The following is a 42,986-nucleotide window of genomic DNA, read 5'->3' on the forward strand; positions in this document are numbered from 1 at the left end:
CTTCAGCTTCAATTTTGATTCGGCTGCCGGTATCATTTATACGGTGGATGTAACGAAACCCAAGGGGGAAAAGGTGACTATAACCAGTATGGCGGACGGAACTCCTTTCTCTTTGGATAAAATGTATAAAGTAGCACTGAATTCCTACCGCGGTAATGGTGGAGGAGAATTATTGACTAAAGGCTCCGGTATTTCTCAGGATGAATTGAAAGATCGTATCCTGTTCTCTACGGATAAAGATTTGCGTTATTACCTGATGCAATATATAGAGAAGAAGGGTGTGATTGAGCCACATGCGTTGGGACAATGGAAGTTTATTCCGGAAGAATGGGTAGAGCCTGCTGCTAAACAGGATTATGAATACTTGTTTGGAAAAGTGGAAAAATAATCACTATCTTTGCAGTCGCAATTTTTAATAGAATGTAGGGACGTGAATAAAAAGATAAAGAGAATTATAGGGGCTGTATGCTTGTTGGTGCTGTTTGTGGCATATCAGACAAGTATTACAGCCTTTACTCATGTCCATTACGTCAATGGAGTGCTGATTACCCACTCTCATCCATTTCACGGTAAGCACACGCACTCTAAAAGTGAACTTGTCGTTATAGGTCGTTTGTCAACTTTCCAATCTCCGGAGGTTGATCTATATGAAGAACTGCACCCTATGCGGATACTTCTGGCTATGCTGGAAGCGGAAAAATTAACATCCTTGGTAAAGGAAGAATGGGGGCAGGTCGTTTCTCTTCGCGCTCCGCCGGCATTCGCGGCATAATCTTTTATCAAGCTTTCAGCTTGGAAAGCTACCGGTTAATATACCGAAAGGTACTTGTAGGTTGTAGCTCGTAGCTTGTCACTCATATTTTCAATACATACATTTTTGAGCGCAAATTAATGAAAAAACATATACTTGTGCTGGTGCTTGCTATGGCTTGCATCAGCCTCTATGCCGTAAATCCTATAAAGGAAGGCAACATGATTTCCGGTCACGTGATAGTGAAAGGAACAGAAGAAAATATACCCTATGCAACTATATTAATCAAAGAAAGCGGTCAGGGAACAGTCTCTAATGAAGAAGGTCAGTTCGAATTCCGTAAACTTCCTGCCGGGAAATACACGCTTCGCGTATCAGCGGTAGGTTATAAGACGCAGGAAAAAGAGGTAACTGTCAGTAAAGACTTTACTGCAGTCATACATTTCCAGATGCAGGAAGAGAGTTTCATGACGGATGAAGTAGTGGTATCTGCCAACCGTAATGAAGTGAGCCGTAAGGACGCTCCGGTAGTTGTCAATGTGATGAGTGCCAAGCTCTTTGAGATGGTGAATTCTACAGATTTGGCAAAGACGCTGAACTACCAGTCCGGCCTGCGTGTGGAGAACAATTGTCAGAACTGCGGTTTTCCACAAGTACGTATCAATGGTCTGGAAGGTCCTTATTCTCAGATATTAATAAATAGCCGTCCTATCATCAGTGCCCTTAGCGGGGTATATGGACTGGAACAGATTCCTGTGAATATGATAGAGCGTGTGGAGGTAGTGCGTGGTGGTGGTTCTGCTCTGTTCGGAGCGAATGCAGTAGGTGGTACTATCAATATCATTACTAAAGATCCTATCAGTAATTCTTTTCAGGTATCGAGCATGTTTTCGTGCATGGATGGAAAATCGTGGGAACAATATATGGGTGGTAACGTCTCCCTGGTTGCAAAAGATAATTCTTACGGTATTGCCCTGTATGAAAGCTATCGTAATCGTAACCCTTATGATCGTGATGATGATGGTTTCTCCGAACTTGGTAAACTGAATATGAATACTTTCGGTTTCCGTGCTTACTATCGCCCTACACATTTCAGCCGTATCAATCTGGAATATCATACTACTAATGAGTTCCGTCGTGGTGGTAATAAATTTGATCTGCAACCGCATGAATCGGATATTACGGAGCAAACTAAGCATATTATTAATAGTGGTGGTGTCAGCTATGATTTATTCTGGCGTGAATATAAACATAAGATTTCTCTTTATGGTTCTATTCAGCATACGGATAGAAACAGCTATTATGGAGCGCAACAGGACATGAATGCTTATGGTAAGACGGATGATCTGACCTGGATAGCTGGTGGCATGTATGTAGGCAATATGAACAACTGCTTCTTTGCTCCTGCTACTTTTACCGGTGGCCTTGAATATCAGAATAACTCCATGCATGATGTCATGACTGGTTATCATCGTGATATGAAGCAGGATGTACGGATAGCCAGTGCCTTTGTTCAGAATGAATGGAAGATGCGTCAGCTCACTATGCTGATGGGTGCCCGCCTCGATAAGCACAATCTGATAGACAAGTTGATTTTCAGTCCGCGTATCAATTTCCTTTATAAACCGACTGAGGATTTACAGGCGCGTCTGACGTATTCTACCGGTTTCCGTGCACCGCAGGCTTATGATGAAGATTTGCATGTGACAGCTGTAGGTGGTGAAGGCGTTCAGATTAAGTTGGCTGATAACCTCCGTGAAGAGCGTTCCAACAGTTACAGTGGTTCTGTGGACTGGAGTACACATCTCGGACACTGGCAAGCGAATATTTTGCTGGAAGGTTTTTATACTGACCTGCGCCATGTGTTCGTATTGGAAGATATCGGTAAGGATGATAACGGGGATAAAATCAAAGAACGTCGTAACGGTAGTGGTGCACGGGTATATGGTGTCAATCTGGATGCCAAATTGGCTCATGGCAAAGAAGCACAATTCCAGTTGGGATTCACCGCACAACGTAGCCGTTATATGGATGCCGAGGTCTGGACCAAAGTGGATGGTGAAGAATTAACTACCAAGCGCATGATGCGTACCCCGGATTATTATGGCTATTTCACTTTCTCTTCCGCACCATTGAAAAACTTCGATTTCTCTTTGTCAGGCATCTATACCGGAAAGATGATTGTTCCTCACTATGCTCCGGTAGATGCCCCGGAAGGTGCGTTCTGCAATATAGAAAAAGACCGTATGGAGAATACTCCCGATTTCTTTGATCTCAATCTGAAGTTAAATTACACCTTTGTTCTGCGTGATCACATCAAGTTGCAACTTAATGCCGGTGTACAGAATATTTTCAACAGCTTTCAGAAAGACCTGGATAAAGGTGAGTTCCGTGATTCCGGTTATTTTTACGGACCAACGCAGCCAAGGACATTCTTTATCGGCTTTAAAATTATGAATTAGGCTGAGGTCTAAATTTAATATTGCAAGTGTTTGCAAAATTATTGTATGGGCTTATGAATTTATTGCAAGAGCATAATTTCATAAGCCCTTTCTTGTTGAAATGTTCCCTTTTTCTTTTTTTTAGGATATTTCGGACGGTTTTCAGCGAAATATTGCTTAAGTTTGCCACGCAAATAAGAAAGGGAGATGAAAAATATAAAGAACGTAGATATTGCAACTATTCGCCGTTTTCCGGCAATGGATTTTATTGGGAATGATTTTGCCATATTCGACAATATAGGAGATATCCCTTTGTTCGGTTATCCTACACGCCTGAATGCATCCTGTCTGACACTCTGTATGAAAGGGCATTGCAAGATACGCATCAACCTGAAAGAACATGAGCTTACCGAAGGTGTTCTTGTAGTTACTTTGCCCGAACAGATTTTGCAGCAGGTAGAGCGTTCGGATGATTTCACCGGTGTTTTTATAGTTGTCTCCGGACAGTTTATAGATGATGTGCTCCCCACGGTACAGCAGTTATTTCCTCTGTTTTTTATGATTAAAGAGCAGCCCTGTGTGCGCCTCAATCCGGAACAAATGGAGGCTGTGCAGGAGTATTATTCTTTCCTCCAAAAGAAGGTAAAACTGAAAGACAATCCTTTCCGTAAAGAGATTACTCAGGGATTGATACTTTCTCTTTTCTATGAGATATATAGCATCTATCAAGGCAATGAGCCTACTGTCAGAAAAGTAAAAAGTAGGAAAGAGGATCTCTTTGAGCGTTTTGTCCGTGCAATTACAGAATCATACAAACAGGAACGCAGTGTTGCCTATTATGCCGACAAAATGTTCCTGACAGCCAAACATCTTTCTACAGCTGTAAAAGAAGTCAGTGGAAAGACTGCCGGAGAGTGGATAGACAGTCTTGTCATTCTGGAGGCAAAAGCTTTGTTGAAATCTTCCGAAATGAGCATTCAGGAAATCTCCGATGAACTGCATTTTGCCAACCAGTCTTTTTTTGGCAAATATTTCAAGCATCACACCGGAATGTCTCCGAAAGAATATCGTAAGCAATAAGCGTTAACTATTAATTATTAATTTTGCAGTGTGATAGCGCAGCCTTAATACCTAATATTTAATAATTAATATTTGAAATATACCCCCAAAAATAAGAAAACATGGAAAAAAGAGAAATTGACCTTGCTGTTTCCTGCTATGGAAAAGTGAAGGATGTGAAGTATGATGCTGTCATACTTCCCTGGGGCGCAACAGAGCCTCATAACTTACATCTTCCGTATCTCACCGATTGCATTTTGCCCCATGACATTGCTGTAGACGCCGCTACGCTGGCACTGGAACGTTCCGGTGTACGTTGTATGGTGATGCCTCCTGTTCCATTCGGCGCCCACAACCCCGGGCAGCGTGAACTTCCCTTCTGCATACATACCCGTTATGCCACCCAACAGGCTATTCTGGAAGATATTGTCGCTTCTCTTTATGCTCAGGGCATGCGTAAACTGATTATTGTCAGTGGGCATGGGGGGAATAATTTCAAAGGTATGATACGCGACCTTGCCTTTAGCTATCCGGACTTCCTGATTATTGCTACCGACTGGTTTAGCCTTGTTCCCACGAAAGGTTATTTTGAAGCTGAAATAGATGACCATGCCGGTGAACAGGAAACTTCCGTAATGATGCACTATCATCCGGAGCTGGTAAATCTGGATGAGGCAGGTGATGGGGATTCTAAGCCTTTTGCTATTTCCTCGTTGAACGAAAAGGTGGGTTGGGCACCGCGCCATTGGGATAAAGCCACAGTGGATAGCGGAGTAGGAAACCCCAAGAAAGCTACGGCCGAAAAAGGTGAACGCTATGTGAAGCCTATTATCGAAAAGCTTGCCAAGCTCTTCACGGAAGTAGGGCAGGGCGAACTTTACTAAGCGTAGCTTGTCACTTAGTTTAGTTACCTGTCGGTGTCTGCGATACCACACCTGAACGGGGCAAATGCCACACTTGGGCGACCACGAGGTGTGGCATTTGCCTTGCTGAGGTGTGGCAATTTACAGCATGCCCGAGCGTACGCGACTGAGGGTTTCGGGCGTCATCAGCAAATAAGATGCGATATGTGACAATGGTGCCCGTTTGATGACTTCCGGGTGGGTATGCATCAGCATATTGTAGCGTTCGCGTGCTGTTTCGAACCGCCAGGAGTCAGCTTTCACTTGAGATACGATGAGTGAATACTCCAGTATCTTGCGGTAGAACATATTGATTTCCCAAGAGATTTCTGTCAATCTCATGAATTTATCGTAGGGGAGGAGGTATACTGTGCAAGGTTCCAGAGCTTCTGCCATCAGGCGGGTAGGTTCTTGCTTCAATGTACTTTCTATACAGATGATGACACAGCCTTCGTAGGAAAAGTGCTCGGTGACGTCTTTACCGTTTTTGTAATAGAACTGACGCATCATGCCTTTACCCACAAATGCCATGTGGTGGCAGACTTGTCCTTCCTTGAATAGGAGTTCACCCTTTTCCAGCTCTTTGCGGATCAGAATTTCTTCTATCAGTTTTCTACCCTCAGGTGCCATACCCGGATAACGGGAATTCACAGTGGCATTAACTGTTTCTTTTAATAGTGTATCCATAATTGTTCGCTGGTATTAATAACCGTTTCCGGGCACAAAGGTAAGAAAGATTTGATTTAAATCAAACCTTCTGAAATGATTAGTGCTTAGCGACAAACCCCTTTGTTGTCCACTTCATGCTATACCAGCGTCGCACGAAGATGGCTCCCCGGATGTTTTCATCCAACAGAAAGGCAACCCACATACCACAGATGCCCCATTCCAAAGGAATGCCGAAGATGTATCCCAGTCCGACGGCAACGCTCCACTGAACCACCAGTCCGACGTAAAACGGATAGTTGACGTCGCCGGCTGCACGCAAGGCATTCGTGGCAAAAATATTGATAGGTCGTCCGATTTCAAGAATAACGTCGATGATGAGGATAGTAGTGCCCAGTCGGATGATCTCTTCGTTGGAAGTCAGCCAGTGGAAAATAGTGTTTCCAAAGACAGCAAGAACCGTGGAAAGTATGACGGTAATCATTACGGATTTCTTCATCACGTATTTTCCCATGAGGAAGGCGGCATGAGGTTTTCCCTCTCCGATGAGATGACCGATGCAGATGGCACCTCCTTGTGCCATGGCAATGCTGAAGAGGTAGGCGAACATGATAATGTTGACGCAGTAGGTACGGGTGGCCAGTGCCTCTACGCCCAGCATATTGATGAAGAAGGTAATCACTACTTGTGATGAACTGTAAGAGAGCTGTTCTCCGGCGGAAGGTAACCCTACTTTCATCAGGTTCTTTAGTTCTGTCCATGGGAATGGACGGAAATAAGCGATAGGGAAACGGTGGATATGCTTGCGGAACAGGATAATGAATAGCAGCACCATGGAAACTCCGCGGCTGAAAGCTGTGGAAATGGCAGCACCTTCTACGCCAAGTTCCGGGAAGCCGAAGCGACCGAAGATAAGGGAGTAGTTACCTATGATATTAAGTATGTTGACAACGACGGTTACCAGCATTGGATAGATGGCTTTGTTGGCACTACGCAGAGAGGCGGAAAGGGTCAGAGAGATAGCTTGGAAGAAAGCGAAGGCACCCACGATGCGCATATAGTCCATACCGTCTGTCATCAGTTCGGGAGTGAGTCCCATGAGGCGTAGAATCGGTCCGGCACAAGAAAAAAGGAACAAGCTGACAGAGATACCGATCACTATATTTACAAGAATGGATACACCGACTACTTGGACTACTTTCTTCTGCAAACGTGCACCGAGGTATTGGGAACAAAGAACGGAGGTGCCAAGATTGATAACCTCAAATACAAGGAAAGTAAGCATGATGATCTGGTTGACCACTCCTACGGCGGCAACGCTACTGTCTGAGTGGCGGCTCAACATAATAGTATCTACAGCACCCAGCATCATGATGAGCAGGGTCTCTATAAATATAGGGGCAGCGAGTTTGGCAAGTCGCTTTTTTAAGCTTTCCTGATGTATCATTTCGTATGTGTTTGAAATCCGGTGATGAAAAGTCGCGCAAAGGTACGGAATGGGAAGAGAAAAGAGATTGATATAGGTCAAATATTAGTTCTTCGGGGTATATCCTGATACAGTCTCATCAATACCTAATAAATTATTTTTTTAGTCTTTGCTTTTGACTTTTAGTAGATTACACCTTTTCCTGAAAAAAGTCAGAAAAAAATATAATGGAAAGATTTGCATAGTCCAAAAGTTTCCCATACATTTGCACCGCATTTGAGAAACAATGCAGGTTTAAGGAAGTGTGGGTGAGTGGCTGAAACCACCAGTTTGCTAAACTGACGTACGGGTAACTGTACCGGGGGTTCGAATCCCCCCGCTTCCGCAAACAGCCGGTGGATTCGTCTAACGGTTAGGACACATGCCTCTCACGCATGTAATACGAGTTCGATTCTCGTATCCACTACGGAAAATTTTAATGCACTCTTAGCTCAGCTGGTAGAGCAATTGACTCTTAATCAATGGGTCCAGGGTTCGAGTCCCTGAGGGTGTACGAGGAATAGAGCGGTCATTAAATAGATGACCGCTTTTTTTTATGCAATTATTCCTTTTCTCCGGGAAATACTTCCTATCTTTGCAGACTGAAATCAATAAAACGTAAACACATTGGATTGGTTATACAGTTTATTCGTTGAACATTCCGCCCTGCAGGCGGTTGTGGTGCTCTCGCTGATCTCTGCTATTGGTTTGGGACTGGGAAAGATACACATCTGCGGTATATCGTTAGGAGTGACGTTCGTGTTCTTTGCAGGTATCCTTGCCGGGCATTTCGGGCTGTCCATAGACCCGCAGATGCTGAACTATGCGGAGAGCTTCGGTCTGGTGATATTCGTATATGCACTGGGACTGCAGGTAGGTCCGGGCTTCTTCAGTTCGTTCCGTACAGGTGGCGTACAATTGAATATGCTGGCAGTAGGCGTGGTTTTGATCGGTACGCTGATGACACTGCTGGGAAGTTATGGATTGGGAGTCTCTCTGCCGGATATGGTAGGTATCCTTTGCGGAGCAACGACGAATACACCGGCTCTGGGAGCTGCGCAGCAAACGCTGAAACAGATGGGAATCGAAGCGAATACTCCGGCTCTGGGATGTGCGGTGGCATATCCGATAGGAGTAGTGGGAGTTATTCTCGGTATTCTGATGATACGTAAGGCACTGGTACGTAAAGCTGATTTAGAAGTCAAGGAGAAAGACGATGTGAATAAACCCTACATCGTTGCATTTCAGGTACACAATCCGGCAATCTTTAATATGAGTGTGAAGGATATAGCTCAGTTGAGTTATCCTAAGTTTGTGATTTCCCGTTTGTGGCGGGATGGGAATGTCAGCATCCCCACTTCTGAGAAAGTGATTAAGGAAGGCGACCGCTTGCTTGTTATTACTTCAGAAAGAAATGTTCCTGCCTTGACTGTTTTGTTCGGTGAGCAAGAAAACACGGACTGGAACAAGGAAGATATCGACTGGAATGCCATTGATAGCCAGTTGATCTCTCAGCGTATCGTGGTGACACGTCCGGAACTGAATGGAAAAAAACTCGGTTCACTCCATTTACGTAATCATTATGGTATCAATATCAGTCGCGTCTATCGTAGCGGGGTGCTGCTACTGGCTACGGCGGAACTTACCTTGCAATTGGGCGACCGGTTGACAGTGGTGGGTGAGGCCGCTGCCATACAAAATGTGGAAAGAGTTTTGGGAAATGCTGTGAAGAGTTTGAAGGAGCCTAATCTGGTGGCTGTATTCGTGGGTATTATCCTTGGTCTTGCCTTAGGAGCGATACCTATTGCCATCCCCGGTGTCAGCACTCCTGTAAAGCTGGGTCTGGCGGGTGGACCGATAATCGTAGGTATTCTTATCGGTACTTTCGGACCACGCATGCATATGGTGACTTATACAACCCGTAGCGCTAACCTGATGCTCCGTGCCTTGGGTTTGTCACTCTATCTGGCCTGTCTGGGACTGGATGCGGGGGCTCATTTCTTTGATACGGTATTCCGTCCGGAAGGATTGTTGTGGATAGCTATTGGCTGTGCACTAACCGTGGTTCCTGTGTTGATAATGGGAGTCATTGCTTTCCGTTGGATGAAGGTTGATTTCGGTTCGGTAGCCGGAATGCTGTGTGGAAGTATGGCGAATCCAATGGCATTGAACTATGTTAATGATACTATTCCCGGTGATAATCCTTCTGTTTCTTATGCTACGGTTTATCCGTTGTGTATGTTCCTGAGGGTGATTATCGCACAGGTATTGTTGATGTTTTTTTTAACTTAGAGTTGGACTGAAAACACAAGCCCGAATATAATTTGTAGATTGTAATTTGTAATTATTATGAGTAATATTACCCCTGAAAGCATCATGAGCGACTTGCGTTATTTGCAGTTGCTATCACGCAGTTTTCCGACGATTGCGGATGCCAGTACAGAAATTATTAACCTGGAAGCTATTCTGAACCTTCCGAAAGGGACAGAGCATTTCCTGACTGATATTCATGGCGAATATGAAGCATTTCAACATGTGTTGAAGAACGCTTCGGGAGCGGTGAAGCGGAAAGTGAATGAAATCTTCGGGCATACTTTACGTGAGAGTGAAAAGAAAGAAATATGCACCCTGATTTATTATCCTGAAGAAAAGTTGCAGTTGATCAAAGAGCAGGAAGCAGATCTGGATGACTGGTATCTGATTACGCTGAATCAGTTGGTGAAGGTATGCCAGAATGTTTCTTCCAAATATACACGCTCTAAAGTGCGTAAGGCGCTTCCGGCAGAATTCTCGTATATTATTCAGGAGTTGCTGCATGAATCGAGTGTGGAGCCTAACAAGCATGCCTATATCAATGTAATTATCAGCACTATCATTTCCACCAAACGTTCGGATGATTTCATCATTGCAATGTGTAATCTCATTCAGAGGTTGACGATTGACTCTCTGCACATTGTAGGTGATATTTACGACCGTGGTCCGGGAGCACACATCATTATGGATACACTTTGTGATTATCACAATTTTGATATTCAATGGGGAAATCATGATATTCTGTGGATGGGAGCAGCTTCTGGTAATGATGCCTGTATTGCCAATGTGATCCGTATGTCGATGCGTTATGCCAACCTGGCTACACTGGAGGACGGATATGGTATCAACCTGTTGCCACTTGCCACATTTGCCATGGATACGTATGCGGATGATCCCTGCACAATCTTCGCTCCGAAGATGAACTTTGCAGACGGTAATTATAATGAGAAGACTTTACGGTTAATTACGCAGATGCATAAGGCGATTACGGTGATACAGTTCAAGCTGGAAGCAGAGATTATAGACCGTCGTCCGGAGTTCGGTATGCAGAACCGGAAGTTACTGGATAAGATTGATTTTGAGAGAGGCGTCTTTGTATACGAGGGAAAGGAATATCCATTGCGTGACACAAACTTCCCGACCATAGATCCGGCTGATCCATATCGTCTGTCTGATGAGGAACGGGAGCTGATGGATAAAATCCATGCTTCGTTCATGAATAGTGAGAAGTTGAAGAAGCATATGCGTTGCCTGTTTACATATGGAGGAATGTATCTGGTTTGTAACAGTAATTTGCTGTACCATGCTTCTATGCCTTTGAATGAGGATGGTAGTTTCAAACATGTCCGCATTGGAAAGAAGGAGTATTGGGGCAGGAAATTATTGTGTAAGACAGACCTGTTGATACGTACGGCTTACTTCGATGAAGACGGTACGGAGGAGAAGAGTTTTGCATTGGATTATGTGTGGTATATGTGGTGTGGCCCGGATGCTCCATCGTTTGACAAAGATAAGATGGCGACTTTTGAACGCTATTTCATTGAAGACAAAGATTTGTCCAAGGAGACGAAAGGATATTATTATACTCTGCGTAACCGTGCTGATATTTGTGAACGCATTCTTGCGGAGTTTGAGGTTACAGGACCTCATTCACACATTATTAATGGTCATGTGCCCGTGAAGATTATTAAGGGTGAGAAACCGATAAAGGCGGATGGCAAGTTGCTGGTGATTGATGGTGGGTTTTCTAAGGCATATCAGCCGGAAACCGGTATTGCCGGATATACATTGGTGTATCATTCGCATGGCTTGCAGTTAGTGCAACACGAACCGTTTCAAAGCCGCCAGAAAGCTATAGAAGAGGGGCAGGATATCAAGTCTAATACCTTTGTCGTAGAGTTCAATTCACAACGTATGATGGTGAAAGATACGGATAAAGGAAAAGTACTGGTGACGCAGATACAAGACTTGAAGAAACTATTGGTGGCGTATAGGACGGGCTTTATAAAGGAGAAGAATTAGTATTTAAATAACACTACTCCTCCTTCCACAATCACCCCCTTATCATAAGTGCCCCCTTTGGTGTAGTAACGGCTGCTACCATAACCACCTGTTACGAATACACCTAAGCGGTCATTTAGACGGTATTCCAGATTGACACGTGCCTGGAGAGCGTAAAGGCGTGCAGGGAAGCCATAGTCTTTGTTCTTGAAGTTTTCGATATGCTGGAAGCCCAGGTCACCGCTGATAAATAATTGTTTGTATAGAGGAAGCTCAAGACCTGCACGATAAAAGAGAGAGGCTGAAAACTTATCGCTGAAATCCAGATAATGTGTACCACCACCTAAGATGGTATAGAACAGATTGTTCTTGAAACGAGCACCTACATTCAGCTTTGTTGCATTGCCTCCGAAAAGCATTAATTGCACTTTAGTACCCGGATTGGCATTGACCAGACCTAACTGGAAACCGTCGAAACTATTCTTATAATAGTTGACTAATCCAATCTGTACCCCTTTCCCTTTTCCGGCAAAATTGAAAGGGGCTATTTGTGCTCCTGTGAAATGTTCACCTACCACATTACCCAGACCGGATATCTGTAAACCTTGCATGTTTTCCCCTGTGATGTTACCTAAACCGCTGATTTGTACGCCTCGTAGATTTTCGCCTACAATGTTCAGCAAGCCGGAAGCAGTGATACCAATGAAATCTTCGCCTGAAATGTTAGCTAATCCTGCAATATGTGCTCCCGAAGAATTCTCTCCGGCAATGTTCAGGAGACCACCAATGAGAACACCACTGGCATTGTCTTCTACAATATTGGTAAGTCCGGAGAATATAACACCTTGTGCATGATTTCCTGTGATACCGACTAAGCCGGACAAGGATACACCACAGAGATTATCTCCATTCACATTGCTGATACCTGCTATCTGAACACCACACATGCTGCCTCCTACCAGGTTGGCAAGACCTGTAACCTGTACACCGTTCATGTCACGGTATACCACACTACCCAGTAGATTGATACCCACGCCGTTCAGACGGTTCATAGAAGAGAATAGGCCGAGGTTGAAACAAGTACTTCCTACAGTATCAGTCTGTTGTGTGGACATATTCTTCCACAGGGAGAGATTGATGCCGACAGGTTCTCTGTTTTTCTTGGTTGTTTCAGTCGATTTGTTGTCTGTAGCCTGTGCAGAAAGTGTTCCTGCAACTATCAGTAATGCAATAATAGATGGAAATAATCTTCTCATTTGAGATAATACTTTAATAAAGGTCAGTCGGTTAATTACAATCTTATCCCTTCGCTTCCTGATATAAGAATCGTTTAATGGAGCGTTTGGGAGTTTTCTCAAATTCTTCGGGATAGATTTTCATTTTGAATATCTGGCTGTATGCAGGCAGCATGGTGTTTAGCGTGGCACGGTTTTCTTCCATGACGCGTTCTATATCTGCGGTAGTCAGACCGTGTGCAAAGGCATCGTCGAAGTCCGGGTATACCAGTCCGACAAGCTTTTCATTCTGCTGTACGATAATGCTTTCGGCAACGTACGGCATGTTATTCAACTTATCTTCTATTTCTTCGGGGTATATATTTTGTCCACTGGAGCCGAGCAACATATTCTTGCTGCGTCCTTTAATGGTGATATTCCCTTCGGCGTCCATTAGTGCAAGGTCGCCTGTGTGCAGCCAACCGTCAGCGTCGATTGCTTCACGTGTGGCTTCTTCATTTTTATAGTATCCCAGCATAACATTTGGTCCGCGGCATACGATTTCCCCCGGTATATTTTCTGGGTCGGAAGAAAGCACTTTCACTTCCATACGCGGAACCGCTTTACCGCAGGAACCCGGTTTGAAGCGTGACCAGTCTTCGTAACAGATAATCGGACCACATTCTGTCATTCCATAGCCTACCGTGTAGGGGAATTCTATCATGTGAAGGAATTGTTCTACTTCCTGATTGAAAGCGGCACCACCTACGATGACTTCTGCAAAACGTCCGCCGAAAGCGCTGACTACTCCTTCGCGTACAGTTGCTTTAATCTTGTCATTGATGATGGGAACTTTCAATAATAGCTTCATGGTGGGGGTTTCCAGTTTCGGAAGCACGTTCTTCTTAATGATCTTTTCTATAATGAGCGGTACAGCCACTACAAGATGGGGCTTCACTTCCGAGAATGCCTGGAAAATGATTTTGGGGCTTGGCATGCGGGTTAGGAAGTAGATCTGACATCCTGCAGAGAACTCGTACAGGAATTCGAATGCTAACCCGTACATGTGTGCCATTGGCAACATGGAGATAATTTTGTCTCCGGCTTTTAATGGCAATACTTCGAATGCGAATGCTGTATTGGACCATAGGCTACGGTAGGGCAGCATTACCCCTTTGGAGTAACTCGTCGTTCCGGAAGTATAGTTGATGACTGCCAGTTCTTCGGGCTGATCTTTGTGGTATTCAACGTGTTCTTTACGGAAATTCTTGGGGTATTTCTTGCCGAACAGTTCGTTCAGATGTTCACGGGCGTAATCCAGTTTCTGTGTACGTGAGATGAGAATGGAGAAGTCCGTCATCAGAATGATACCTTCCAGGATAGTCATGGCAGATTCGTTGAGGTTTTCCCATACTTGATCGCCCACAAAGAGTAACTTAGCTTCGGAGTGATTGACAATGTTGTGTACATTGTCCGCTTTGAATTCATGAAGGATAGGAACGGCAACCGCTCCGTAAGTAAGTGTGGCAAGGAAGGTGACTCCCCAGTGTGAACTATTACGTCCACAGATGGCTATCTTATCGCCTTTTTTAATACCGCTTGCTTCGAAGATTAAATGTACTTTCTCTATTTTGCGGGCTACATCTTTGTATTGTAGGGTAGCGCCATTATAATCAGTCAGGGCATCAAGGTCCCAATTCTCTTTAATACTATTCTCAATATAGGCGATAAAGCTTTGTTCCATGATATTATATATTGCACATTTATTTGAAATTTGTGCAAATATAAGGCTTTATCAAAAGAAAGCAAATTTTTAGCTAAAAAAAGCGGGATGTGTATACAATTTAGCCCTGGCATATTAAAATATGACCAGGGCTATTGAAATATTTACGATTTTAAATACCAATGATAGATGCGTTGTACGCCTTCTTCTATTTCTACTTTGTGGTGCCAACCCAGAGAATGTAGTTTTGAAGGGTCGGTCAGTTTACGCATGGTGCCGTCCGGCTTGCTACTATCAAAAGTCAGTTGGCCTTTGTAACCTACAGTAGAAACAATCAGTTCGGCAAGGTTGCGGATGGATATCTCTTTACCTGTACCTATGTTGATGTGGCAGTTACGAATATCTTTATCGCCTGGTTTATAGGTGTCTTTGAAGTCTACATGTTCCATGACGAATACACTGGCATCTGCCATTTCTTCGCTCCAAAGGAATTCGCGAAGCGGTGTACCGGTACCCCAAAGTTTCACTTCATTGTCACTGATACCATATTTAGCAAGAATGGCGAGAATATCCTCTTTGCTATCGGTTCCGTCAATGCCTTCTACGGGACGGAGATCCAGGTCTTTGCGTATGGCATCCCAATCACCTTGTTTCAGACAATGGGCAAGGTGTATCTTGCGGATCATGGCAGGAAGCACATGACTGCGTTCCAGATCGAAATTATCGTTCGGACCATAGAGGTTGGTAGGCATTACAGCAATATAGTTCGTACCGTATTGCAGGTTGAAGCTTTCGCACATTTTCAGTCCGGCAATCTTAGCTATGGCATAGGGTTCATTGGTGTATTCCAGAGGAGAGGTAAGAAGTACTTCTTCTTTCATGGGTTGCTCGGCATCGCGTGGATAGATGCACGTGCTGCCCAGGAAGAGGAGTTTTTTTACATTGTGGCGGAAACTTTCTCCGATGACGTTCTGTTGTATTTGCAGGTTCTTGTAGATGAAATCAGCACGATAGATACTGTTGGCCATGATACCGCCTACGAAAGCGGCAGCAAGGAATACATATTCCGGTTGTTCTTCATCAAAGAATCTACGAACGGCAATGGCGTCCAGTAAGTCGACTTCTTTGTGGGTTTTGCCAATAAGATTGGTATATCCTTTATCTTGCAGGTTCTTCCAGATAGCAGAACCCACCAGACCCCGATGGCCTGCTACATAGATTTTGGCGTTTTTGTCTAACATTATATTTTAGAGTTTTATGTGTTAACTCTCTTGCGATCTCAGATACAGCTTTCTCACAAACTTCATGTCATGCGTTGCCATAATCTTCACGAGATCTTCAAAGCTGGTTTGTCTTGGGTTCCAGCCCAAAAGTGTTTTGGCTTTGGTAGGATCACCCAGCAATTGCTCTACTTCGGAAGGACGGAAGTATTTTGAATCTACTTCTACAATGACTTTGCCTGTCTTCACATCAATGCCTTTTTCCTCGACACCTTCACCTTCCCAGCGCAGTTCTATACCTACTTCCTCAAAAGCGAGTGTGGCAAACTCACGAACAGTATGCATTTCTCCTGTGGCAATCACGAAATCTTCCGGTGTATCATGCTGAAGGATGAGCCACATGCACTCTACATAATCTTTCGCGTATCCCCAGTCACGGCGTGCATCCAGGTTACCTAAATACAATTTATCCTGAAAACCTTGTGCTATGCGTGCAGCAGCCAGCGTAATCTTGCGGGTTACAAATGTCTCGCCTCTGCGTTCACTTTCATGATTGAAAAGAATACCGTTCACAGCAAACATCCCGTAGCTTTCACGGTAGTTCTTGGTAATCCAGAATCCATATTGCTTGGCTACTCCATAGGGGCTGCGGGGGTAGAAAGGTGTTGTCTCCTTCTGGGGAACTTCCTGTACTTTTCCGAAGAGTTCCGAAGTGGATGCCTGGTAAATCTTTGTTTTTTTCTCCATGCCAAGGATGCGGACAGCTTCCAGCATACGAAGTGTACCGATGGCGTCCGCTTCAGCTGTGTATTCCGGTACATCAAAGGATACCTTTACATGACTTTGTGCAGCAAGATTATAGATTTCATCCGGTTGTACTTGCTGAATGATCCGGATGAGCGAACTGCTATCTGTCATATCACCGTAATGCAGGTTGATAGTACGTTTCTGTTTCATGTCGCGCACCCATTCGTCGAAGTACAAGTGTTCGATACGTCCTGTATTGAATGAGGATGAACGGCGGAGAATACCGTGAACTTCATATCCTTTTTGTAATAAGAATTCGGCAAGAAACGAACCGTCCTGACCTGTTATTCCGGAGATTAGAGCTGTTTTCATATTGTAGGCTTCGTTATAAATTGATTTTAAGAGGACAAAATTCGTTGTTTTTTACGAGAAAACAAAACTTTTTTCATTTATATATCTTATCTACTACTAACGCAATCGCTCCGTCTCCCGTCACATTACAGGCAGTACCGAAGCTATCCATCGCAATGTAGAGTGCAATCATCAATGCCTGTGCCGATTCATCGAAACCAAGCATGGACTGCAATATACCCAAAGATGCCATAATAGCACCACCAGGAACTCCGGGAGCCGCTACCATAGTGATTCCCAGCATGAAAATAAAACCGGCAAATAACGGAAAATCAAAAGAAATCCCCTGCATCATCATCAGGGCAAGGGCACATGCGACTATCTTGAGCGTACTTCCGGATAGATGTATCGTAGCACAAAGTGGAATCACAAAACCTGCTATGTCAGATGATACTCCATTCTTTTTTGTCTGTTCCAATGTGACAGGAATAGTGGCAGCAGAAGACTGTGTGCCTAAGGCGGTGAAATAGGCAGGTATCATCCGTCCCAATAATTTAAAGGGATTCTTACGGACGAATAGTGCAGCTATGCAATACTGGAATACTAACAGGAAGATGTGTAGCAGGAAGATCACACCGATTATCTTTATGAAGACCATTAATACGGAGAATACCTGTCCCGAATGTGTCATATTAAGGAATATACCGAATATGTAAATAGGGAGCAATGGCAGAATGACTGCACTGATCATGCGAACAATAATTTCCTGGAAATCGCGTGCAGCATTCTTCAACGTATCGTTTTTCAGTTGAGCAAGCCCAAGTCCTAACATGAAAGCTAATACCAGAGCTGTCATAACATTCATCAGCGGAGGTATGGCAACAGAAAAGAAAGGCAATATGCCTTGCGCTTCACTGACTTCTTCCAGCGGAACTCCGGGTTCTATCAGGTGAGGAAATACTGTTACACCAGTAAAGTAAGACAAGAAACCGGAAAATAAGGTTGCCCCGTAAGCAATCAGTGCTGTAATTAATAATAGTTTTCCGGCACCTTTACCAATATCGGCAATTGCCACTGTCACCAACCCTACAATAATAAGTGGTATGGAGAAGTTCAGGAACTCACTGAAAATACTGTTGAACGTAACGAAAAAGCGTACCATACCTCCGGGAAGAAAATTACCCAAAAGAATGCCCAATGCTATGGCTATTATGATACGCGGCAGTAGTCCGATATGTAGTTTTTTCATAAATCTGTATTTAAGTTTTTCAGGTGAAATGTAGTCATGTTTGCAAAAGTACGATTTTTATTCGAAATTCATACGAACAAATGCCCTTGGCATATTGTTTCCATTTCAATGAAACAATAACAAAAAAATGCAAGTTATGACCAAAAACAAACAAAAGACAGACATCGGCTTAATTGGACTTGCCGTAATGGGGGAGAATCTGGCCTTGAACATGGCAGATAAGGGATGGCACGTATCCGTGTATAATCGGACCGTTCCGGGAGTAGAAGAAGGTGTGGTAGAACGCTTTACCAATGGCCGTGCCAAAGGAAAGACTATTGAAGGATATACTGAAATACCCGATTTTGTGGAGTCCATTTCTACACCGCGCAAAATCATGATGATGGTTCGTGCGGGCAATGCGGTAGATGAGTTGATGGAACAGCTTTTTCCGTATCTTTCTCCGGGAGACATACTAATAGATGGTGGAAATTCAAATTACGAAGATACCAATCGTCGTGTGGCATTGGCTGAACAGAAAGGTTTTCGTTTTGTCGGAGCTGGTGTTTCCGGCGGAGAAGAAGGGGCGCTGAATGGTGCTTCTATTATGCCGGGTGGTTCTGTTACTGCATGGGATGAAGTGAAACCCATTCTGCAAAGTATCGCTGCACGTGCTGCCGATGGTACTCCTTGCTGTGATTGGATTGGTCCGGCTGGTTCGGGACACTTTGTCAAGATGATACATAATGGTATCGAGTATGGCGATATGCAGCTGATTGCCGAAGCCTACTGGGTGATGAAGAATCTATTGCAACTGGATAATGAAGAGATGGCTTCTGTATTTGCTCATTGGAATGAGGGTAAATTGCGCAGTTATCTGATAGAAATCACTGCCAACATTTTACGCCATAAAGATAAGGCAGGTGGATATCTGATTGATAAGATTTTGGATACTGCCGGACAGAAAGGTACTGGTAAATGGTCTGTTATCAATGCTATGGAACTGGGAATGCCCTTGGGACTGATTGCTACGGCTGTTTTTGAGCGTAGCCTTTCGGCACAGAAAAATCTGCGTGAAGCGGCTTCCAAGCAATTCGTTTGCCAGCGTTCACAAGTGGTATATAATAAACCGGAACTGGTGAAGGATATTTATTCGGCCTTGTATGCTTCCAAATTGGTATCTTATGCACAAGGTTTTGCTGTATTGCAAAAGGCATCCGAAACTTTCGGTTGGGATCTCGATCTGGCATCCATTGCCCGTATGTGGCGTGGTGGTTGTATTATTCGTAGCGTATTCTTGAATGATATAGCCGCAGCTTTTGAAGCATCACAGAAGCCGAAGCACTTGCTGCTTGCTCCTTACTTCCGGGAAGAAATTAAAGAATTGCTTTCGGGCTGGAAGCATCTTGTAGCTCATGCAATGAAAGAAGAACTGCCTGTTCCTGCTTTCTCTTCTGCACTGAACTATTTCTATTCACTGGTATCTGCGAAGTTACCTGCCAATATGATTCAGGCACAACGCGATTACTTTGGTGCGCATACTTTCGAACGTACTGATGAACTTCGCGGGCAATTCTTCCATGAGAATTGGACCGGACATGGCGGAGATACAAAATCAGGTACTTATAATGTATAAGCAATGATTAGTGATCACTAATAAAATAGCTAATCAAATAAAATCAAAGTTCTATGAGTAAATTTGTAATGATCATATTCGGCGCTTCGGGTGACCTGACGAAGCGCAAACTTATGCCGGCACTCTACTCTCTTTATAAAGATAATCGGTTGCCGGAAGAGTTTAGCATTTTAGGAATTGGGCGCACAGACTACGCGGATGATACTTACCGTGACTATATATTGAATGAACTGGAACATTTTGTCACTCCCGCTGAAGTAGGGATGAAGGAATTCTGTACTCATTTACATTATCTCAGCATAGATCCTGCCAAAGAAGAAGGGTACGAAATGCTGGGCAAGCGTTTACAGGAAATCACAGGTGAGAAAGCTCCGGATAATTTGCTGTTCTATCTTGCTACGCCTCCTTCACTTTATGGAGTTATTCCCCTGCATCTGAAAAAAGCCGGATTGAATCGTAAGCATACCCGTATCATCGTTGAGAAACCTTTCGGCTACGACCTGAAGTCAGCACAAGAACTAAACAAAATATATGCTTCCGTCTTTGAGGAGCACCAGATTTATCGTATCGATCATTTTCTCGGTAAAGAAACAGCTCAAAATATTCTTGCTTTCCGTTTTGCTAACGGCATCTTCGAACCGCTGTGGAACCGTAATTATATCGATTATGTAGAAGTTACTGCAGTAGAGAATCTGGGTATTGAACAGCGTGGCGGTTTCTATGATGGAACAGGAGCTTTGCGGGATATGGTGCAGAACCATCTTATCCAGTTGGTAGCTCTTACCGCTATGGAACCTCCTGCAGTTTTTACGGCTGACAATTTCCGTAATGAAGTGGTGAAGGTCTATGAATCCTTGAAACCTCTGACGGATGAAGATTTGAATGAACATATAGTCCGCGGGCAATATACGGCTTCCGGTTCTAAAAAGGGCTACCGTGAAGAAAAGAACGTTCCTGCCGACTCGCGCACTGAAACTTACATTGCCATGAAAATCGGTATCGATAACTGGCGCTGGAGTGGTGTACCTTTCTACATCCGCACAGGAAAGCAGATGCCTACGAAGGTGACGGAGATTGTAGTACATTTCCGTGAGACACCGCATCAAATGTTTCATTGCCATGGTGGACACTGTCCGCGGGCTAATAAACTTATCCTTCGTTTGCAACCCAATGAGGGTATCGTACTGAAGTTTGGTATGAAAGTGCCCGGGCCGGGATTCGATGTGAAGCAGGTGATGATGGATTTCAGTTATGACCAATTGGGCGGAAAGGCTACAGGTGATGCTTATGCCCGACTGATAGAAGATTGTATTCAGGGTGATCCGACCCTTTTCACTCGTAGTGATGCTGTCGAAGCTTCCTGGCGTTTCTTCGATCCGGTATTGCGCTATTGGAACGAATATCCGGATGCACCTCTCTATGGCTATCCCGTCGGAACCTGGGGACCTCTGGAGAGTGAAGCTATGATGCACGAACATGGTGCTGACTGGACCAATCCGTGTAAAAACCTAACGAACACTGATCAATATTGTGAGTTATGAAAACTTATATCTATAGTACAGCTGTTGAAACGGCACGAGCTCTTATCAAACACATCATAAGCCTGATGGAGGCAGAGCCGCAAAAGATTTTCCACATAGCATTCAGCGGAGGCAGTACGCCTTCGCTCATGTTCGATTTGTGGGCGGATGAGTTCAAGGATGTCACTCCCTGGTTGCGTATGCGCATCTATTGGGTGGATGAACGTTGTGTACCTGCCGAAGATTCGGAGAGTAATTATGGCACTATGCAGCGTTTGCTACTTGAAAAAGTCCATATGCCGGAAGAATATATTTTTCCTATTGACGGAAACAATCGTCCCGACGATGAGGCGAAGCGTTATTCCAGTGTAGTGCGTTGCCATGCCTCTCTTTGGCATGGATTCCCAGCTCTCGACATCGTGTTGCTCGGTGCAGGCGAAGATGGGCATACCTCGTCTATTTTTCCTGGACAGGAGCATTTACTTTCTTCCTTTCATCCTTATGAGGTGAGTGTGAATCCTTACAACGGTCAGAAGCGTATTGCTATGACCGGCTGTCTGTTATTCAATGCCAAGCAACTGATCTTCTTCGTTACAGGCAAAAATAAGGCTAATGTCGTACAAGATATTCTGGATTCGGGTGATACCGGTCCGGCTGCCTACGTAGCCCATCATGCATGGAATGTAGAAATATTTATGGATGAGCTAGCAAAACCTTAGCCCATCCATAAAAGCAATTATTGAGAGAGTGATCTATTAGTTGGATGTTCCGCTTTCGAGGATGCTGACGATGGAGAACAGTGTGAAACAGATGCCACCTAATCCGGCCAATACACGAGCAGGGACAAAGTAAACATCGTCCAGTGTCGCCATTTCAAACATAAAAGCAGATAAGAAAAGGCAGGTCAGTGCAGTGAGTACTGGAATAAGCGGAATGCGATTCGCCAGTTTGAAGACATTCCGCCAGATAACTGCCAGCAGGATCACTTTACTGGAAATGCTGTAACAAACTAAACCCAGACCTATCATTATATATCCGATGGAGGACTTATCAGGATCAATGTCAGTCAGTATCCAAAGTCCCCAGAGGATACTAAGTGTACCCATTGCCAATACAAGGGCAGGCCACCATTTCCGTTCTGAACCGGCATAAGTGTTCCGTATCTGGCGTGATATGGTAGCTACAAGTGCCACTAAGCTGGTGCATATGCAAGCTAATCCTGCCATAACATGTCCGGCTACGAAATAAGCAATATGAGTGCTGCTTTGTCCTAATAGCCAGAAAGTCCATACCCATGTAATTACAGCAAAGATGACTGCAAGAATAATCAGTGCATCTCCCTGTGCAGATGAGAAAGCTTTTGCCGGTACGGTATGATCCGTTCGTTTTGAGTTTTGCGGGATTAGAGTGAAACGGGTGGATGCAGTGGCAGTGGTAGCTACGCAGGCTGTGATAAATGCTACTCCACAGATGACGTGCCCTGCTACGAAATGGGCGGCAGTAATACCGTCATTTATATAAGTCATTCCGCCAATGAAACATACGATTGCAGCCAGATAGCCTAGGATAGGCAATACGTATTTTGCCGCAGTGCTGTATGTGTGGATGAGTTGCCGAATGATGGTAGCTGCAGTAGCAAACAATGCAATACATATCATTCCTAATGAAAATACTACGGGCCCGGCAACAAATCGGTTTACGTCCGTCCCCATGTCGAGCACAAAGGCTCCGTAGCCAAAACAGAAGAGAGCCATCAGCAGTGGGATAGCCCTGAAAAGGATACTAATACCGTAATTCATAACTATTATCGTTTTTAAGTTTCTCCTTCCAACAGCATTTCTTGTACTTTGTTTTTATTTTTAATATTTATTTATTTCCGGAAGACAATCTCCCGACTCCTTTCAGAACTTTGTAGTCTGTGCTTTTGTTAGTATTTATACTTACTAACAACTTAATATCGGATAATTATGTGTAAGACAAATGTATTTCTAATCACAGTACTTGTGATTATATTCTCAGTAATATCTCAAGAACGTCTAAAAGCTTGTACGCGTGTAGTTTATCAAGGAAGCAAAGATATGGTGATAACAGGTCGTACCATGGACTGGAAGGAAGATACCCGTAGTAATATCTGGATCTTTCCACGAGGCATGGAGCGTAATGGAGAAGTAGGAAAGAACCCGATGCGTTGGAAATCCAAATATGGTAGTGTCGTTACTTCGGCTTATGATATATGCAGCACTGACGGCATGAATGAAAAAGGACTCGTTGCTAATTTATTATGGTTGGCAGAATCGTCTTATCCTCAATGGGATGGTGAAAAACCGGCTTTGTCCATAGCTGCCTGGGTGCAATATATGCTTGATAATTTTGCAACGGTGAATGAAGCGGTTTCCGGAATAGAAAAGAATACCTTCGATGTGGTATCGGATATGATGCCTGACGGTACACGTATGGCTACTCTTCATCTCTCCATTTCGGATGCTACGGGTGATAATGCTATCTTTGAATATATAGATGGAAAGCTGAATGTCCATCATAGCAGGTTCTATCAGGTGATGACCAATTCACCCGTTTTCGACCAGCAACTGGCACTCGATGATTATTGGAAGACTATTGGTGGAACGACTTTCTTACCTGGCACTAACCGGGCTGCCGACCGTTTTGTGAGGGCTTCATTCTATATTAATGCAATTCCTAAGACCGAAGATACACGTACGGCACTGGCCAGTGTTTTTAGCGTGATACGCAATACTTCTGTTCCGTTTGGCATTAGTACTCCTGATCAGCCGAACATATCTTCAACGCGTTGGAGAACGGTTTCCGATCAAAAGGATAAAGTTTATTACTTTGAATCTACTTTATATCCCAATGTATTCTGGGTTGACTTCAAGGATGTGGATTTTTCAGAGAAAGCACCCGTCAAGAAGTTGAACCTCCTTGATGGTAAGACGTATGCGGGAAATACTGCTAAAGAGTTTGTTACTGCCCAGCCTTTCCAATTTTTGGGAATAAAGTGAGTGAAATAGTTGAGATATACAAAAAGCACTTCCTGTCGTTCGCTCACGGAGGAAGTGCTTCACACAAAAACTAAACTAGACTTAACTAAACTATTCTATTGGGGGAAGTTTCACAACTTCCTTTATCTGTTCGATGCAAAGGTAAAAAAACATTTTTTAATATGCAATAGGAAATTATGTTTTGTCGACAGATTCGGATATTTTATCGACAAATGAATGTTATATTCTAACTTCTTTTATCCAGGAATGCTTGAAATACCTGTTTATAACTATCGCTGACGGGGATATACGTTTTATCGAACACAATTCGTCCGCGGTCAATAACTCTTATTTTTTCTTTCTGGACAATATAAGATCTGTGAACCCGCATAAAACGGGAAGCTGGCAATAATTCCTCCATTGATTTCATACTCATAAGAGATAATATTGCCCGAGCACTATCCTCTGTATAAATTTTAACATAATCTTTCAAACCCTCCACATAAAGTATCTTTTTAAGCTCTATTTGCACCAGTTTATAGTCGCTTTTAACAAATATGCTTTCAATTTCTTCTTTGGGCTGCTGCAATAATTCAAACCATTGCACTGCTTTGTTTGCTGCCTGCAAAAAATCTACGTAGGAGATTGGCTTTAACAGATAATCCAGAGCATTCACTTTATAACCGTCGATGGCATATTGCTCAAAAGCAGTACTAAATATGATACGGGTATGCGGATCTACCATTTTAGAGAACTCAAGGCCATTAAGTTCTGGCATTTGTATATCGAGGAAAAGCAAGTCAACTCGCTTCTCCGGTAGCTCTTTCATAGCCTGTACGGCACTGGAATACTTTCCGTCCAATGTCAGGAACGGGGTCTTATTGACGTAGCTTTCCAATAGGTCTAAAGCTAACGGTTCATCGTCTACTATGGCACAAGTCAGGTTCATAATGTTGAATATTTAGGGGTGATAGGGTTATAAAGTGATAATGTGATATTACTTTATCACTCTATCACTCTATAACCCTATCACCAATATTGATTTATATTCTTTCCCGTTGTCACTCACTCCCTGTTTCCATTCATACTGGCCGGGATAGGTCAGTTCTAGACGTTTCCGTACCTGCTCCAGCCCTATACCACTACCACTTTTATCAGCTTGGCTTTTGGGGTGGTAGCTGTTGGCTATTTCACAACATACCTGACCGGGACTTTCGCTGAAATGAATGCGGATAAAGCTGGACTCAGTAGGGGAGATACCATGTTTGAAGGCATTCTCTATGAGGGAGATGAAAATGAGTGGAGCTATTTCCGTACGGCTATCGGCACGGACATCGATTTGGGTCTCTACGGTCACGTTGGAGGCAAGACGGATACGCATCAGCTCGATATAGTTGCGGATGAAATCCATTTCTTTGCCCAAGGCAACGAAATTTTGTTGGTTATCGTAGAGTACATGGCGCAAAAGACGACTCAGCTCCTGGACAGCAGCTTGCGCTTTATCGCTGTCGAAAGCGATAAGGGCATAGATATTATTCAGGGTATTGAGCAGGAAGTGCGGATTCAGTTGATTACGCAAGTTTTTCAATTCAGCTTCCGTACGGCTTTTTTCTGCCTCACGACGGGCAGCTTCCACTTTTATCCAGCGACCGCTCATACGGATAGCAGCTGCCAGACCGACAGTGAGAACCATTGAGAATACGTCGCGCAGAATAAATATCCAACTGGGAGGTCCGGGACGCTTGGGAGGAGTGGACTTCACATAGGTATGGAAGATGAAATCCTGCCAGAAGTGTACACCAATAGCGGTGCAAAGTATAAGCAGGAGGTTCAGTATGATATACTGTTTAATTCGTCCTTCAAACAGAAAGCGGGGAATAAAGAAGCAGTAGTTTATATAAAACACGATAAGGAACGATATCGGCACTGTACTGCCATGACGCAGGTAGTCTATCCAGCTAACCGTGAATCCACTGCGGTTCATCAGCAGAAATGGAAAGGCAAAAACAATGCCCCATCCGATGATATGAATGAGGACTTCTACAATCCGGCGTGTTTTGGGTTCTTGCATAATCATATTACAAAAATAATAATTTTAATGAAAAATGAAGAATGAGGAATGAAGAATTTCCATACAAATATGACTGCGCAGCATAATTCTTCATTCTTCATTTTTCATTCTTCATTTACTCGTATCTGATTGCCTCTATCGGATCCAGATCTGCTGCTTTCTTAGCCGGATACCAGCCAAAGAACACACCAGTGACGGTACAGACTGCGAAGGAGAGGAATACACTCCATGCCTGGATGTAGATGGGCCAGTGGGCTACGTTCTTCACAATGAATGAGGCTCCGCAGCCGATGACGACTCCAATGATGCCACCTGTAATACTAATAAGGATGGCCTCAATCAGGAATTGTGAAAGAATATCCACGCCACGTGCGCCTACGGACATACGCAGACCGATTTCACGCGTACGTTCGGTTACGCTGACATACATAATGTTCATGATACCGATACCACCTACTACCAGAGAAATGCCGGCAATACATGCCAAAAGTGTGGTCATCAAGTCAGTGGTAGAATTCAGCATCGTACTGAGTTCCTGCTGGCTACGGATGGTGAAGTCATCGTCATCATTTTCTTTCAGCTTGTGATTACGGCGCAGGATGGTGGTAATTTCGTCCGTGGCATAATCTGTCATGTCTTCGGAGAGGGCAGAGGCAAAGATACCTTGAAGATAGGTAACTGCCAGCATACGTTTCATTACGGTGGTGTAGGGAGCCAGCACGATTTCATCCTGGTCCATACCCATGGAGTTGTATCCTTTCGCTTTGAGCACACCTACTACACGTAGGGGAACCTGATTGAAACGGATAATATGTCCGATAGGGTCCTGTCCGTTAGGGAAGAGGTTGTCTACAATAGTCTTACCTATGATACAGACTTTTGCTGCATTCTGAATGTCAGCTTCGGTGAACATCTCGCCGCTTTCCACACTTAACTGGCGAATTTCGAGGTATTCGGTACCTACACCATTTACGGAGGCAGGATAGTTATTGTTTCCGGCAATAAGCTGTCCGCTGGACGATACGTTTGGACTGACAGCTGCCAGAAAGTTAGTCTCATCCCGTAATGCTTCATAATCGGTCAGTTTCAAAGTCTGCATGGAAGAAGCATCTTGACGGACACCGCCACGCGTATCACTGCCCGGGTGAATCATGATCATGTTCGACCCCATTTCCGATATCTGTGCCTGGATACTTTTCTTCGAACCCTGTCCGATGGCAAGCATGGTGATGACGGAGGCCACACCAATGATGATACCCAGCATGGTGAGGAAGGCGCGAAGCTTGTTGTTGGCAAGGGCGCGGAGGGCTATTTTGAAAAGGTTTGTTCCGTTCATAATTTATATTTCTTAATCTTCATCATTTTTCGGTAATGCTGCCAGTGCCGCTGCTGCCGATAGAATTTTCGTATTCACCGTGTCTTCCGTCACATGCCCGTCACGCAGACGAATGTTCCGGCTACTGTACTGGGCTATTTCGGGATTATGGGTAACGAATATAATGGTGCGTCCTTCGGCATGTAGTTTTTGGAAAAGAACCAATATCTCAAAAGAAGTACGCGTGTCCAGATTACCTGTTGCCTCATCGGCAAGGATTACCGCAGGGTTGTTTACCAAGGCACGGGCAATGGCTACACGTTGCATCTGTCCACCCGACATCTGGTTCGATTTATGTTCCAGACGGTCGCCCAGCCCTACGGCTTGCAGAGCTTCTATGGCCCGGCGTCTGCGTTCGGCTGCTGAGACAGAAGCATTATACATTAAAGGCAATTCTACATTCTCCACGGCAGTTGTCTTTGCCAGCAAATTATAGCTTTGGAATACGAAACCGATTTTCCGATTTCGTAATATGGCGCGCTGAGGCTTGCTCATGGTACGTACGGATATACCGTCCAGCAAGTATTCTCCACTGGTAGGAGTATCGAGGCAACCCAGGGTATTCAACAGTGTCGATTTACCGGAACCGGACGTACCCATGATGGTGACGAACTCTCCTTCGGCAATGGAAAAGGAGATGCCACGCAGGGCATGCACCGTTTCCTCACCCACTTGGAAATCACGCCGGATGTTTTGCAATTCTATGACTGTTTTACTCATAATATGATTACTTATTATTTTTCTTTTTATTGTTTCCCGGAGGGCCAGGCATGAAAGGACTTCTTTCTCCTCCTTCCTGTCCTTCGGCTACAGCTGCCTGTCCGCTGCCTGTGCTGATTACTGCATCAGCTACGACTTGCGTGTTTTCATTGATGCCACCTGTAATTTCCGTCATAATTCCGTTAGAGATACCGATGCTGACCGGATGTGCGGTAAACGTATCTCCTTCACGGGTCCATACCTTATGCTCTCCTTCGCAGTCCTTGATTACGGCATCCTTGCCTACCAATGGAACTGCCGGTGTAAAGCGTAAAGCCTTTGTTGGAACACTCAGTACTCCTTGTTTATCCAGTGTATAGATTGTAATGTTTGCTGTCAATCTCGGTTTCAATTTCAAATCTGGGTTATGGGCGGAGATCACTACTTCATAAGTTACCACAGTGGTAGATGTAGTGGCACTGCTTGAACTGCTGGTTGCTCCAAGACGGATTTGTGTAACTTTACCTTCGAATACATCATTCGGATAAGCATCTACTGTAAAGCTCACACGTTGTCCTTCTTCTACATCGCCTATGTCAGCTTCATCTACATCGGCCACTACTTGCATTTGTGTCAAGTCCGCAGCAATGGTGAAGAGGGTCGGAGTTTCGAAGCCGGAAGCTACTGTCTGTCCTTCTTCTACATCACGGCTGATAACAACGCCATCGATAGGAGAGGTGATGGTGGCGTACGACAAGTTACGTTCTGCCTTGGCAAGAGATGCCTTACTACTGTCATAGGCGCTTTTGGCTTTCTGGTAGTTGTAGAGGCTTTGCTCGTAATCCGTATCGCTGATGAGTTGCTTCTCGTGCAGACCTTTGTTGCGTTCGTAGTTCTTCTGTTGATATTCATATTCGGCTTTGGCACCATCATAGGTTGCTTTTTGTGAAGCAAGCTCACTTTGCAGGGTCACTTTATCCATTTCGGCAATGAGTTGCCCTTTGGTCACTACCGAATTATAATCTGCATACAGCTTATCAATGATACCACTGACCTGTGTACCTACTTCCACTTCAGTCACCGGTTCAATGGTGCCTGTGGCAGTCACAGAGTTGGAAATGTCGCTACGACTTACGGTAGTCGTCTCGTATACCACTTTCCGTTTTTTGGCTTCTCCGCCAAATGCCCAAATAGCTAGGCCGGCTACAATGATGACTCCGACCGCCATACTGATAATTTTCTTCTTGCTCATATCGTTTCTTTTATTTATCACTAATCACTCTATCACCTTATCATTCTATCACAACCTTATCCCTTCTCCCTGGTAGAATCGCAATAACTGTGCATTCAATATAGCCATATATTTGGCTTGCAATGTTTCCTGTTGCGCATTGAGCAGGTTATTCTTCTCTGTCAGCAGTTCTACTGTATTCTTCATGCCCAGGTTGAACTGCTCTTGAATGAGATCGTAACTTGTCTGTGTACTACGTAGTTTCTCGGCAGCTGCTACATATTGTTGTTGTGCACTATTGGCATCTAACCATAAACTTTCAATAGTCTTGTATAAGGTCTTCTGCTGATCCTGCAAGTCCAGTTCGCTGGTCTGTTTTTGCAGGCGGGCTTTCTGTACCGCACTTTTGGTTTGACGGTTGTTGAAGATAGGAATGCTTACGGTCAGACCTAATGAGTTGTTCCAGTTATTCTTCACCTGTTCGGAGAAGGAGAAATCATTGCCGTTGGCGTTCGTTGTACCGATACCGGCACTGAGGCTCAGTGTAGGGATATATCCTGCTTTGGCAATGCTGATATCCAAATCGGAAGCCTGTACATTCAGCTTGCCCGATTCTATCTCAGGACGGAAAGTGAGAGCAGCTCGATACACATCTGTTTTGGTGGGCAGGGGCGTCAGCACATTTTCATCACCTAAGGCAGGCAGATAGAGATTCATTTCACTTTCACCATCCAACTCCAGAAGTTGTTTCAGTTGTAATTTGTAATCTTGCAAGGTGGCTTGTGCCGTCACTAACTGATATTTATCAGTACTGACCTGTGATTCCAACTGTGCGAGGTCGCTCTTGGCGATACTTCCGGCCTCCAGCAACTGTTGTCCGCGATCACGTTCGGCCTGGCTGACGGCAAGAGTATTCTCATTTACTTTAACAGCTTCGGCAGCGTAGAGTATCTGCACATATATTTGTGCAATGCTCTCTTCGATAGAATTTTCACTTTCGGCTACATTGAGTTCGGCAATGCGGTTGTTCAGCTTCTGTTGCTTGATGGTGTTCAGGCGCTTGCTGCCATTGTAGAGGGTCCAACTGGCATCAATACCATAGCTACCGTTGTACGACGTCTTACTGGTGCTACTGGTGATGTTGTCACCATCGATAATCGTATTCGTCTCGCTGTTGGGGCGGTTCACGATACGTTGGCTGACACTTGCCGACAAACTGGGAAACAGGGCTGCTTTCGCAGTTTTCACATCCACTTCGGCGCTTTCCGCACTGATACGGTTACGCTTCAGGGTGATGTTGTGTTGCAGGGCATAGTCAATGCAGGTTTGCAAGTCCCACTGAGAGGGGAGTGCCGCATCGTCTTGCGATGAAGTACTTTGTACTGTGATTTCCTGCGCTGCAGTGGGAGTCGCATCCTGTGCCTGCAGTGTCGTGCTGCCGACACAGGCGCTTGCCACACTGAGTGTTATCACTGTCAATCTTCTTACGTTTCTCATATCTTCGTTATGCTATATTGTTTTACGATTGCGAAGATACAGTGTCGTAAAATGCCCTGCAAAATAGATAGACGGTTCGGAATTTTTCGACGCCGGAATGCTTTTTTGTGTCGATGACTAACTTTTTGCTCTTTTATTTGTTATTTAAAATATAAAAGTTTTATATTTGTAATGATTATAAATTTTCTATTATGAAAAATACAATCCAGAAAATCTGGCAGTTTTACGTCGATGGATTCCGGAGTATGACGCTCGGGAAAACTCTGTGGCTCATTATTCTGGTGAAACTGTTCATCATGTTTTTCATATTGCGTATATTCTTCTTCCCCAATTATCTGAACTCGTCTGCGGTAGGCGAAGATAAGGAGGAGTATGTGGGTAGGGAACTTATTGACCGTGCTCTTGGTGATTCCCCTTCTTCCACTCCGGATTGACCAGCGCTTAATACTGTAAATTACTTATAACTTCATAATTAATAACTTGATTTCTTATGCTTGAACACATTGACACTTCTCTGATTGACTGGTCGAGGGCGCAATTCGCACTGACCGCCATTTATCACTGGATTTTTGTGCCGCTCACATTGGGGCTGGCAGTCATCATGGGTATCATGGAGACCATGTATTATCGTACGGGGGATGAGTTTTGGAAACGCACCGCCAAGTTTTGGATGAAATTGTTCGGTATCAACTTTGCCGTGGGAGTGGCCACGGGATTGATTCTTGAATTTGAGTTCGGAACCAACTGGAGTAACTACAGCTGGTTTGTGGGCGACATTTTTGGAGCACCACTTGCCATCGAAGGTATTTTGGCTTTCTTTATGGAAGCTACTTTTATTGCAGTCATGTTCTTTGGCTGGGATAAGGTGAGCAAGAAATTCCATCTGGCATCTACCTGGCTGACGGGATTGGGGGCCACAATATCTGCTTGGTGGATACTTGTGGCGAATGCATGGATGCAGAATCCGGTGGGGATGGAATTCAATCCTGATACGGTGAGAAATGAGATGGTAGATTTCTGGGCAGTAGCATTATCACCTACAGCAGTAAATAAGTTTTTCCATACCGTGTTGTCCGGTTGGGTGCTGGGTGCTGTATTTGTGGTAGGTGTTGCCTGCTGGTTCCTGCTGAAGAAACGGGATAAGAAATTTGCATTGTCAAGCATAAAGATTGCTGCCTGGGTAGGTTTGGTTTCGGCTGTGCTTTCTGCATGGACCGGTGATGGGTCGGGTTATCAGGTGGCGCAAACGCAGCCGATGAAGCTGGCAGCAATGGAAGGTTATTACGAGGGGCAGCAAGGGGCCGGATTGGTAGCAATCGGTATGCTGAATCCTGAAAAGAAGACATACGATGACGGACAGGCTCCTTTCCTGTTCAGGATGGAGATACCAAAGATGCTCTCTTTGCTTGCTGAAAGAAAAATGGATGCATTTGTACCCGGTATTACAGACTTGTTGGAGGGTGGATATGAATTGAAAGACGGTACCAAAGCACTTTCCGCAGAAGAGAAGATAGAGCGTGGGAAGACAGCAATTGCTGCATTGGCAGCTTATCGTGATGCCAAGTCGGCAGGTAACGAGGAAGATGCGAAGATAGCGGCCAAAACGTTGAAAGAAAATGTGGCTTATTTCGGCTATGGATATATTAAGGATGTGAATGATCTGGTACCTAATGTACCGTTGACATTCTATGCTTTCCGTGTGATGGTGATGCTGGGTGGTTACTTTATATTGTTCTTTATTGTAATACTGTTCCTGGTATATAAGCGTGATTTGTCGAAGATGAAGTGGATGCATAGGGTTGCATTACTGACCATTCCGTTGGGCTATCTGGCGGGACAAGCCGGATGGGTAGTTGCAGAGTGCGGACGTCAGCCGTGGGCTATACAGGATATGTTGCCTGTGAATGCGGCTATTTCTAAGCTGGATGTGGGTTCCGTACAGACGACATTCTTTATCTTCCTGGTGTTGTTTACTATTATGCTGATAGCAGAAATCGGTATTCTGTTGAAGGCAATAAAGAAAGGACCGGAGAATAATTAATAATTAGAAATTAATAATTAAAAATTAAAGTTCATGTCTTACGTTTTTCTACAACAATATTGGTGGTTCGTGGTATCATTGCTGGGGGCCCTTCTTGTATTCCTGCTGTTTGTGCAGGGAGGTAATTCGCTTATCTTCTGTCTGGGTAAGACGGAAGAACATCGGAAGATGATGGTTAACTCTACAGGGCGGAAATGGGAGTTCACATTTACGACGTTAGTTACGTTTGGCGGTGCATTTTTTGCATCGTTCCCATTGTTCTACAGTACGAGTTTTGGTGGTGCATACTGGTTGTGGATGATTATCCTGTTTAGCTTTGTGTTGCAGGCTGTCAGTTATGAATTCCAGAGCAAGGCGGGTAATCTGCTGGGAAGAAATACATATCGTACTTTCCTGGTGATTAACGGTGTAGTAGGTCCGGTGCTGCTGGGTGGTGCGGTGGCTACGTTCTTTACAGGTTCGGAGTTTTATATCAATAAAGCCAGTATGACGAATACGGTGATGCCTGTTATTAGCCATTGGGCAAATGGCTGGCACGGACTGGATGCATTGGCTAACCCATGGAATGTAGTGTTGGGATTGGCTGTATTCTTCCTTGCACGTATTTTGGGTGCATTGTACTTTATTAATAATATTGATGATAAAGATTTGGTGGCACGTAGCCGTCGTTCCCTGATTGGAAATTCGGTGTTGTTTCTTGTATTCTTTTTGTCATTCGTTATCCGTACACTGTTGGCGGATGGATATGCTGTGAATCCGGAGACGGGAGAAATCTTCATGGAACCTTATAAGTATCTGACGAACTTTATTGAAATGCCGGTGGTGTTGGTGCTTTTTCTTATTGGGGTGGCACTGGTGCTTTTTGGCATTGGGAAGAGTTTGTTGAAGCCTAAATTCGATAAGGGTATTTGGTTTACAGGTATTGGTACGGTGCTTGCTGTGTTGGCATTACTGCTTGTTGCGGGCTACAATCATACGGCTTATTATCCTTCTACAAATGATCTGCAAAGTTCATTGACTTTGGCAAACAGTTGTTCCAGTGAGTTTACATTGAGGGTGATGTTCTATGTTTCTTTCTTGGTTCCATTTGTGCTTGCGTATATCTTCTATGCTTGGAGAAGCATTGATATACATAAGATTAATGAGAAAGAGATGAAGGACGGAGGGCATTCGTACTAAGAGCTTATTGATTCATTTGTTCTATATAAGGGATTGTTTTGTTCAGGACTAATGAATATAACGTTTGCTCTTAGGAATAATGGGATGTTGACCTTGGTTAACAGGCCTGTCAACGTTGGTTGACGGTCCTGTTAACCTACGTTGACAGGCCTGTTGACTACGGTCAACACCCAATAAGACTTACGGTAAAGATGCAAAAAGAGCCGGGCAAATACCTGTTTAGTTGGTTTCTTATTTATAACTAACCTGTTGCATACCAATCAGTCGGTCATACCTCTCTCCAAAAGGCCGGTGATAAACAAGTATCAGATATTCATTCTCCGTTTCATAGAAATTCCCCTCTGCCTGTGCGGTGCTTCCTACTGTACTTCCGGGGGCTACATACAGATACTGGTAATTATATGCTCCCTGCTTCAGCAATCGGGCACACTCATAAGCGTGAGTCTCCGGATTATATTTCAGCAGATTCTCTTCATTAAAATCATCATACGTGAAAGCTCCTTGCAGATAAAACTTTCCCTCTGTAAGCGGATTCTCCCATAACAGAGAGAAATGTACAAAGAAGTAATCTGCTTCCGTATTGTTATCCACCGCTTCATCATACCGTATTACAAAACGTCCATTTTGATCCTGGTCATAACTATAATTGAGTAGACGAGGCAGGTCCGGTTGCAGCGTGACGTGATAGTAAGGGGCATGATAGCGGATACTTTCCACACCTTGTGAGGCATATCGTGTACTCACCATTTCGAAACGGCGATATTCGTTTCCTGCTGGAAATATCAGCGCACGGTTATGTTCGTAGCGTAACTGGTCAGGACCAACGTAAGAAGGTTGAAGATTGGTAACTTCGTTGTCTGTACGATTATCTTGTAAAACGTGCACTTTGATTTCATTCTGAGGGTTACGAATGGGATATCCCTTATGCTGGATACTGAAGCTGACTTGCTGATGGGTCTTGTTACGATCTATCTCTGTATCACTGCTGACTTGTGCTGATATGTTTACCTCTTTCTCCAATATCCGGAAGCAAGTGCTGAAAGCGGGTTTATTCTTGCCCTCTGCATCATCATAAACCACCAGACGATAGTTACCGGAAAGTTTGGGACGTACCTGGTCATTAGGAAGCGTCAGGCGATAGTGTGTATAGGGTAGAGTAGTGTTGACAGAAATATCGTGATCCTCTATCGGATTATCATTGAAACCATCCAGGTATTCTGTTTCGGAAAGATCGGACGGGGTCCAGTCTGCATTGCAATGTGTGAGGACATACTGATAACGATGGTAATCGTGCGTGAGGTGGTCGAATGAGATTTCTACAGTTTCACCTTCACCTAACCGGATGGCGGCAGGAGCCATATAGTCGTTGTTGGCGATGACCTGCACCGTATGTATATGCGGGTTATAAACTTCTGTACGTTGGGCATGTGCTCCACAACAGATAAGTATGCAAATTAAGAACAATGGCAAGGCTTTCTTCATTTCTTTTCTGCTTTTTTTACCGGAGGGAATTTGGGAACTAACTTCATCAACCTTAATATCTGTGACTGCCTGCGCAGGATGTAAGCTGACGGGTGTGCAGAATTAAAGCGTATGGGGTTAGGAAGGGTTGCTGCAATCAATGCACATTGGCCTGCTGTTAGTTTGGCAGCAGTGGTGTGGAACTTGTATTTGGCGGTAGCTTCTGCTCCATAAATACCTTTTCCCATTTCGATAGAGTTAAGATATACTTCCATGATCCGTTCTTTCGACCAACAGAGTTCAATAAGCCAGGTGAAGTAAACTTCAAGTCCTTTTCGCATCCATGAAGATTGGGGCCAAAGAAATACATTTTTTGCTGTCTGCTGGCTGATGGTGCTGGCTCCTCGCTTCCGCTTTCGTGTTTCATTCTCTTTCATAGCTTTTTTTATTTCTATGAAATCGAAACCATTGTGAGTAGCAAAGCGATTGTCTTCCGAAGCGATTACCGCCATCGGCAGGTGAGGAGAGATTTTATCAAAAGAAACCCAACTGTGATGCCAGACCGGTTTTTCGCCTTTAAAAATCTGTTGAGTACTCCGGATAACCATGAGGGGAGTGAAGTAAACGGGAATAAAACGATAGATCACCACTGTGAGAATAGTGGAGATAAAGAAAAAGAGTATCAGATTGCGTAGAATTCGCAAAACCTTCTTCATACTTATTGTCGTGGTTTTTGTTAGTTAGTAACGACAAGCTACGAGCTACGAGTTACAAGCTACAAGTACCTTTCGGACTGATAGCGTAGCAACTTGTAGCTCGTAGCTTTGTAGCTTGTAGCTTATTTTCCTGCTTCTGCGTTCTTAATCATCTGTTCGCTGGCATACATATAGATATCCACACGACGGTTTTGACTGGCTGTCATGCTGTCATCATACTGATTGTAGCCTACGCCTTCCACTTGCTTGAATTGTGCAGGAGAAACGCCGCAATCCTGCAGATAATTCTCTACAGTATATGCACGGTCCTTTGAAACTTTCATATTGGCTTCATACGTACCTACTTTATCTGTATGACCTACGATAGCAATGTCCGTTGTAGGATCTTCTTTCAGGATCTGGGCCAGTTCGCGCAAAGAAGCTTTAGAAGTATTGCTCAATGCTGATGAGTTAAAGCCAAACAGGATGCCTGATTCGAAAGTTACTTTTACAGCAGCAAGTCCGTTGGTATCGGTTACTTTCTCTACCTGTGCACCTTCAATTTTGGCAGCTTCGGCAGCTTTCTTATCCATCTTATGGCCAATGGCAACACCGGCACCTGTACCTACTGCCGCACCTACAGCCGCACCAATAGCTGCGCCCTTACCTTTACCGATAAGTCCGCCAATAATAGCACCGGCTGCTGCGCCTGATCCACCACCAATCACACCGCCTTTTGCGGTATTGTTCATTGTACTGCAACTTCCTAATAATATAGCACCGCTCAATAACAGTACACTAATTTTCATCTTTTTCATAATTTGTTCTTTTAAAAATGTTACTATGTTTGTAATGCAAAGTTAGATATATAACAAATATGTTGATGTTATGTTTAGGTATTTTGTTCTCCTTTTTTAGAGAATTTTTCTTTTTATAAGTATAAACCAGAGTGTGAGGATAAGTCCCTTAGCAATGGTGGTTGCACTTACGGCCCACCATATGGCGTCTACCCCCATTCCCATATGTACCAGAAGCAGGGCTACGGGAATACGCATATAGTTACATGATATACTGATGATGGCTGGCGGAATTGTTCTTCCTAATCCGTAGAATACGCCTTGCATGGTGATTTCCAGCATCATGAAGAGCTGTGAATAACCGTCTATACGCAGGAAATCACCACCTACGCGGAAAGCCTCCGGTTCGGGTACGAAAATGGAAAACACTTCACTTCCAAAGAAAATGAAAAGCAATGAGCATAGGGTACCGAATATGGAGGTCATCCACAGTGTAGTATACCAAGCCCTTTTTACTCTCGATTTTTCTCCGGCAGCATAATTCTGTGCAATGAAGGTACTTAATGCAGTAGAGAATCCTTGCGAAGTATTCCAAGTGATAGCTTCTATTTGTCCTCCGGTAGTGAAAGCCATAAGTCCGATATGTCCTCCTTGTTCCGAAGCCGTACGCGAAAGGAACATATTGACAAAGGCAAACAAGGTATTCAGCGTAGCTACCGGAAGCCCGAGCTTGAATATGCGGCGGGTGTATTTCTTTTTAAGACGGGTAAGAAAAGGGAAGCCTCCCAACAGATTGTCTTTGTACCGTAGCTGATAAATGAAAATACCGAATACAGTAGCTTCGGATAACCATGTGGCAAGGGCTGCACCTACTGTTCCCCAGCCAAAACCGAAGATAAATAGCGGGTCGAGTATGATATTCATTATCAACCCGGTACCACTGATGTAAAAAGGTGTCTTGCTTCGTCCTGCTGCATTGTATATTCCTGTGAAGGCGGCCGATAAAAATACGAAAGGTAATCCTGTTGAGACAATGCGCAGGTAAGTTACGGCATTTTCTGTGATATGCTCTTTCAGTTCGAATATATGCAGGACAGGATTGGCAAACAAAAATAAAAGAGCAGCCCAGCATACAGAAATGAGCAGGGCAATACTGATATTATGTGAAGCGAACTGCCGTGCATCTTGTTCGCTACGAGCCCCGATAGATTGCCCTACGCTGACTTCAGAACCTACTTTATTCAGCAAGGCTATGGAACCAGACATCCAGGTGAGTATACCTACCGCACCGACAGCAGCAACTGCTTCACTGCCTAAACGACCTACCCATGCCATGTCCGTCAGGCTGTATGCCATCTGGATAAAGGAAGTGGCCATAATAGGTATCGCCAGATTAAATAACTGGCGATTGATAGACCCTTTAGTCAGATTCTTTGTTCCTTGCATGATTTACAGTCTGTAAATTTCGGACTGCAAATTTACGGATTATTTGTTAATAATCACACTGCCGGTTGCTTTTCTGTCTATTGAGTTACCAGGAACCTTTTTATAAGTAGCTGTGCCTGGTACTTCTATACTACGGGTAAGGGTGGCTTTCCCGTCAATCAGGTCTATGGCAGCTTTAAATAAGTGTTCATTCGGATCTCCTAAAGGAAACATTTCAATGGGAGATACTGTTTGAGCATCAACGTATGTGAATGCTTCGTCAAGTTGTACATCCGGCGCTATTCCATCAGCATAATCAGTAAAGTCTACTGAATTGTATATTTGACAAACAATAGGGTGTATTTCCCACTTCTTGTCGTTGCTTGTATATTCCAGTGAACCGACGTTTTTACCTACAGTCGTTTCTCCAATTACCACAACATTCATAAAAGGTTTCAATGAGTTGATCACCATTTCCGAAGCGGATGCACTGGAGCTACTTACTAATACATACAGTGTCTTCAGGTTCAGGTTTTTCCCGTTTGATCCGAGCAAACTCTGGTTGGTGTTAAATTGTACCTTTTTATTTTTTTGTTTATCATTGTATTGTAGGTAACCTAATTTACTGCCAACTTGATTTTCCGGTTGGAGAATAGTACATAATAAGATACCGGAAGATAATGCTCCACCATTGTTGTATCGTAAATCCAAGACAAATTCATCCACTCCGTTGAAGTCAGAGCCTGAAAGAGATTTTAAATGGTCGTCGTAAGACGTGTCATCATCGCTTTTCCCTGCAGTGAAATGGTTGTAAAGCAGATAACCTACTTTTTTATTTTTAACAGGACTTTCGATGACGTTCCATGTATACACCGGATCATCTTCAACTTTCCGGGCTGATGCTAAATTTATTTTTTCATTCTGAATCACAAACTTCTTTGTTGCCGGGTCCCATTTGGCTATTGTTAATGAACAGGCCTCACCTCCGGATAATGATGCAAAATTAGCATCTGTAACTGGAGCATCATTGATTTCTGTAATCCAGTCGCCTCGTTGCAATCCGGCATCATCGGCCGGAGAACCTTTCACTACATATAGTACGAGCGCAAGTATATCCTGATGTGTTTTATCAGCATAAATACCCGTAAATTCAAAACCGTATGAATACTCTTCATTTATCGTGCTACGTGTATTTTCTCCTGTGAGTTCTTTGATGTAGGAGAAATATTGATGTTTGCTTCCACGAACTTTCCCGTCTTTATCAGACAATAATGAATAAAAGAAAGTTTCCGGATCATTCGCATAATTCAGCTTGCCGGCTGCCGGTATTTCATTGTACCAATAATAATGTTCGCGCATGGTATCTTCTATCCATGCCTGCGTCTCAGGACGATCACTGTTACCACTTGGATCGTCATCATCCTTGCAGGCACTTAAAGAGAGACAGATAAACAGGAATAATAAAGTTTTGATCTTCATATATGAGTTTGTTTTATAGTAAACGCAAATATATGAATTTATATTCTTTATTAGGTTAACTTTCGGTGGATTATCTTTTTATTGAACGTAACTTAATACTCATTAAACTTTTCTGTGGACGAACTTTCCCTCTATCCAGTAAGTAGCATGGTTAGCCTCAAACTTTAGTATAACATAGTTGGGGTCAGTCGGGCCACCGGGAAAATGGTTGATGAACCAGTCTTGCCAAAGTTCTTGTTTGGCATCTGCATCTGTGATAACTTCTACATCACCGGTCATGCAAACGCTGTCTCCCTGGGCATAGAAACATAAACCACCTTTCGGATTCTTTCGAAAATCAACTGTTTTCCATGAGTCGTTTCCGGTTGACATCCAAACGGTTGAAATACCTTCGGCTTTAACCATACTCATTGGTACAGGGCGGGGATATCCCTCTTGGTTAATAGAGGTAAGAACTACTACTTCGCTCTTTTGAAGCATTTCTGCGGCTTTCTTTTCAAGTGTTTCCATCTTTTTAATCTGTTTTGTTAATTGAATGGTGCAAATATAAGTAGCCGGAGATATTCCTTCATTGTATAAAAACGACATTTACGCTTCTACGTAAGTCAGCGTGACTTCTTCTTCCGGCGAAGGAAGGGCCAGAAAAGAGTAGGGGGTATTACCTGACATTCTTTTTATTTCTCTTGAAAGATGGGGGACATCATAGTATCCTGCATGAACAGCAGTAGATAACAGGTTATCGCAGGTAGCACTCCTCAATAAATCTACCGCATTCTTGAATTGCATAATTCTGCTGTATATTTTGGGAGTGTATCCTGTATTCATTTTGAATTTACGTTCGAATTGTCGTTGGCAGAGACAAATATCTTCCACTAATGATTGTACCGGGAGTTTTCCCTGATGACGGTTTATTTGTTCTATGGCAAACGCAATCTGTGGGTCCGTCTGTAGATCATATTTGTATAAAGACTTGATGAATAATTCTTCTATTATCTTTATTCTGTCTCCAAAGTTATCCTCTTCACATAGTCTTTCTGCAAATGAGGCATCGAAGAAGTTAGTTACTTCATCAGCACAGATTCTTTGATTGGTAAGTTCATGCAGGGGTAATTGTATGAAACGTGATAATCCGGAAGGTAGAAAACGGACTCCCAGCATATGAATGGTTTCCGCATAAGCTACCAGTTCCGAGTAACTATTCATCGGTCCAATGAAGTAGGAACGGTAAGGTTTCATGGTTAGCCTGCCATCTACCGTCTGTGTAGCCTCTCCAAGGGTGAAGATAAAATCCGTGCATCCGTCGGGAAGTATGTTGATGCGCATTCCATATTCAGGATTGCCTTTAAATTCCCAATATTTGTCAATATAGGGGGAGAGCAGACTGCATGGTGGGTATTCTTTGTACATAAATTTAGGATGTCATTGCACAAAGGTAATCATTGGCAGGTTATATACCTTATTTTTCCATTTCTTTTTCCGTCATATCTACTTCTCCCTGAAAGTTGATGGACTGGCGGTTTTGCATGTTTACGAATATGGTAGAGGAGCCGTTGCTAAAAATATCGATATCAAAATCGAATTTATCTTCCGTGCTCCGTGCGGTGAATTTGATTTTTGCTGTTCCTTTCTTATCCCAATCCTGTTTATAGTCGGTAAGTGGAGCTTTGAAGTTAAGCCCTTCTCCGCCACCATAAGGAATTGAATAGGCCCTTCCGTAATAAGGTAGATGGGATATGATGGAATCGTTCCTGATTTCTACAGAATATGGAGAAGTCAGCATCACGGACCGTCCCCTTGCAGGAAGTGCCCGGTTCACATCTATTCTATATTTCCCGGATGTGATGAGTTTTTCAACCGCTTGTTTCTTTAGCTCTTTCTTTTCTTTCTTAGTTTGTGCAGAAAGAGTCGGTATACTGATTGCCATAATCAGCAATAAGGAAAAAATAATTCGGATTGCTTTCATACATACTTATATTTTATGGATTATATATATGAGTAACAATCAAATGTACTGATAAAGATAATCAGGTACGTGCTCATTTAATGATATTTAGAATTATTTTACCAGTCGGTAAACAAAAGATGCACCTAATTTGTAGGGTAACCATTCGGCGCTGGCGTTTTTGCCCACATACATTTCTCCGGTAGATTTTATATAACCTTTATATCGGGAATGCTGCCATCCATAGCTTGCGAAGAGGTCTACTGCCCAACGGTCGTTAATTTTAATTTGATAGCCTAAAGTTGCTCCGAAAGACATGCCATTGCCTTTTTGATATTTATCATGATTGATATAATTCCATTTTGTGAATTTAAACAGTCTGTGATAACTGCCATATCCTCCTACATAGAGTCCGTTGAATGCTCCTTTAGGGTAATATCTGCCTTCTACAATTAATTGGCCGAATCTCATAGGGTTGCCCTCGATGCTTTTCCAGGGTGAGTATACGGCATCTCCATTGAATGTCCACTTATCTGCAAGTTTGGTTTCTGCCGACATGTTCACTACACCCATGGCCCAATATAAAGCGTTCCATTTGAGTTTGGTTTGAGCCTGAACGGCAGATAAAGATAGAGTTAAAAGGATCAGCAATAGTAATTTTCTCTTCATGACGAAACAGTTTAGATATAGTTATTTAGTTAAAGTCTTCTTTGTGTTTTAATTTGTAAGGGGCTAACAACCAGATGATTTAGCCTGCTTTGAATAAAAAAAGGAACTTTCAAAGTTCCTTTTTATGTGATCCGCTTGGTATCCGAATTGAGCCTTTTTTTATTGGCGGAATATCAAGCGTTATCTTTT

At 43.7% G+C, this 42,986-nt stretch carries 37 protein-coding genes and 3 tRNA genes (1 of these 40 only partly in view); 17 read left to right on the plus strand and 23 right to left on the minus strand.

Going from position 1 to position 42,986, the window contains the following annotated elements:
* The 5 genes from DW182_RS02155 to DW182_RS02175 form a co-directional block, all read left to right on the plus strand.
* A protein-coding gene (locus DW182_RS02155; RefSeq protein ID WP_118294491.1) for a bifunctional UDP-sugar hydrolase/5'-nucleotidase crosses the window boundary here: on the plus strand, window positions 1–388 show its 3' portion. Its footprint begins 1,358 nt before the window's first position; 388 of the gene's 1,746 nt are visible here — the last part of the coding sequence; its start codon lies off the left edge, out of view; the stop codon is at window positions 386–388.
* 42 nt (window positions 389–430) lie between these two features.
* The gene (locus tag DW182_RS02160; protein WP_118294541.1) at window positions 431–772 is read left to right on the plus strand and encodes a hypothetical protein; all 342 of its coding nucleotides are present in this window, start codon (window positions 431–433) and stop codon (window positions 770–772) included.
* Window positions 773–891: 119 nt separating this feature from the next.
* Entirely contained in the window at window positions 892–3,213 is a 2,322-nt protein-coding gene (locus tag DW182_RS02165) for a TonB-dependent receptor (RefSeq protein ID WP_118294492.1), read from the plus strand.
* 186 nt (window positions 3,214–3,399) lie between these two features.
* Window positions 3,400–4,272: a helix-turn-helix domain-containing protein gene (locus DW182_RS02170; protein WP_115501775.1), complete on the plus strand. Its 873-nt coding sequence runs from the start codon at window positions 3,400–3,402 to the stop codon at window positions 4,270–4,272.
* A 101-nt stretch (window positions 4,273–4,373) separates the two neighbouring features.
* Window positions 4,374–5,135 (plus strand): creatininase family protein, encoded by a 762-nt coding sequence (locus DW182_RS02175; RefSeq protein WP_118294493.1) that lies wholly within the window; start codon window positions 4,374–4,376, stop codon window positions 5,133–5,135.
* Between the two features lie 120 nt (window positions 5,136–5,255).
* Here the strand turns inward: DW182_RS02175 and DW182_RS02180 are convergent, their stop codons facing one another.
* Window positions 5,256–5,840, minus strand: coding sequence for a Crp/Fnr family transcriptional regulator (locus DW182_RS02180; RefSeq protein WP_118294494.1), 585 nt, complete (start codon window positions 5,838–5,840; stop codon window positions 5,256–5,258).
* Between the two features lie 79 nt (window positions 5,841–5,919).
* Window positions 5,920–7,266 (minus strand): MATE family efflux transporter, encoded by a 1,347-nt coding sequence (locus tag DW182_RS02185; protein ID WP_118294495.1) that lies wholly within the window; start codon window positions 7,264–7,266, stop codon window positions 5,920–5,922.
* A gap of 277 nt (window positions 7,267–7,543) precedes the next feature.
* On the opposite strand from DW182_RS02185, the gene DW182_RS02190 reads away from it, so the two are divergent.
* From DW182_RS02190 to DW182_RS02210, 5 genes are all read left to right on the plus strand, one after another.
* Window positions 7,544–7,630 (plus strand) — tRNA-Ser (locus DW182_RS02190).
* A 9-nt stretch (window positions 7,631–7,639) separates the two neighbouring features.
* A tRNA-Glu gene (locus tag DW182_RS02195) sits at window positions 7,640–7,711 on the plus strand.
* Between the two features lie 14 nt (window positions 7,712–7,725).
* A tRNA-Lys gene (locus DW182_RS02200) sits at window positions 7,726–7,798 on the plus strand.
* Between the two features lie 113 nt (window positions 7,799–7,911).
* Window positions 7,912–9,576, plus strand: a complete 1,665-nt coding sequence (locus tag DW182_RS02205; RefSeq protein ID WP_118294496.1) for a putative transporter — start codon at window positions 7,912–7,914, stop codon at window positions 9,574–9,576.
* Between the two features lie 57 nt (window positions 9,577–9,633).
* Complete coding sequence (locus DW182_RS02210; RefSeq protein ID WP_118294497.1) at window positions 9,634–11,619, plus strand: fructose-1,6-bisphosphatase; 1,986 nt, start codon at window positions 9,634–9,636, stop codon at window positions 11,617–11,619.
* On the opposite strand, the gene DW182_RS02215 is transcribed toward DW182_RS02210, so the two are convergent.
* From DW182_RS02215 to DW182_RS02235, 5 genes are all read right to left on the minus strand, one after another.
* On the minus strand, window positions 11,616–12,854 hold the full coding sequence (locus DW182_RS02215; RefSeq protein ID WP_118294498.1) for an LA_2272 family surface repeat-containing protein: 1,239 nt from the start codon (window positions 12,852–12,854) through the stop codon (window positions 11,616–11,618). The genes DW182_RS02210 and DW182_RS02215 overlap by 4 nt on opposite strands.
* A gap of 43 nt (window positions 12,855–12,897) precedes the next feature.
* Window positions 12,898–14,556, minus strand: a complete 1,659-nt coding sequence (locus DW182_RS02220; RefSeq protein ID WP_118294499.1) for an AMP-binding protein — start codon at window positions 14,554–14,556, stop codon at window positions 12,898–12,900.
* 143 nt (window positions 14,557–14,699) lie between these two features.
* On the minus strand, window positions 14,700–15,776 hold the full coding sequence (locus DW182_RS02225) for a GDP-L-fucose synthase (RefSeq protein ID WP_118294500.1): 1,077 nt from the start codon (window positions 15,774–15,776) through the stop codon (window positions 14,700–14,702).
* Between the two features lie 21 nt (window positions 15,777–15,797).
* Window positions 15,798–16,874 (minus strand): GDP-mannose 4,6-dehydratase, encoded by a 1,077-nt coding sequence (gene gmd, locus DW182_RS02230; RefSeq protein WP_118294501.1) that lies wholly within the window; start codon window positions 16,872–16,874, stop codon window positions 15,798–15,800.
* 73 nt (window positions 16,875–16,947) lie between these two features.
* Complete coding sequence (locus DW182_RS02235) at window positions 16,948–18,102, minus strand: dicarboxylate/amino acid:cation symporter (protein WP_118294502.1); 1,155 nt, start codon at window positions 18,100–18,102, stop codon at window positions 16,948–16,950.
* 127 nt (window positions 18,103–18,229) lie between these two features.
* Between DW182_RS02235 and gnd the strand changes: the two genes are divergently transcribed.
* Genes gnd through pgl form a run of 3 tightly spaced genes read left to right on the plus strand, consistent with a single transcriptional unit; the run spans window position 18,230 to window position 21,956 of the window.
* A complete protein-coding gene (gnd, locus tag DW182_RS02240; protein WP_118294503.1) occupies window positions 18,230–19,717 on the plus strand; it encodes a decarboxylating NADP(+)-dependent phosphogluconate dehydrogenase in 1,488 nt (495 codons plus the stop codon).
* Window positions 19,718–19,770: 53 nt separating this feature from the next.
* Window positions 19,771–21,258, plus strand: coding sequence for a glucose-6-phosphate dehydrogenase (zwf, locus tag DW182_RS02245; RefSeq protein WP_117692619.1), 1,488 nt, complete (start codon window positions 19,771–19,773; stop codon window positions 21,256–21,258).
* Entirely contained in the window at window positions 21,255–21,956 is a 702-nt protein-coding gene (gene pgl / locus DW182_RS02250; protein WP_118294504.1) for a 6-phosphogluconolactonase, read from the plus strand. The genes zwf and pgl overlap by 4 nt, the downstream gene beginning before the upstream one ends.
* A 36-nt stretch (window positions 21,957–21,992) precedes the next feature.
* Here pgl and DW182_RS02255 read toward each other — a convergent pair whose 3' ends face one another.
* Window positions 21,993–23,036: a DUF2776 family protein gene (locus DW182_RS02255; RefSeq protein WP_118294505.1), complete on the minus strand. Its 1,044-nt coding sequence runs from the start codon at window positions 23,034–23,036 to the stop codon at window positions 21,993–21,995.
* Window positions 23,037–23,204: 168 nt separating this feature from the next.
* Between DW182_RS02255 and DW182_RS02260 the strand changes: the two genes are divergently transcribed.
* The gene (locus DW182_RS02260) at window positions 23,205–24,257 is read left to right on the plus strand and encodes a linear amide C-N hydrolase (protein WP_118294506.1); all 1,053 of its coding nucleotides are present in this window, start codon (window positions 23,205–23,207) and stop codon (window positions 24,255–24,257) included.
* A 226-nt stretch (window positions 24,258–24,483) separates the two neighbouring features.
* On the opposite strand, the gene DW182_RS02265 is transcribed toward DW182_RS02260, so the two are convergent.
* The 6 genes from DW182_RS02265 to DW182_RS02290 form a co-directional block, all read right to left on the minus strand.
* Window positions 24,484–25,185, minus strand: coding sequence for a LytTR family DNA-binding domain-containing protein (locus tag DW182_RS02265; RefSeq protein ID WP_007663478.1), 702 nt, complete (start codon window positions 25,183–25,185; stop codon window positions 24,484–24,486).
* Between the two features lie 69 nt (window positions 25,186–25,254).
* Window positions 25,255–26,313, minus strand: coding sequence for a sensor histidine kinase (locus DW182_RS02270; protein ID WP_118294507.1), 1,059 nt, complete (start codon window positions 26,311–26,313; stop codon window positions 25,255–25,257).
* A gap of 109 nt (window positions 26,314–26,422) precedes the next feature.
* Window positions 26,423–27,643, minus strand: a complete 1,221-nt coding sequence (locus DW182_RS02275; protein WP_118294508.1) for an ABC transporter permease — start codon at window positions 27,641–27,643, stop codon at window positions 26,423–26,425.
* 12 nt (window positions 27,644–27,655) lie between these two features.
* Window positions 27,656–28,402 carry an ABC transporter ATP-binding protein gene (locus tag DW182_RS02280; RefSeq protein WP_007663465.1) on the minus strand — a complete coding sequence of 249 codons (747 nt, stop codon included), beginning with the start codon at window positions 28,400–28,402 and terminating at the stop codon, window positions 27,656–27,658.
* A gap of 7 nt (window positions 28,403–28,409) precedes the next feature.
* Window positions 28,410–29,633 carry an efflux RND transporter periplasmic adaptor subunit gene (locus DW182_RS02285; protein ID WP_118294509.1) on the minus strand — a complete coding sequence of 408 codons (1,224 nt, stop codon included), beginning with the start codon at window positions 29,631–29,633 and terminating at the stop codon, window positions 28,410–28,412.
* A 48-nt stretch (window positions 29,634–29,681) separates the two neighbouring features.
* On the minus strand, window positions 29,682–31,109 hold the full coding sequence (locus tag DW182_RS02290) for a TolC family protein (protein WP_044534137.1): 1,428 nt from the start codon (window positions 31,107–31,109) through the stop codon (window positions 29,682–29,684).
* A gap of 191 nt (window positions 31,110–31,300) precedes the next feature.
* On the opposite strand from DW182_RS02290, the gene DW182_RS02295 reads away from it, so the two are divergent.
* From DW182_RS02295 to DW182_RS02305, 3 genes are read left to right on the plus strand one after another with little or no spacing between them, the layout of a single operon-like run.
* Window positions 31,301–31,543, plus strand: a complete 243-nt coding sequence (locus DW182_RS02295; protein ID WP_118294510.1) for a DUF4492 domain-containing protein — start codon at window positions 31,301–31,303, stop codon at window positions 31,541–31,543.
* 56 nt (window positions 31,544–31,599) lie between these two features.
* Window positions 31,600–33,150, plus strand: a complete 1,551-nt coding sequence (locus tag DW182_RS02300; RefSeq protein ID WP_118294511.1) for a cytochrome ubiquinol oxidase subunit I — start codon at window positions 31,600–31,602, stop codon at window positions 33,148–33,150.
* A gap of 33 nt (window positions 33,151–33,183) precedes the next feature.
* Window positions 33,184–34,329 (plus strand): cytochrome d ubiquinol oxidase subunit II, encoded by a 1,146-nt coding sequence (locus DW182_RS02305; protein WP_118294512.1) that lies wholly within the window; start codon window positions 33,184–33,186, stop codon window positions 34,327–34,329.
* A gap of 231 nt (window positions 34,330–34,560) precedes the next feature.
* Here DW182_RS02305 and DW182_RS02310 read toward each other — a convergent pair whose 3' ends face one another.
* From DW182_RS02310 to DW182_RS02350, 9 genes are all read right to left on the minus strand, one after another.
* Entirely contained in the window at window positions 34,561–35,811 is a 1,251-nt protein-coding gene (locus DW182_RS02310; protein ID WP_118294513.1) for a DUF5103 domain-containing protein, read from the minus strand.
* The gene (gene mtgA / locus DW182_RS02315; RefSeq protein ID WP_115501790.1) at window positions 35,808–36,506 is read right to left on the minus strand and encodes a monofunctional biosynthetic peptidoglycan transglycosylase; all 699 of its coding nucleotides are present in this window, start codon (window positions 36,504–36,506) and stop codon (window positions 35,808–35,810) included. Before mtgA ends, DW182_RS02310 begins: the two co-directional genes overlap by 4 nt.
* 122 nt (window positions 36,507–36,628) lie before the next feature.
* Window positions 36,629–37,303, minus strand: coding sequence for an OmpA family protein (locus DW182_RS02320; RefSeq protein ID WP_007663451.1), 675 nt, complete (start codon window positions 37,301–37,303; stop codon window positions 36,629–36,631).
* Window positions 37,304–37,399: 96 nt separating this feature from the next.
* Window positions 37,400–38,728 carry an MATE family efflux transporter gene (locus DW182_RS02325; RefSeq protein ID WP_118294514.1) on the minus strand — a complete coding sequence of 443 codons (1,329 nt, stop codon included), beginning with the start codon at window positions 38,726–38,728 and terminating at the stop codon, window positions 37,400–37,402.
* Between the two features lie 39 nt (window positions 38,729–38,767).
* Entirely contained in the window at window positions 38,768–40,186 is a 1,419-nt protein-coding gene (locus tag DW182_RS02330; protein WP_118294515.1) for a S41 family peptidase, read from the minus strand.
* Window positions 40,187–40,288: 102 nt separating this feature from the next.
* On the minus strand, window positions 40,289–40,696 hold the full coding sequence (locus tag DW182_RS02335; RefSeq protein ID WP_118294542.1) for a pyridoxamine 5'-phosphate oxidase family protein: 408 nt from the start codon (window positions 40,694–40,696) through the stop codon (window positions 40,289–40,291).
* Window positions 40,697–40,774: 78 nt separating this feature from the next.
* Window positions 40,775–41,593, minus strand: coding sequence for an AraC family transcriptional regulator (locus DW182_RS02340; protein WP_007663441.1), 819 nt, complete (start codon window positions 41,591–41,593; stop codon window positions 40,775–40,777).
* A gap of 49 nt (window positions 41,594–41,642) precedes the next feature.
* The gene (locus tag DW182_RS02345; RefSeq protein ID WP_118294516.1) at window positions 41,643–42,149 is read right to left on the minus strand and encodes a DUF4251 domain-containing protein; all 507 of its coding nucleotides are present in this window, start codon (window positions 42,147–42,149) and stop codon (window positions 41,643–41,645) included.
* A 93-nt stretch (window positions 42,150–42,242) separates the two neighbouring features.
* The gene (locus DW182_RS02350; RefSeq protein ID WP_118294517.1) at window positions 42,243–42,797 is read right to left on the minus strand and encodes a DUF3575 domain-containing protein; all 555 of its coding nucleotides are present in this window, start codon (window positions 42,795–42,797) and stop codon (window positions 42,243–42,245) included.
* Window positions 42,798–42,986: the final 189 nt, after the last annotated feature.

Source organism: Bacteroides sp. AM16-24, assembly GCF_003471885.1.
Classification (GTDB): Bacteria; Bacteroidota; Bacteroidia; order Bacteroidales; family Bacteroidaceae; genus Bacteroides.

Bases quoted from the DNA above. Each gene is read 5' to 3' on its own strand.
- DW182_RS02165 (WP_118294492.1), top strand. From the start codon at position 892: ATGAAAAAACATATACTTGTGCTGGTGCTTGCTATGGCTTGCATCAGC.
- DW182_RS02170 (WP_115501775.1), top strand. From the start codon at position 3,400: ATGAAAAATATAAAGAACGTAGATATTGCAACTATTCGCCGTTTTCCG.
- DW182_RS02175 (WP_118294493.1), top strand. From the start codon at position 4,374: ATGGAAAAAAGAGAAATTGACCTTGCTGTTTCCTGCTATGGAAAAGTG.
- DW182_RS02180 (WP_118294494.1), bottom strand. From the start codon at position 5,840: ATGGATACACTATTAAAAGAAACAGTTAATGCCACTGTGAATTCCCGT.
- DW182_RS02185 (WP_118294495.1), bottom strand. From the start codon at position 7,266: ATGATACATCAGGAAAGCTTAAAAAAGCGACTTGCCAAACTCGCTGCC.
- DW182_RS02210 (WP_118294497.1), top strand. From the start codon at position 9,634: ATGAGTAATATTACCCCTGAAAGCATCATGAGCGACTTGCGTTATTTG.
- DW182_RS02215 (WP_118294498.1), bottom strand. From the start codon at position 12,854: ATGAGAAGATTATTTCCATCTATTATTGCATTACTGATAGTTGCAGGA.
- DW182_RS02220 (WP_118294499.1), bottom strand. From the start codon at position 14,556: ATGGAACAAAGCTTTATCGCCTATATTGAGAATAGTATTAAAGAGAAT.
- DW182_RS02225 (WP_118294500.1), bottom strand. From the start codon at position 15,776: ATGTTAGACAAAAACGCCAAAATCTATGTAGCAGGCCATCGGGGTCTG.
- gmd (WP_118294501.1), bottom strand. From the start codon at position 16,874: ATGAAAACAGCTCTAATCTCCGGAATAACAGGTCAGGACGGTTCGTTT.
- DW182_RS02235 (WP_118294502.1), bottom strand. From the start codon at position 18,102: ATGAAAAAACTACATATCGGACTACTGCCGCGTATCATAATAGCCATA.
- gnd (WP_118294503.1), top strand. From the start codon at position 18,230: ATGCAAGTTATGACCAAAAACAAACAAAAGACAGACATCGGCTTAATT.
- zwf (WP_117692619.1), top strand. From the start codon at position 19,771: ATGAGTAAATTTGTAATGATCATATTCGGCGCTTCGGGTGACCTGACG.
- pgl (WP_118294504.1), top strand. From the start codon at position 21,255: ATGAAAACTTATATCTATAGTACAGCTGTTGAAACGGCACGAGCTCTT.
- DW182_RS02255 (WP_118294505.1), bottom strand. From the start codon at position 23,036: ATGAATTACGGTATTAGTATCCTTTTCAGGGCTATCCCACTGCTGATG.
- DW182_RS02260 (WP_118294506.1), top strand. From the start codon at position 23,205: ATGTGTAAGACAAATGTATTTCTAATCACAGTACTTGTGATTATATTC.
- DW182_RS02265 (WP_007663478.1), bottom strand. From the start codon at position 25,185: ATGAACCTGACTTGTGCCATAGTAGACGATGAACCGTTAGCTTTAGAC.
- DW182_RS02270 (WP_118294507.1), bottom strand. From the start codon at position 26,313: ATGATTATGCAAGAACCCAAAACACGCCGGATTGTAGAAGTCCTCATT.
- DW182_RS02275 (WP_118294508.1), bottom strand. From the start codon at position 27,643: ATGAACGGAACAAACCTTTTCAAAATAGCCCTCCGCGCCCTTGCCAAC.
- DW182_RS02280 (WP_007663465.1), bottom strand. From the start codon at position 28,402: ATGAGTAAAACAGTCATAGAATTGCAAAACATCCGGCGTGATTTCCAA.
- DW182_RS02285 (WP_118294509.1), bottom strand. From the start codon at position 29,633: ATGAGCAAGAAGAAAATTATCAGTATGGCGGTCGGAGTCATCATTGTA.
- DW182_RS02290 (WP_044534137.1), bottom strand. From the start codon at position 31,109: ATGAGAAACGTAAGAAGATTGACAGTGATAACACTCAGTGTGGCAAGC.
- DW182_RS02295 (WP_118294510.1), top strand. From the start codon at position 31,301: ATGAAAAATACAATCCAGAAAATCTGGCAGTTTTACGTCGATGGATTC.
- DW182_RS02300 (WP_118294511.1), top strand. From the start codon at position 31,600: ATGCTTGAACACATTGACACTTCTCTGATTGACTGGTCGAGGGCGCAA.
- DW182_RS02305 (WP_118294512.1), top strand. From the start codon at position 33,184: ATGTCTTACGTTTTTCTACAACAATATTGGTGGTTCGTGGTATCATTG.
- DW182_RS02310 (WP_118294513.1), bottom strand. From the start codon at position 35,811: ATGAAGAAAGCCTTGCCATTGTTCTTAATTTGCATACTTATCTGTTGT.
- mtgA (WP_115501790.1), bottom strand. From the start codon at position 36,506: ATGAAGAAGGTTTTGCGAATTCTACGCAATCTGATACTCTTTTTCTTT.
- DW182_RS02320 (WP_007663451.1), bottom strand. From the start codon at position 37,303: ATGAAAAAGATGAAAATTAGTGTACTGTTATTGAGCGGTGCTATATTA.
- DW182_RS02325 (WP_118294514.1), bottom strand. From the start codon at position 38,728: ATGCAAGGAACAAAGAATCTGACTAAAGGGTCTATCAATCGCCAGTTA.
- DW182_RS02330 (WP_118294515.1), bottom strand. From the start codon at position 40,186: ATGAAGATCAAAACTTTATTATTCCTGTTTATCTGTCTCTCTTTAAGT.
- DW182_RS02335 (WP_118294542.1), bottom strand. From the start codon at position 40,696: ATGGAAACACTTGAAAAGAAAGCCGCAGAAATGCTTCAAAAGAGCGAA.
- DW182_RS02340 (WP_007663441.1), bottom strand. From the start codon at position 41,593: ATGTACAAAGAATACCCACCATGCAGTCTGCTCTCCCCCTATATTGAC.
- DW182_RS02345 (WP_118294516.1), bottom strand. From the start codon at position 42,149: ATGAAAGCAATCCGAATTATTTTTTCCTTATTGCTGATTATGGCAATC.
- DW182_RS02350 (WP_118294517.1), bottom strand. From the start codon at position 42,797: ATGAAGAGAAAATTACTATTGCTGATCCTTTTAACTCTATCTTTATCT.